At 66.6% G+C, this 57,671-nt stretch carries 51 protein-coding genes (1 of these 51 running past the window's edge); 22 read left to right on the top strand and 29 right to left on the bottom strand.

Translation table 11 applies throughout. From position 1 onward, the window contains the following. A protein-coding gene (locus tag JZ791_RS09080) for a carboxypeptidase regulatory-like domain-containing protein (RefSeq protein WP_308162859.1) crosses the window boundary here: on the bottom strand, positions 1-2,249 show its 5' portion. 934 nt of this gene lie to the left of the window's left edge; only the first 2,249 of its 3,183 coding nucleotides appear in the window; its start codon is at positions 2,247-2,249; the stop codon falls past the left edge of the window. Positions 2,250-2,436: 187 nt separating this feature from the next. On the opposite strand from JZ791_RS09080, the gene JZ791_RS09075 reads away from it, so the two are divergent. Beyond that, the gene (locus JZ791_RS09075) at positions 2,437-3,051 is read left to right on the top strand and encodes a TetR/AcrR family transcriptional regulator (protein ID WP_216893761.1); all 615 of its coding nucleotides are present in this window, start codon (positions 2,437-2,439) and stop codon (positions 3,049-3,051) included. On the opposite strand, the gene JZ791_RS09070 is transcribed toward JZ791_RS09075, so the two are convergent. Then, positions 3,048-3,575, bottom strand: a complete 528-nt coding sequence (locus JZ791_RS09070) for a hypothetical protein (protein ID WP_216893760.1) — start codon at positions 3,573-3,575, stop codon at positions 3,048-3,050. The two genes, JZ791_RS09075 and JZ791_RS09070, sit on opposite strands and share 4 nt — an antisense overlap. Before the next feature lie 602 nt (positions 3,576-4,177). Here JZ791_RS09070 and JZ791_RS09065 point away from each other — a divergent pair. Beyond that, positions 4,178-5,425 carry an ATP-binding protein gene (locus tag JZ791_RS09065; RefSeq protein WP_216893759.1) on the top strand — a complete coding sequence of 416 codons (1,248 nt, stop codon included), beginning with the start codon at positions 4,178-4,180 and terminating at the stop codon, positions 5,423-5,425. Positions 5,426-5,454: 29 nt separating this feature from the next. Here JZ791_RS09065 and JZ791_RS09060 read toward each other — a convergent pair whose 3' ends face one another. Next, complete coding sequence (locus tag JZ791_RS09060; RefSeq protein WP_216893758.1) at positions 5,455-6,021, bottom strand: TetR/AcrR family transcriptional regulator; 567 nt, start codon at positions 6,019-6,021, stop codon at positions 5,455-5,457. A 117-nt stretch (positions 6,022-6,138) separates the two neighbouring features. Between JZ791_RS09060 and budC the strand changes: the two genes are divergently transcribed. After that, positions 6,139-6,900 (top strand): meso-2,3-butanediol dehydrogenase, encoded by a 762-nt coding sequence (gene budC, locus JZ791_RS09055; protein WP_216893757.1) that lies wholly within the window; start codon positions 6,139-6,141, stop codon positions 6,898-6,900. Between the two features lie 48 nt (positions 6,901-6,948). Further along, positions 6,949-7,920, top strand: coding sequence for an alpha/beta hydrolase fold domain-containing protein (locus JZ791_RS09050; RefSeq protein ID WP_216893756.1), 972 nt, complete (start codon positions 6,949-6,951; stop codon positions 7,918-7,920). A 32-nt stretch (positions 7,921-7,952) separates the two neighbouring features. Here the strand turns inward: JZ791_RS09050 and JZ791_RS09045 are convergent, their stop codons facing one another. The 3 genes from JZ791_RS09045 to JZ791_RS09035 are packed head-to-tail and all read right to left on the bottom strand — an operon-like array spanning position 7,953 to position 9,711. Then, entirely contained in the window at positions 7,953-8,963 is a 1,011-nt protein-coding gene (locus JZ791_RS09045) for an alpha/beta fold hydrolase (RefSeq protein WP_216893755.1), read from the bottom strand. 35 nt (positions 8,964-8,998) lie between these two features. Beyond that, complete coding sequence (locus JZ791_RS09040; protein WP_254205418.1) at positions 8,999-9,397, bottom strand: type II toxin-antitoxin system VapC family toxin; 399 nt, start codon at positions 9,395-9,397, stop codon at positions 8,999-9,001. A 23-nt stretch (positions 9,398-9,420) separates the two neighbouring features. Next, the gene (locus tag JZ791_RS09035; RefSeq protein WP_216893753.1) at positions 9,421-9,711 is read right to left on the bottom strand and encodes a type II toxin-antitoxin system Phd/YefM family antitoxin; all 291 of its coding nucleotides are present in this window, start codon (positions 9,709-9,711) and stop codon (positions 9,421-9,423) included. Between the two features lie 196 nt (positions 9,712-9,907). On the opposite strand from JZ791_RS09035, the gene JZ791_RS09030 reads away from it, so the two are divergent. After that, on the top strand, positions 9,908-10,756 hold the full coding sequence (locus JZ791_RS09030; protein ID WP_216893752.1) for a glycosyltransferase family protein: 849 nt from the start codon (positions 9,908-9,910) through the stop codon (positions 10,754-10,756). A gap of 83 nt (positions 10,757-10,839) precedes the next feature. Next, positions 10,840-11,634, top strand: coding sequence for an SAM-dependent methyltransferase (locus tag JZ791_RS09025; protein WP_254205417.1), 795 nt, complete (start codon positions 10,840-10,842; stop codon positions 11,632-11,634). Between the two features lie 29 nt (positions 11,635-11,663). On the opposite strand, the gene JZ791_RS09020 is transcribed toward JZ791_RS09025, so the two are convergent. After that, on the bottom strand, positions 11,664-13,046 hold the full coding sequence (locus tag JZ791_RS09020) for a serine hydrolase domain-containing protein (RefSeq protein ID WP_308162855.1): 1,383 nt from the start codon (positions 13,044-13,046) through the stop codon (positions 11,664-11,666). A 103-nt stretch (positions 13,047-13,149) separates the two neighbouring features. Between JZ791_RS09020 and JZ791_RS09015 the strand changes: the two genes are divergently transcribed. Then, the gene (locus JZ791_RS09015; RefSeq protein ID WP_438804495.1) at positions 13,150-14,415 is read left to right on the top strand and encodes a family 1 glycosylhydrolase; all 1,266 of its coding nucleotides are present in this window, start codon (positions 13,150-13,152) and stop codon (positions 14,413-14,415) included. Positions 14,416-14,464: 49 nt separating this feature from the next. On the opposite strand, the gene JZ791_RS09010 is transcribed toward JZ791_RS09015, so the two are convergent. From JZ791_RS09010 to JZ791_RS09000, 3 genes are all read right to left on the bottom strand, one after another. Further along, positions 14,465-15,373, bottom strand: coding sequence for a CgeB family protein (locus tag JZ791_RS09010; RefSeq protein WP_216893749.1), 909 nt, complete (start codon positions 15,371-15,373; stop codon positions 14,465-14,467). Positions 15,374-15,464: 91 nt separating this feature from the next. Continuing rightward, positions 15,465-16,952 (bottom strand): UbiD family decarboxylase, encoded by a 1,488-nt coding sequence (locus JZ791_RS09005; RefSeq protein WP_216893748.1) that lies wholly within the window; start codon positions 16,950-16,952, stop codon positions 15,465-15,467. A gap of 12 nt (positions 16,953-16,964) precedes the next feature. Further along, positions 16,965-17,558, bottom strand: coding sequence for a UbiX family flavin prenyltransferase (locus JZ791_RS09000; protein WP_216893747.1), 594 nt, complete (start codon positions 17,556-17,558; stop codon positions 16,965-16,967). Positions 17,559-17,804: 246 nt separating this feature from the next. On the opposite strand from JZ791_RS09000, the gene JZ791_RS08995 reads away from it, so the two are divergent. Together JZ791_RS08995 and JZ791_RS08990 are read left to right on the top strand one after the other, a co-directional pair. Then, positions 17,805-18,926, top strand: coding sequence for a catalase family peroxidase (locus JZ791_RS08995; RefSeq protein WP_438804493.1), 1,122 nt, complete (start codon positions 17,805-17,807; stop codon positions 18,924-18,926). Beyond that, positions 18,916-19,527, top strand: a complete 612-nt coding sequence (locus JZ791_RS08990; RefSeq protein WP_308162853.1) for a cytochrome b — start codon at positions 18,916-18,918, stop codon at positions 19,525-19,527. The genes JZ791_RS08995 and JZ791_RS08990 overlap by 11 nt, the downstream gene beginning before the upstream one ends. Before the next feature lie 56 nt (positions 19,528-19,583). Here JZ791_RS08990 and JZ791_RS08985 read toward each other — a convergent pair whose 3' ends face one another. Beyond that, complete coding sequence (locus JZ791_RS08985; RefSeq protein WP_216893745.1) at positions 19,584-20,255, bottom strand: GntR family transcriptional regulator; 672 nt, start codon at positions 20,253-20,255, stop codon at positions 19,584-19,586. Positions 20,256-20,300: 45 nt separating this feature from the next. On the opposite strand from JZ791_RS08985, the gene JZ791_RS08980 reads away from it, so the two are divergent. Then, positions 20,301-20,723: a VOC family protein gene (locus JZ791_RS08980; protein WP_216893744.1), complete on the top strand. Its 423-nt coding sequence runs from the start codon at positions 20,301-20,303 to the stop codon at positions 20,721-20,723. Then, entirely contained in the window at positions 20,720-21,481 is a 762-nt protein-coding gene (locus JZ791_RS08975; protein WP_216893743.1) for an SDR family NAD(P)-dependent oxidoreductase, read from the top strand. Before JZ791_RS08980 ends, JZ791_RS08975 begins: the two co-directional genes overlap by 4 nt. Before the next feature lie 176 nt (positions 21,482-21,657). Here the strand turns inward: JZ791_RS08975 and JZ791_RS08970 are convergent, their stop codons facing one another. Beyond that, the gene (locus tag JZ791_RS08970; protein ID WP_216893742.1) at positions 21,658-21,996 is read right to left on the bottom strand and encodes a hypothetical protein; all 339 of its coding nucleotides are present in this window, start codon (positions 21,994-21,996) and stop codon (positions 21,658-21,660) included. A gap of 303 nt (positions 21,997-22,299) precedes the next feature. Between JZ791_RS08970 and JZ791_RS08965 the strand changes: the two genes are divergently transcribed. The 5 genes from JZ791_RS08965 (at position 22,300) to JZ791_RS08945 (ending at position 30,029) form a co-directional block, all read left to right on the top strand. After that, positions 22,300-22,992 (top strand): hypothetical protein, encoded by a 693-nt coding sequence (locus tag JZ791_RS08965; protein ID WP_216893741.1) that lies wholly within the window; start codon positions 22,300-22,302, stop codon positions 22,990-22,992. Positions 22,993-23,118: 126 nt separating this feature from the next. After that, positions 23,119-24,519: a Si-specific NAD(P)(+) transhydrogenase gene (gene sthA / locus JZ791_RS08960; protein ID WP_216893740.1), complete on the top strand. Its 1,401-nt coding sequence runs from the start codon at positions 23,119-23,121 to the stop codon at positions 24,517-24,519. 58 nt (positions 24,520-24,577) lie between these two features. Continuing rightward, positions 24,578-25,738 (top strand): YVTN family beta-propeller repeat protein, encoded by a 1,161-nt coding sequence (locus tag JZ791_RS08955; protein ID WP_216893739.1) that lies wholly within the window; start codon positions 24,578-24,580, stop codon positions 25,736-25,738. Positions 25,739-26,086: 348 nt separating this feature from the next. Continuing rightward, a complete protein-coding gene (locus JZ791_RS08950; RefSeq protein WP_216893738.1) occupies positions 26,087-27,403 on the top strand; it encodes a family 1 glycosylhydrolase in 1,317 nt (438 codons plus the stop codon). Between the two features lie 256 nt (positions 27,404-27,659). Next, positions 27,660-30,029, top strand: coding sequence for a hypothetical protein (locus JZ791_RS08945; RefSeq protein WP_216893737.1), 2,370 nt, complete (start codon positions 27,660-27,662; stop codon positions 30,027-30,029). 37 nt (positions 30,030-30,066) lie between these two features. Here JZ791_RS08945 and JZ791_RS08940 read toward each other — a convergent pair whose 3' ends face one another. Next, positions 30,067-30,816, bottom strand: a complete 750-nt coding sequence (locus JZ791_RS08940) for a GNAT family N-acetyltransferase (RefSeq protein WP_308162858.1) — start codon at positions 30,814-30,816, stop codon at positions 30,067-30,069. 131 nt (positions 30,817-30,947) lie between these two features. Here JZ791_RS08940 and JZ791_RS08935 point away from each other — a divergent pair, with 131 nt between their 5' ends. Both JZ791_RS08935 and JZ791_RS08930 read left to right on the top strand, forming a co-directional pair. Beyond that, positions 30,948-32,156 carry an LLM class flavin-dependent oxidoreductase gene (locus JZ791_RS08935; RefSeq protein ID WP_216893736.1) on the top strand — a complete coding sequence of 403 codons (1,209 nt, stop codon included), beginning with the start codon at positions 30,948-30,950 and terminating at the stop codon, positions 32,154-32,156. A 7-nt stretch (positions 32,157-32,163) separates the two neighbouring features. Continuing rightward, positions 32,164-33,531 carry an NtaA/DmoA family FMN-dependent monooxygenase gene (locus JZ791_RS08930; protein WP_216893735.1) on the top strand — a complete coding sequence of 456 codons (1,368 nt, stop codon included), beginning with the start codon at positions 32,164-32,166 and terminating at the stop codon, positions 33,529-33,531. A 31-nt stretch (positions 33,532-33,562) separates the two neighbouring features. Here JZ791_RS08930 and JZ791_RS08925 read toward each other — a convergent pair whose 3' ends face one another. Continuing rightward, positions 33,563-34,237, bottom strand: a complete 675-nt coding sequence (locus tag JZ791_RS08925) for a hypothetical protein (protein ID WP_216893734.1) — start codon at positions 34,235-34,237, stop codon at positions 33,563-33,565. A 218-nt stretch (positions 34,238-34,455) separates the two neighbouring features. Between JZ791_RS08925 and JZ791_RS08920 the strand changes: the two genes are divergently transcribed. The 3 genes from JZ791_RS08920 to JZ791_RS46465 are packed head-to-tail and all read left to right on the top strand — an operon-like array spanning position 34,456 to position 37,901. Then, positions 34,456-35,064 (top strand): chemotaxis protein CheB, encoded by a 609-nt coding sequence (locus tag JZ791_RS08920; RefSeq protein WP_216893733.1) that lies wholly within the window; start codon positions 34,456-34,458, stop codon positions 35,062-35,064. Next, complete coding sequence (locus JZ791_RS08915; RefSeq protein WP_216893732.1) at positions 35,061-36,959, top strand: CheR family methyltransferase; 1,899 nt, start codon at positions 35,061-35,063, stop codon at positions 36,957-36,959. Before JZ791_RS08920 ends, JZ791_RS08915 begins: the two co-directional genes overlap by 4 nt. A gap of 51 nt (positions 36,960-37,010) precedes the next feature. After that, on the top strand, positions 37,011-37,901 hold the full coding sequence (locus tag JZ791_RS46465) for an ANTAR domain-containing protein (RefSeq protein WP_216893731.1): 891 nt from the start codon (positions 37,011-37,013) through the stop codon (positions 37,899-37,901). Here JZ791_RS46465 and JZ791_RS08905 read toward each other — a convergent pair whose 3' ends face one another. Genes JZ791_RS08905 through eccD form a run of 4 tightly spaced genes read right to left on the bottom strand, consistent with a single transcriptional unit; the run spans position 37,902 to position 46,091 of the window. Then, positions 37,902-39,128, bottom strand: a complete 1,227-nt coding sequence (locus JZ791_RS08905; RefSeq protein WP_216893730.1) for a hypothetical protein — start codon at positions 39,126-39,128, stop codon at positions 37,902-37,904. A 29-nt stretch (positions 39,129-39,157) separates the two neighbouring features. Continuing rightward, complete coding sequence (gene eccCa / locus JZ791_RS08900; protein ID WP_216893786.1) at positions 39,158-43,186, bottom strand: type VII secretion protein EccCa; 4,029 nt, start codon at positions 43,184-43,186, stop codon at positions 39,158-39,160. 2 nt (positions 43,187-43,188) lie between these two features. Continuing rightward, entirely contained in the window at positions 43,189-44,580 is a 1,392-nt protein-coding gene (gene mycP / locus JZ791_RS08895; protein WP_308162852.1) for a type VII secretion-associated serine protease mycosin, read from the bottom strand. Between the two features lie 38 nt (positions 44,581-44,618). Then, entirely contained in the window at positions 44,619-46,091 is a 1,473-nt protein-coding gene (eccD, locus tag JZ791_RS08890) for a type VII secretion integral membrane protein EccD (protein ID WP_216893728.1), read from the bottom strand. Between the two features lie 179 nt (positions 46,092-46,270). On the opposite strand from eccD, the gene eccA reads away from it, so the two are divergent. Continuing rightward, on the top strand, positions 46,271-48,088 hold the full coding sequence (gene eccA, locus JZ791_RS08885) for a type VII secretion AAA-ATPase EccA (protein ID WP_216893727.1): 1,818 nt from the start codon (positions 46,271-46,273) through the stop codon (positions 48,086-48,088). A 17-nt stretch (positions 48,089-48,105) separates the two neighbouring features. Here eccA and eccB read toward each other — a convergent pair whose 3' ends face one another. The 11 genes from eccB to JZ791_RS08830 form a co-directional block, all read right to left on the bottom strand. Then, positions 48,106-49,518, bottom strand: coding sequence for a type VII secretion protein EccB (eccB, locus tag JZ791_RS08880; RefSeq protein ID WP_216893726.1), 1,413 nt, complete (start codon positions 49,516-49,518; stop codon positions 48,106-48,108). A gap of 90 nt (positions 49,519-49,608) precedes the next feature. Beyond that, entirely contained in the window at positions 49,609-49,899 is a 291-nt protein-coding gene (locus JZ791_RS08875; protein ID WP_216893725.1) for a hypothetical protein, read from the bottom strand. 21 nt (positions 49,900-49,920) lie between these two features. After that, on the bottom strand, positions 49,921-50,223 hold the full coding sequence (locus JZ791_RS08870; RefSeq protein ID WP_216893724.1) for a WXG100 family type VII secretion target: 303 nt from the start codon (positions 50,221-50,223) through the stop codon (positions 49,921-49,923). A gap of 71 nt (positions 50,224-50,294) precedes the next feature. Continuing rightward, on the bottom strand, positions 50,295-51,083 hold the full coding sequence (locus JZ791_RS08865) for an ESX secretion-associated protein EspG (RefSeq protein ID WP_216893723.1): 789 nt from the start codon (positions 51,081-51,083) through the stop codon (positions 50,295-50,297). Further along, positions 51,080-51,694, bottom strand: coding sequence for a PPE domain-containing protein (locus JZ791_RS08860; protein ID WP_216893722.1), 615 nt, complete (start codon positions 51,692-51,694; stop codon positions 51,080-51,082). Before JZ791_RS08860 ends, JZ791_RS08865 begins: the two co-directional genes overlap by 4 nt. 12 nt (positions 51,695-51,706) lie before the next feature. Beyond that, positions 51,707-52,000: a PE family protein gene (locus JZ791_RS08855; RefSeq protein WP_216893785.1), complete on the bottom strand. Its 294-nt coding sequence runs from the start codon at positions 51,998-52,000 to the stop codon at positions 51,707-51,709. A 58-nt stretch (positions 52,001-52,058) separates the two neighbouring features. Then, on the bottom strand, positions 52,059-53,420 hold the full coding sequence (locus JZ791_RS08850) for a hypothetical protein (protein ID WP_216893721.1): 1,362 nt from the start codon (positions 53,418-53,420) through the stop codon (positions 52,059-52,061). Continuing rightward, positions 53,417-54,097 (bottom strand): type VII secretion target, encoded by a 681-nt coding sequence (locus JZ791_RS44850; protein WP_254205414.1) that lies wholly within the window; start codon positions 54,095-54,097, stop codon positions 53,417-53,419. Before JZ791_RS44850 ends, JZ791_RS08850 begins: the two co-directional genes overlap by 4 nt. Then, on the bottom strand, positions 54,098-54,469 hold the full coding sequence (locus tag JZ791_RS08840) for a YbaB/EbfC family nucleoid-associated protein (protein WP_216893720.1): 372 nt from the start codon (positions 54,467-54,469) through the stop codon (positions 54,098-54,100). 324 nt (positions 54,470-54,793) lie between these two features. Beyond that, positions 54,794-55,030: a hypothetical protein gene (locus tag JZ791_RS08835; RefSeq protein ID WP_216893719.1), complete on the bottom strand. Its 237-nt coding sequence runs from the start codon at positions 55,028-55,030 to the stop codon at positions 54,794-54,796. 13 nt (positions 55,031-55,043) lie between these two features. Beyond that, a partial coding sequence (locus tag JZ791_RS08830) for an FHA domain-containing protein (protein ID WP_216893718.1) occupies positions 55,044-57,671 on the bottom strand: 2,628 nt, incomplete at its 5' end.

Genomic DNA, 57,671 nt, shown 5'->3' with positions numbered 1-57,671 from the left:
ACGGTCATGTCCAGCCGGGCGGCGAGGTCTCCCAGCAGATCGTCCAGGTACCCGAGATAATGGAGCGCGTGCCGCAACCGGGCGTTGGCCGGGGAGACGGACAGAGCCGCCTGCAACTGCCGGATCTCCTCGGCCCGGCGGATCCAGGGCTCGGGGACGGGTGCGCCGGCGGAGGCCTTCTCGGTCTCCGACACGATCCCGGCAAGGGCGTCGATCGAGTCGGACAGGCTGCCGGTGATCCGCAGGAGTTGTGCACGCTGGCCCGCGGTCAGCACAGCCCTACCGCTGCCGAGCGACATCTCCCGCGCGCAGACGGCGGCAGTGCGCAGCATGGAACGGATCTCCTCGGCATGCTCGCGGCCGGCGCTGCCCGGAAGATGAACGAGCGACAGGGTGAACCGGCGCAGCTCATGAGTCGCCTGGTCCACCGCTCTGGCCTGCTCACGGGTGCCTTCGGCGCCAGCGGATCCGCTCCACACCTCACCGGACTCGCGCACGAACGTGGCCAGCGAGCGGACGTGGGTGGCCTGGGCGTGGCGCAGCAGAGTGCGGGTCGCGAGGGGCAGGACCACCAGAGCCACCAGGATGGCGATGACCGCACCCAGGGCGTTCTCCCCCGCACGCAACACCACCACCGAGTCCTTGAATCCGCCGGTGAAGGCGTAGAGCTGGATGAGCGCGAAGGCCAGGCTGCCGGCCCACACCCCGTAGTAGGCGCTGATCGAGTAGGCGCCCGCCACAACGGCCAGGCACAGCAGTGTCACCGTCACCATCGGGTGGTGTACTCCGAGAAGATCCGCGACGCCGATTCCGACGAAACCGCCGATGAGCGTGCCGACGACGCGTTTGACGGTCTTGCGCACCCGATCGTGCACGGAGTCGGTGTTCATGAAGATGATCAGCGCGCCGATCACGGCCCAGTAGAACCGATAGCCGTTCAGCGCGTCACCCAGCGGAATGGCGATCACCAGCGTGATCAGCATCTGAACGGCGATCCGGATCTGGGGGTCGGGCTTGCTCCAGACGTTCCAGGGGCGGCCCATGCCACCGGCGCCCAGGGCACGGCCGGCCAGCAGGTTGGTGCCGGGCAGCTTGCCCGTGACCAGCTCGACGGGTGTGGTGAAGGGTTGAGTGTCGGCGGCGGCGATATCCGCCTCCAGCCGCTCGTCCACCTGGGTGGTCCAGGCATCGCTGACGCGGTGCAGGTCGCCGAGCACGGCGACGAACCGGTAGAGCATCGAGACGAGGTGCTCGTGTTCGGTATCCCGGGAATCGCCCTCGTGCCGGGCCAGCCAGTCGAGTAGCGGTGCGGTCGCGGCCGGGAGCGCGTCGTCATGCCGCCGACCGCCGCGGTCGAGACCAGCGAGAGCCGCGAGCAGGTGCGCGCGTACCTCGTCGGGCAGCGGGACGCGGCACAGCAGAACGACCGTGCGGCCCAGCGCGTTCGCGGCCAGCTCGGTGTCGAAAACCAGCCGGTGCATGCGAGCGGCGGCCCCTCCCGGACGCCCGGAGCTTGCCAGATGGCCGTCCACGAGCATGGCCGCCTCGTTCAGGTGGATCATCTCGTCGCAGAGTTTGCGGTTCGCGCGGGCGGTGGATTCGCCCGGCTCGAGCATCCGGGTGGCGCGCCGGACCACGTAACGGGTGCGGGTCAGGAAGGCCCGTTCGATGTGCACCAGACCGGTCGCCGGGCGCATCCGGCACAGCACCACCTGGACCACGGCCGCCGCAGCCGCCGCGACGATGACGATCGGGGCGATGTACTGCATCTTCTCCAGCGGTATGGGCACCAGGATGCCGCCGAGGAAACCGGCGAAGAGCATGACGCCGCCGTCATGCCCGAACTCGCCGAGGAACGCGGGCGCCGCAAGTTGCACCACGACAACCACGGCCACCGCGAGCAGCGCGAGAATCCGGTAAGGCTGGACCTCGATCGCGCACAGCAGCGCGAGCAGGAAGGCCGGGACACCCCAGACGCAGCGCACGGCCAGCCGCCCCGCCTTGGGGCCGGCGATCGTCAGGCCGATCAGCAGTCCGGCTATGCCGCCGTAGGTCATCCCGAACATGGCCGGTTGCCCCAGCGCATGGGCCATCCCGTAGCCCACGGCCAAGGTGACCGGAAGAACCATCAGCATTCGCCACCCGGTGCGCAGACGGGCCAGGGCGGGATCGGTGGCTTGCAGGTGATCACGCAGACGTATGGGCCAAGGCGGACGGCAGGTCGGGCACCTGCCGCCACTGCCGAACACAGTCGACAAGACGCAGTTCTCCTTGTTTTCCAAGCTTCGAATGGCTCGTGAGGCTCCGTCGGCCGCTCCGTTGCGCACGGCTTCGTCGCCGTGACCCCACCGCTAGTTACTTAGCCAGCCTAAGTTATTTTTTGTAGTACTGCAAACTTGCACTCGTGCAAATCTGCATTGCTGTAACATAGCGGGCGTGAGCAGCACGAGCGCGGGCGTCGGCCTCCGGGAACGCAAGAAGCAGCAGACCCGCGAGGCGCTGCACCGTGCCGCCGTCCGTCTCTACGCGCAGCGAGGTCCGGACTCGGTCACGGTCAACGACATCTGCGCCGCCGCCGAGGTCTCCCCGCGCACCTTCTTCAACTACTTCGGCTCCAAGGACGACGCCGTGCTGGACTGGCACGAGGAGCGCGCCGGCGGCTCCCTGGCCGACCGCATCGCCGCGCGCCCCGCCGAGGAGGACCCGCTGCTAGCGGTTCACCAGGCGATCAACGCGGGCATCCGCCTGCTTCAGGAGCGCCCGACCTGGCGGGAGCACCAGCAACTGGTGCGGCGGCATCCGCGAGTGGTGCCCATGGCCTTCGCCGACAGCCGCCGCACGCAAACCCTGATAGCGGAAGGGATCTCCCGTCGCACCGGCCTCCCGGCCGACGACCTCTACTCACGCGCCGTGGCCGGCGCCGCGCACGGGGTCATCCGAGCGACCCTGTCGGTGTGGAACCCCGAAGACCCGGGCTCCGACCTGCTGGCCATGATGGACGCATCGTTCGAGATGCTCGCCTCGGGCTTCCGGTTGCCGACTCCGGTCTAGACCGCCCTTCGAGGCGACCTCGGTCGGTTGTGATTCCACTGGGCGAGCACCGCCCCGGCCGACAGGATCGACATCACGCATGCCACCAGCGCCCACATGGTGAGTCTGGCTGTGCCATAGGTATCGGCGGTGCCGGGCATCGGATAGTTACCCTTGCCCGCGAAGGCGCGAGCCACGAGCCCTAATTGGCCACCCAGATCCCCACCGAAACCGACCATCGCTTTCAGCTCGGGCCCCTTACCCAGCAGGTAGAACACGTCGCCGACCGTCGATACGGCCACGACTACGGCGGTAGCCGCGGCGACATGCGCGACGTTGCCGCTACTGCCGCGCAGAATGAGCGCGATGGCGAAAGCCAGAAGCACAATGGCGACGACGGCCGACAGCGCCCATACGCCTGTCAGGTGAGCCAGACCAGGTCCAGACTGCGACCAGATATTCAAATACACAGTGCTGGCCTTGATCTCGCCGAACGCGTTGGCCTGCGCTCGACCATCCCATCCCCCCACGGTGAGCCAAGGCATGAATAAGAGGGGGAAGATAACCAGGCTTCCGATTCCACCGCAGACATAGCCCATAGTGCCGTCGGGTATCGGCAGAACTCGGCGAGGCGGTGCGGAGGCAGTTGGGCGAGAAACAGCCTCCGGGGCGTGAATCCGTCTCGCTTGCCACGGACTTGGCTGTCCCACCCGCACAAATATAATTGCGGAGGACCCCGGCTTCCTGCCGTGTGACCTTTCTCGCACTGTCACCCGATGTAACACGATGATGCTCTACCTGCGTCCGCGCCGAAGGTGATCGGCCCGAACGAATTTGGATCAGGCTGATCGCAATCGCCCTGCGCGACCGACCACGCTTCGCCAGATGCGGTTGTCATGGAGGAAGTCATCACTGAGGGTGCCCATTCGCCGAAGGCAGGCGGGTTAGTGTCGGCAGATCCACCACCCTCAGCCCGGCAATTCCACCACCGAACCAGCGGCAGATCGACCAGCACACCACCGGCAGATCATCCACACAACCCTCGGCAGATCATCCACACAACCCTCGGCAGACTATCGACATACCTCTCGGCAGACTATCGGGGCACTTGTCGGCAGACTATCGGATGCTCCGCTAGAATTGGCGCATGCGCGAAGGAGTCGAGTACCTCCCCCGTAGGGCGGCTGAGCTGGTAGAAGAGGCGCTTGCCGACACTCGGGTCGTCATCGTGAACGGAGCTCGGCAAACCGGTAAGAGCACTCTCGCCGAGCGCTGCCTCGACGGCCGTGCCGACACGGTAAAACGATATCTCGATGACCCACGCACCCTCGCCTCAGCTAATGCTGACCCCATAGCATTCCTCGATGCTCCTGGGACGATGTTGATCGATGAGGTCCAGCGCGCCCCGGAGCTGTGGCTAGCGATCAAGAACGCTGTCGACCGGGACCCGCGGCCGGGTCGGTTCCTCCTGACCGGATCGGCCCGTCTCCTCGGCCTGTCGAGCCTTCCCGACTCGCTGCCGGGCCGTTCGGAAACCGTGGAACTGTTTCCCCTCTCGCAGGGCGAAATCGAAGGAATGCCCGACGGATTCATCGACGCCGCCTTCTCTCACGGACGCCGAATCCGAGCCCCGGAGTCGTCCCTTCGCCGCCGCGACTACCTCGCCCTGGCCTCCCATGGCGGCTATCCAGAGGCCATCCGACGCACGAACCCTCGCCGACGCGCCCAATTCTTCAAGTCCTACCTCGACGACATCATGAGCCGCGACATCCATCAAGTCGCGGATATTCAACGTATTTCCGATATGCGTCGACTCATCGCCGCCCTGGCAGCACAGAGCGGTGGACTGCTCAGCTACAACCGATTGTCCACGGACCTCGGCATTCCGCTGACCACCGTCCGTAACTATGTCGCATTGCTCGAGCTCGTCTATCTGATTCGGCTCATACCCGCATGGTCCGCCAACGCCACCACACGGGCCATCTCCACTCCGAAGCTGGTCTTCACCGACTCCGGTCTAGCCGCTCACCTGCTCACCGGCATCACCAACGACGCCACCACCGGTGGCACCGTCGAAACCTTCGTTCTGGGCGAGCTGAGCCGCCAAATTACGTGGAGCCGAACGATGGTCCGACTGCATCATTACCGCGACCGTGACGGCCACGAGGTCGATGCCATCCTCGAAGACAATGCGGGCCGCATCATCGGCATCGAGGTCAAAGCCGCCGAAACCGTCCGAACGGACGACTTCCGCGCACTCCGCATGTTGGAACAACGACTTGGCGACCGCTTCCACGCCGGATATGTGCTCTACTGCGGAAACGAGCAACTCCCCTTCGGCGACAAGCTGACCTGTCTGCCGATCAGCGGACTCTGGATGGCATCACCGGAGTAGTCGAACTCTTCCGCACTGCACCCTGACCCTCATTTCAGGGCATTCGCGGCCAGTCGCAGATCTGTGAAGGCTCGGTCGAGGTGGGTGTGGAGATCGTCCGTGCGGTCGGCCCCCCAGCGGCGGATCGCGATCGCGTAGGTGTCCATGCCGACCTGGGCGTGCAGCGCCGCGAGTTGCTCGGAGACGCCGCGGGCGCGTAGGGCGTCGGTGAGTGCGGCGACCAGGGCCGCGTGCTTGGCCAGCGAACGCTCTTGCAAGGCGGGCGTCGCCATGATGACCGGATACCGGCGTTCGGTGACCGGGAGGTTGTGCTCGATCAGCGGCACGGCCTGGTGGAACGCGGCCCGCAGGGTGGGGAGGGGTTTGGTGTCGGCCGGTACTGCGGCGACCGCGTCGACCAGCAGCTCGCGCAGTTGCTCCTGGCCGTCGAAGAAGACCTCACGCTTGTCGACGAAGTGGCGGAAGAAGGTCCGCTCGGTGACCCCGGCGCGCGCGGCGATGTCCCCGGCCGTGGTCTTGTCGTAGCCGCGCTCCAGATACAGCTCGAGCGCGGCCTCCTGGAGCCGTAGCCGCACGTCATCGGAATTCCGTGGCATCCACACACCCTAGCATCGCTAGTCAGTTACTGACACTACTTGCGTCAGTAACTGACTGAATGTACCGTCAGTTACTGACGTAAATAAGTGTCAGTAACTGACGATAGGAAGGGTGTTATGGACCAACGTTTCGCCGGAAAGACGGTCGTCGTCACCGGCGCCAGCTCCGGCATCGGCGACGGGATCGCCCGGCGGTTCGCGGCCGAAGGCGCGAATCTCGTCCTCGCGGCCCGGCGCGAGGAACGCCTGGCGGCCCTGGCCGCCGAGATCGGCCTGGACCGCGCGCTGCCGGTCGCGACCGACGTCACCAGCCAGGATGAGGTGCTGGCGATGGTCGATGCCGGGGCCGCCCGGTTCGGCGGCATCGACGTCATGGTCTCCAACGCCGGCGTCGGCCTCGCCAAGGAGTTCGCGGAGACGACCGTGGACGACTGGCGGCTGATCATGAGCACTGACGTGGACAGTTGTTTCTTCGGTGCGCAGGCTGCCCTGCCGTACCTGAAGGACAGCCGCGGCAGCATCGTGCAGATCGCCTCCGCCTCCGGTCTCGGCGGCGACCGCCGGCTCACCGCCTACAACGCGGCCAAGGGCGCGGTCGTGAACTTCACGCGCGGTCTCGCCTTCGACCTCGGTCAGTTCGGCATCCGGGTCAATACCGTCGCCCCCTCGATGACCGGACCGCAGGAGTTGGCGACGAAGTACGCCGACATGATCGAGCGCTTCAACCAGCGGCGGGCGCTGCACGGCTTCAGCACCCCGGCCGACGTCGCCGCCGCGGTCAGCTTCCTGGCCTCGGACGACGCCCGCTTCATCACCGGCGTCATCCTGCCCGTCGACGGCGGCATCACCGCCGGCAGCGGTCAACCCTCGCTGTTCTGACAACGCCGCTCACGAAATCCTCAGTCCCACTACCGATCAGGACCCCTCATGCCCGCAACCACCGACGCGCTCGACCCCGAACTGGCCACCGCGTTCGCCGCGATGCCCAAGGCCTCGAACGGCACTCTGCTCGATTTCTCCGATATCCCCGGCCTGCGCGAACAGCTGCGCGCGGCACACGCCAACCTGCCCACGCCGCCGCCGGATCCCCGGGTCACCATCGAGACGCTGCGAATCCCCCGAAACGACGGGAGCGAACTCGAGGTCGTCCTGTACCGCCCGGCCGCCAACGACCTCACCCGCCCGGCCCTGCTCTGGTTCCACGCCGGGGCCCAGGTCCTGGGCGATGACGCCCACGGCGACGACGCCTACCACACCGGACTGGCCCTGGATCTGGACTGCGTCCTGGCCGCCGTCGTCTACCGGCTGGCGCCGGAGACCCCGGCGCCAGGCGCCGCCGAGGACGGCTACCTCGCCTACACCCACCTCGCCGCGCACGCCGCCGAGCACCGCATCGACCCGCACCGGATCGGTCTGGCCGGGGCCAGCGGTGGCGGGGCGCCGGCCGCGGCCACCGCGCTCATGGTGCGCGATCGGCGCGATCCACAGCCGCGCCTGCTGTCGCTGCTCTACCCGATGCTCGACGACCGCAGTGAGACGCCGTCGAGCTTCGAGACCACCGCCGAAGTGGTCTTCACCCGCCAGGACAACCAGCTCGCGTGGTCCGCGGTGCTCGGCGACCGGTTCGGCGCGCAGGACGTGCACCCCTACTCCGCGCCCGCCCGCGCCACCGACCTCACCGGCCTGCCCGACACCTTCATCGCCCTCGCACAGTTCGATGTGCTGCGTGACGAGGGCATCGACTTCGCGCGCCGGCTGCTCGCCGATGGCGTCCCGGTCGACCTGCACCTCTACGCCCGCGCGTTCCACGCCTGGGACCGATTCGCGGCAACCTCGGCCCTGGCCCGTTCGTTCGAGCTGACCTGGCGCGAGTTCCTCCGCCAGCGTCTGCACGCCTGAGAACGCAGTAACACGGTGACGATTGTCGGCAGCTATCGAGACTGGGCAAGCGCCAGGATCGCCGACGCGACGGCTCCCGGACTGTTGACCGGCGTGAGATGGCGTGCGCCGGGGATCATGGTCGGTGCGCCCGCGCCGATTCGCTCGGCGGTCCGGATGGGGGTGTCGCTGCTGAAAACCGAGTCCGCGGCGCCGAATACCACCGATTTCGGCAGCGGGATTCTTGCGAGTTCGGCGATGCGGTCCGAGGACAAACCCGGAACGCCGAGGTTCATCATCGCCCACAGGGCGGGCTCCGCGCCTGGCACCTGGAGGGGGCGACGCCATTGATCGATGCCCGAAGCGTCGAGCTTCGGGCAACTCGGACCACATGCGCTTCGATAGGCGGTCTGGACGAGGGTGTCCGAGCGCACGGCCAGTCGCAGCAGTGTCGTCCGGTAGGGATCGATGAGCAGTTTCGTCACCGGTGAGCGGGCACCGGCTCCGGAGGACAAACCGTCGCCGTCGAGAAACATCAAGCCGCCGACTGCCTCCGGGTTCCGCAGGGTGGCCGCGGCCACGATCGCCGCGCCGCTGGAGTGGCCGACCACAATCGGGCGTTCGAGACGCAGAGCCTGGATGAACTCCAGCAACTGGCTGGTCTGATGGTCCAGGTCGAACGGTGCGCCCCGCTGGGTGTAGCCGAAACCGTCGAGGTCCAAGGCATAGACCCGGTGCCCCGCCGCAGCGAGTCGCGGAGCCAGATACTGCCAGGTATCCGCCGATTCGATGAAGCCGTGAACCAGCACGATCGGCGTCCCGCTCTCCCCCCACTGCCGGTAACGGGTGGAGATATCGCCGGTCCGCACGTAGGTCAGCCCGACCGGCGGGCTCGCACGGTGACGCGTCGCCACGTTGTAACCGAACGAAAAAACCGTCCCGGCGACGATCACCGCCGCGATCGCCGCCACCACCCGCCACAGCCACCGCCGCGTACGACCGTGGCCCGCGGCATCAGTCGGCCCGACCTCGGATTCGTCCGATCCGGGCGCATAAACGGTCATTCCGGACGTCACCTTCCTGGTACACCACCACTGCCCTAGGAGCGGTTGTCGGGGTGGGTGACGGGGTAGACCGTCAGCAGGCGCTCCAAGCCTCGGAAGTCGTCTGGATTCACCGTGAACAGCGGCAATTTGTTCGCGGCTGCCGTGGACGCGATCAATAGGTCGACGTAATACCTGCGTGGTTTGCGACCGCTCGCCAACGTCGCCGCGTATACCCGCCCGAACACCCGCGCCGCCGCTGCGGTGAACGGAATCGGCTCGAATTCGGCCTCGGCGCGACCCAGCACAGCCATCCGTGCGGCGACCTCCTCCGGATCGTCGGTCGCCAGTGGACCGACTGACAACTCGGCCAGGGTGATCGCGCTGATCGCCTGCTCGGTCGGAAGTTCGTCCTGATCCAATCCGTCCATCAGGATCAGCACGTTCGTGTCCAATAGTCCCTGCTGGGGAAGCGCCATTACTGCCGGCCCGATTCCCGGGCCCGCTCGAACGGGTCGTACTCCTCATCGTCGAACGCCGCCTGCACATCCGCACGGAATCTGCGATCGTCGAGCACAGGAGCGCCCGAGAACGCCGCGGCGACCCGTTCCTTGGACACGAACGTCGGCCGCGGCCCTATCGGCGTCACCGTCGCGATCCGCCGCCCGTTACGGGTGACCGTGAACGACTCGCCCCGCTCGACCGCATCCATGATTTCACTCGCCCGAAGCTTCAAATCCCGCTGATTGATCTCACTCGGCACAGACACGTCTCCAGCGTAGCCCCAAGTCCCACCATGTGGCACCCTCCTGGCATCGCACCACCCCTCAGTCGGCCAGCGGGTGCGCTGGCGAAAGCGGCGGGGCGTCCACGGGTGGGAAAGGGGGGTTGGCGCGGGGATCGGGTCGACCGTATGGTTCCGCTGCCTCGAGGGCCGGGGTGAGTGAACGGACGGACTGTGGGTCATGCCGACATTGAGCCTCATCACCGCCGTGGTGGCCGGGAAGCACCGGCATATCGGGGAGACGTATCGGTCGCTGGTCGGGCAGGAGCTTCCTGTCGGGTGGGATTGGGAATGGCTGGTGCAGGAGGACGGGGATACCGGGGTGCCATTCGCGGAATTGCCGCAGGATCCGCGGATCTCGTTCGGACAGGGGCCCCGGGGGTGTGCGGCCATCGCTCGCACTCTGGCGCTGGGGCGGGCCGAGGGTGTGTTGACCAGGGCCGTGGATGCCGATGACGTGCTGACTCCCGGTGCCCTGTATCGGGATATCACCGCCATCGGCGAGCATGGGGCGGCGTGGGTGGTGTCGGCGGCGGTCGACCTGTTGCCCGACGGGATCATGCGGCCGGGGCCGCGAGATCCGGCGCCGGGGCCGACGGCGCCGGGGTTCTTCGCCGACGGCGTCGCGCGTGGACAGCTGCAGGTGGTCGCGGGGACGTTGTGCGGCTATACGAATCTGATTCGGGCAGTTGGGGGTTGGCCCGCGGTCCCCACTCAGGAGGACATCCAGTTGCTGCTGGCCGTGGAGGCCGTGTCGAGCGGATGCGTGGCCGAGAACGTCAGTCTGCTGTATCGGCGATGGCCCGGCAGTACCACCTTCGGCATCGACAAATCCGGTATGCACTACGGGGATCCGGCCATAGCGGTCAGCAACATCAGACGGATGGAGGCGTTGCGCGAGTGTCACTGGCGCTGGTCCGGTCCACCGGCACTCCAGGGATCGCCTGTCGCCCTTGCTGTTACCGACCTCGGCGATCGAGGCACGGGGCCGAAACCCCGTCCAGGCGCGAACCGCGCCACATGCCTCTGACGCTGCGCGTATCGTGACACGAATCGGGTTGCCCGGCAAGGTATCGGTGCAGTGGCAGGACGCCTCTAGATGTGGAGACAGGTATGAGTGATAAGTCGATGGATCTGGACAAACCCAGTAGTGCTCGGATCTACGACTATTTTCTCCACGGCAAGGACAACTATGACGTCGATCGGGAGGCCGCGGCGAGAATTCGTGAGATATGGCCGACCGTCGAAGCCGGTGTGCGCTATAACCGCGATTTCATGGGACGCGCGGTCCGGGAATTGAGCGCTCTGGGCGTGCGGCAGTTCTTCGACATCGGGACCGGGATCCCCACGCAGCCGAACCTGCATCAGATCGCTCAGGAGATCAATCCCGAGGCCCGCGTGGTGTACGTGGACCGTGATCCGGTGGTCCTGGCTCATGCCAATGCCCTGATGCTGAGCACCAAACAGGGGCGGGTCACCTTCATCGATGCCGATCTGACCGAGCCCGAGTCGATCCTGGCCGCGCCCAAGTTGCGCGAGACGCTGAACCTCGGCGAACCGGTCGCGCTGTCACTGATCGCGGTGCTGCATTTCGTGCCCGACGACCAGGACCCGTACAAGATCGTTCACACGCTGATGGACGCGCTACCCACCGGCTCCTACCTCGTAATATCCCACATCACAACGGATTTCGATCCCGAGGTCATGGAACGAGCGCTCCAGACCTATCGCGCCAGCGGCGTATTCGCCCAGAGCCGCGACCGCGAGGAGGTCGCGGGCTTCTTCGACGGGTACGAACTGCTCGACCCCGGCGTCGTCGGTGTGCACCGCTGGCGCCCCGGTATCCAGCCGCCGGCGAGCCATGACCCGGAGGCCGGGTGCTGGGCCGGGATCGCACGTAAACGCTGACAGCGCAAGGCTTCAGGTGTGCGCGGCGCTCATCGGCCGCGCCAGCCGCCCGGATCGACACCGCCGGGGATGGGCGCGGTCGGCGGGTACGGCTCGCGGGTGAAGATGTAGCTGGCCAGCTCGAGGTGGTCGGCCGCGCCGTCCGGACCGCGGACGACCCGCATTCGCTCGCCCGCGTAGTAGCCGTCGAGACCGGTCCAGGCGTCCGCACCGGCGGGGCGGAATCGGGAGGTCCGGCCGCCGTGTGCGAGGGTCTTCAGTTCCAGTCGGCCGTCGGTGCGCAGGTGCAGCGCGATGGACGCCGAGCCCCAGTACCACGTGCCGGTCAGCGCCAGAAGTGCGGGATCGGCGGAGACGGCGGGCAACCATTCCTCGGGCAGCGACGGTTCGTGCTCGGCCAGGATGTCGAGCATCCCCAGGTCCAGCCTGCCCCGGATGCCGCCGTAGGTGGTGTTGGACAGGAACAGCACGCCGGTGCGGTCGGCGGGGTCGGCCCACACCGAGGCGATGAATCCGGGCATCGCCCCGCCGTGGCCGATCAGCCTGCGGCCCTTGTGACGGCGCAGTTGCACGCCGAGGCCGTGGCCGTCGGTCCACTCGTCCGCGTCGGCGACGATGGCGGGTTCCCGCATCTCCTCCCAGGTGTCCTTGGACAGCACCGATCCGGTGTTCCCGCCGAGGAAGGCGGTCCAGCGGACCAGGTCGTCCACCGTGGACCAGAGCTGACCGGCCGCGCCCATCGCGCCGTGGTCGTGCGCGGGTTCGGGCAGCACGACGTCCGCCCACGGGTGCACCGCCCAGCCTGTGGCGTGCGGGGCGACGGGAGAGGTGGTGGTCCGGTCCATGCCCAGCGGGTCGAGTACCTCCGCGCGCACGGCCTCGAACCAGCTTCGGCCGCGCAGCCGGGCGATCAGCTCGCCGAGCGCGGCGTAGCCCACGTTGCTGTAATGGTGCCGGCTGCCCGCCCGAAGCACCGTAGCCTCGCCGTCCATGGCCTCGGCCAGCTGGGCCCAGTCGCCGCCTTCGGTGCGCTCCCACCATTCGCCCGGCGACTCCGCGCGGACCCCGGCGGTGTGCGAAAGCAGTTGGGCGATCGTGCGATTCCCCATCGGCGCTCCGGGGACGTGTCGTTCGAGCGGGTCCGACAGGTCCAGCTTGCCCTCGTCGCGCAGGCGAAGCACCACGACGCCGACCATGGTCTTGGTGATCGAACCGATCCGGTACTGCGTGTCGGCGGTCGCTCGTCCCGGCTCGGCCCCCTCGCTCATCCGGCCACGCGCACCCCACCAGGCCAGTTCGCCGTCCCGGACCACCGCGGCGATCAGCGAGGGCACCCGGAACCGCGACTGCTCCACCGCGAGCCGATGCGTCAGGAGTCGCTCGGTTGTCGGCAACAGCGCGTTTCGTGACACTTCACACCTCATATTCGTCGGCAACCACCAAGACCAGCACAGTATCGGGTGACGAAGGCGGATCGGCGAATTTGTCCTGCGCGTTCCCGGCGTTATCCGGATGATGGACACCGTGAACGCACCCAAATCTCCCGAAACGTCCTCGCCGCCCGCCACAGTCGAACCGCTGGGCTCCGATTTCCTCTGGGGCGTCGCCACATCGGGCTTCCAGTCCGAAGGTCATGCGCCGGACAGCAACTGGATTCGCTATATCCAGCAATCGAAGTACGAGGCCTACGCCAATTCGGTCGACTTCTACGACCACTACACCTCCGATATTCCGCTCGCCAAGTCCTTGGGCATCAACGTCTTCCGGATGAGCGTCGAATGGGCACGGGTGGAACCCCAGCAGGGGCAGTGGGACGAAAACGCTTTCCGCTTCTACGATTCCGTGCTCGATGCGATCGCCGCCGCGGGTATGCGGCCGATGATCACCCTCGATCACTGGGTGTATCCGGGATGGAAGGCCGCCCAGGGCGGTTGGAAGGATTCGGGCATGGTCGCCGACTGGCTGACCAACGCCCATAAGGTCATCGACCGCTATGCGCCGCGAAAGCCCTTGTGGGTCACCGTCAACGAGCCCGTCGCCTATATCGTGCACGAGGAGCAGCAGACGGGGATTTCCGGCCCGGCCATCGAACCGCTGATCGCCGCGGTGCACAGCGGCGCCTACGACTACATCCATCAGGTGCAGCCGGATGCGATGGTCACCAGCAACATCGGCTACGTGTCCGGCGCCGAGACCCAGGACAACGGGCCGATGGTGGGGCGGCTGAAGGACAAGCTGGACTACCTCGGCGTCGATTACTACTACGGCGCGGACGATCCCAGCACAACTCCGCCGCCGAACCGCCAGCAGTGGGACCTTCCGCTGCAGCCCGAGGGCGTCTACTACGCGCTGCGGCACTACGCGCAGCAGTTCCCCGGCAAGCCGCTCTACGTGGTGGAAAACGGCATGCCGACGAACAACGGACAGCCCCGCCCCGACGGTTACGACCGCGCCGACTACCTGCGCGACATCGTCTACTGGCTGCAGCGGGCCCGCATGGACGGCATGAACGTGATCGGCTACAACTACTGGAGCCTCACCGACAACTACGAATGGGGTTCCTACACACCGCGTTTCGGTCTGCACACCGTCAATGTCGACACCGATCCCGCGCTCACCCGCACCCCCACCGACACGGTCGAGGCCTACCGCGCCATCATCGGATCCCACGGCGTCCCGGCCGGCTACCTGCCGACCCGCCCACCCGTGGCACGCTCCTACGTCGACCCGCCGAGCAGCTACGACAACCCCGTCACCCTCCCCCCACGAACCTCCGGCTAGCCGAAACCCGATAGACCGACCTCGCCACAGCGCACCGATCCGACCGCGGTCAGATTCGTTGTGGCGTCGTCGGCCGACGAAGGCCGGACGCGAGATCGAGGCTCGATGCCGGAAGCTCCGACAGTGCCGCGGCGATATATTCGGTGGCCGGTCTGCTTCGCATGATTTCCCGGCCGACCTCGATGCGGGCCTCGCGAGCGGCAGGTTTGGCGAGATAACGCAGACACGTCCCGACGATGTATTCGTAATCGACGAAGACGACCGCGTCGGAGAATTCTGCGCCCTCGTCGTCGATACAGTTTTCCGAGATCACGAAGACTTGGTTCGCCAGTAGATACGATACTCGGACAATTTCGAAGATCGCGTGATCGTGGTGGATGTTCAAGACTATTTTTGCCCGCGCGTACAAAGCGTCACGAGCAGTGCCATAGACGGCGGTATGGGCCTGCGCGTTGATACCCATTCCTTTCAGTCTCCGGATCACCGCCAGCCGCCTGTCATTGTATGTGCCGATGAAAAGTACATCGATGTCTCTCGTCGCGGCGGGCGGAATTCTCGTCAGCTCCGGAACGCCGCCGATAGGCACATGCCGAACATTATTCACCCTCGTCGCCCGAAGGGCGGCGATGTTGTGAAGGCTGTAGTCCCACACGATGTGCCGCCGGAACAGGGCCAGTAACTCGTCCGTGGCCCACCCCGTACCCGGGAAGATCTGTTCCAAATTGTAGAGAATGGCGTCGTCCGGAACCTCGATATCCCACCACGACAGCGTATTGCTACCGAATACGATATGCCTCCGGCCGGGGAGAGCGATATCGTCGGTCAGCACACTGTCGAAACCGAGACGCAGCAGAGCCGCATTCACCGTCTCCGCCACCTCGCGAAAGACCTCGCGATGAATGTATTCCTTCGGCGGTGCGATCGTTACCGCGAACCGCACGCAGTCCGCAGCACCCATGTCGCCACGTCACATCCTTTCCCGAGAAGCCGCTCCGAAACGGTTCCCAGTCTTCCCAATCCCCAGTCGTGGGAACCGTCGGCGCGGTGGTTCAGCCGGCCGTCCAGCCGGGCAGGAATTTGGAGACGTCGACGTCCTGGAACGGGGCACGGATGAAGCTGTCGCGCAGGTTCCACGGAACCGTGCAGTCGAAGATGACCTTCGTCGACATGCCGTGGTCGACATTGGTCCACAGGAAATCGGGATCGGCCGAGGGATCCAGCGGGTGGCAACGGACGCCGGGGATCGGGATGATGGATCGCTCGGCCTGGAAGCGGGTCGTCATCGCCCACAGCACGTCGTCGGTGTCGAAGATGTCCACGTCGTCGTCGACCAGGATGATGTGCTTCATTTCCGGGAAGGCGCCGAAGGCCACCAGGGCGGCCTGCCGCTCGCGGCCCTGGTCGTTGTGGTCGCGTTTGTGAATCTGCAGGATGCCGAGGTACTTGCCGCCGCCCGCCGAATGCGCGTAGACGTTGGCGACCAGTCCCGGCAGTGCGTCCTCGAGTGCTTGGGTCAGGGACCCCTCGGTCGGGATGCCGGCCAGGCTGACGTGTTCCTCGCCGGGACCGACGAGTGTCTGCAGGATCGGATCGCGGCGTGTGGTGACCGCGGTGACCTTGATGATCGGCAGCGACGGGTTCGCGACGCCGTCGTAACCGGGGAATTCCGGCATCGCGAAGCCGGTGTGCGTGTGCTGGTCCTCGGCGACCCGGGTCTTGGGCTGGATCAGCCCCTCGATGACGATCTCCGCCGAGGCCAGCGCCGCCTCGTCGACCGTCACCGCCTTGACCAGTTCGACCGCGGAACCCTTGAGCCCACCGGCGAATTCGAGTTCGTCGAAGCCGTACGGGGTCGACGGCGGCTCGAACGATATCGCCATATATTCCACCGGGGAGATACCCATCGAAATGGTGATCGGCATCGGTTCGTCCCGCGCGTCGTACTTGTCGTACATGAAGCCGATATGCCTGCCGGTCTGCATGAACACTGACAATTCGTCACGCCCCTGCACGCAGAGCCGATGGATCGTCACATCGTGCTTGCCGGTCTCCGGATCGGTCCCGCGCAGCACCGCCATACAGAAATAGGGACCGGCGTCCTGCGGCGTATTGGTCGGCGCGGGCAGCAGCGTGCGCAGGTCGAAGTCCGGGTCGTCGGCACGGTGCACGACCTCTTGGCAGGGTGCGGAATCGACGAGCACCGGGTCCTTGGCGTGCCGCATCGCGTCGAGCATGTGCTTGCCCAACCGCTTCTCGTCCGCGCCGAGGAACGCCGCGATCCGTCTGCGCGAGGCCAGCACGCCCACGATCACCGGAATGTCGTACCCCTTGACGTTCTCGAACAGCATGGCCGGGCCGACCCTGGTCGGGCGCGTCACCGTGCCGCCGGCGCCGACCTTTTTGTACACACCCGCCAGCTCCGCCTGCGGATCGACCTCGACCGCCGTCGAAACGAACTGCCCCTCCAGCGTTTTCAACAACTCGATGCCCTCGCGCAGGTCTCGGATGGGCGCTGCGGGAGCTGAAGATTCGGTCATGATGCCACCCCTCTACTCTTCGGGCGATGGGCGCCGGGCGCTGGCGAATCCGGTCCACTCGTAGTCGTGCCTCGACTCGAGACCGAAATGCCGCAGCAGCCGGGCGACGAACACGTTCACCAGATCGTCGATCGATTCGGGACGCTGATAGAACGAGAGCATCGGCGGGATCACCATCACCCCCAACCGCGCCAGCTTCAGCAGATTTTCCAGGTGGATGGCATTCAGCGGCGCCTCGCGCGGCACGACGACCAGCCTGCGCTGTTCCTTCAGCGTGACGTCCGCGGCCCGCTGAACCAGGCCCTCGGCATATCCGGCCGCTATCCCGGCGACCGTCTTCACGCTGCACGGCACGATCAACATCCCGTCGGTGCGGAACGAGCCCGACGCCAGCGGGCCGCTCAGATCGTCAGGACTGTAGGTGGCATCGGCCAGCGCCGACACGTCCCGGACGGCCATCCCCGTCTCCCACTCGATCGTGGATCGCGCCCACCGGCTGATCACCAGGTGCGACTCCACCTCCGGCTGCTCCCGCAGCTCCTGGAGCAATCTGATCCCGAGTACCGCACCGGTCGAACCGGTGATGCCAACCACCAACCGCCGCATATCGACTCCTTTGGGCCATAGGACCGCACGGAACTGCCGATCGTCTAGCATTCCAACTGTAGCAATCGACTAGCTAACATCCGTCGACGGCTGACACTCGAAGGCGACACGCCGCCGGCGGGGCACCGCACCCGGCCCTCGGCACGTCACAGTTTCGTCACTGGCTGTGCGGCCGCTTCGGTCCGTCGGCGACGTAACGTCGGTGCGGCGTAATGGTTTCGGTACGACTGTCATGAAGAGGCGAGTGTGGACGAGCACGCACCATCCGATCCGGTACCACCATCCGAGGCTGCGGATACGCCGGGGCGGGGGCTGTCTCGCCGAGGCGCACTGGCCGGTATCGCTGCGGTAGGCGGGATTTCGGCGGTCAATGTCGGCGCGTTCGCGTGGGCGGGAGGCTGGTTCACACCGGACAGCCTGAGTTCGGGCACGTTCGTCGATCGGTTCGAACAGGTCTATGGGCGGCACAGCGGGTTTCGGCGCAATCATGCCAAGGGGCTGAGTGCTTCCGGGACGTTCGTCAGCAACGGGGCCGGGGCCGCGCTGTCGGCGGCGACGGTGTTTCGGACCGGATCCACGCCGGTGACGGCCCGATTCTCGCTGTCGGGAGGTATGCCGATGGCCGCCGATCAGAACGGAACGGTACGGGGACTCGCGCTGCTGTTCCATCTGGACGGACGCGAGCAGTGGCGGACCGCCATGGTGAACATTCCGGTATTCCTCGACCGGGTGCCGCGGGGGTTCTACGACCGGATGCTCGCCACGGAACCGGTGGCCGCGACCGGCAAACCGGACCCCGCCAAGCTCGCGGCGTTCCTCGCGAAGTATCCGGAGACCGAGCGGGCGATGGCCGTCGTCGCACGGACGACGCCCTCGAACGGGTTCGCCAACAGTCCGTTCAACGGGCTCAACGCATTTCGGTTCACCGATGCCGCCGGCGCGACGACGCCGGTGCGGTGGAGTCTGCTCCCGGAGGATCCGTTCGCGGCGGGTACGCACGCGGCGGGACGGGACTATCTGTTCGATGCGCTGATCGAACGCCTCGCGCACGGACCGGCGCGCTGGCGGATGGTGGTCACGGTCGCACAGCCGGGCGATCCGACGAACGACGCGACACGCGCCTGGCCCGCGGACCGGCGGCAGGTCGAGGTCGGCACGCTCAGCATCGACGCGGTGGCGACAGAAGCGCCGGACAATGCGCGCGATGTCAACTTCGACCCGACGGTGCTGCCGACCGGGATCGACCTGTCGGACGATCCGCTGCTCGCGGCACGGTCGTCGGTGTATGCGCGGTCCTATCAGCGGCGCACCCGCGAACCGCATACCCCCAGCGCGGTCGAGGCGCCGGAGGCCCACCGTGCCCAGTGACACCGAGACAACCGCCGTGAAGTTCACCGCCGTCGCCCGCGGCCTGCACTGGATCATGGCCGCGGCCGTCATCGCCATGCTGTTCATCGGCGTGTTCATGGTCGGCTCGATCAGCGAGTTCCACCTGCTGGTCACCATTCATGAACCCTTGGGTTTCGCGATTCTGATACTCGCGCTGGTCCGCATCGGCTGGCGGCTGCGGCATACACCGCCACCGTGGCCGCCCGGGATGTCGCGGCCCGAACGATTGGCCGCGAAGTACTCCGAGCGGTTGATGTACGCGCTGTTCATTCTGCAACCGCTGTTCGGGTGGGCGATGGTATCGGCGTCGGGGCAGCCGGTCGTGCTGTTCGGATCGTGGTACCTGCCGTCCATCGCACCCGCGAACGCGACCGTGTTCGCGGTCCTGTTGCGCGCGCATATCGTCGCCGCCTATCTGCTGTACGTCACCTTCGCCGCGCACCTGGCGGCGGTGCTGTGGCATACGCTCGTGGTTCGCGACGGGATGCTGTCCCGGATGACGTTCGGGTTGGTGCGCGCAGGCACGTCCGCACCGGCCGCGCAGGTGATCCCGGCCACCGAAGCCCGTACAGCTCAATAGATTTCGCCGCGCCGATCGGGCGGGATCGCGATCGAGCGCCGCTCGGGCGGCAGCGCTCAGGCGTACAGATGCTTCAGTAGATTGCGGCGGGCAGAGTCGACGTGTTCCTGCGCGCAGCGGGCAAGCGTCTCGTGGTCCTCCGAGCGCAGCAGCGCCACCAATTCGCGGTGCTCATCGATCACCCGATCCCGGTAGTGCTCGTATCCGGCTGCGACGCGGCGCATTTGGAACAGATACACCTGGGAGCGCACACCCAGCCATGCCTCGCGCAGCCGTCGATTCCCCGCGGCCTCGTAGATGCGGTCGTGAAAGGCGATGTCGAGGGCGAGCAGGCGCTGCCCCGACGCGGCGCCGCCCACTTCCGTCTCCATCGCGTCAACCAGTTCGTCGAGCGAGGCGAACAGGCCGGGTTCGGCCGCGGCCTGCGCGCTGACCGCGGCCAGCCGGTCCAGCGCGCCCCGCAGCGAATAGACCTCCTCGACATCGTGCGCGGTGACCTCGATGACGGTGGTCGCGCGATGCCACCCGGTGTGAATGAGCCCCTCGCGCGCCAGCAGGGTCAGCCCCTCACGGACCGATCCTCGGCTGACGCCCAGCGCGGCGGCCAGATCGACCTCACGCAGCGGCGCGCCCGGGGAGAAGTCTCCGGCGAAGATCGCCTGGCGGATGAGGTCGGCGGCCTCTTCGGCGAGTCCGCGGCGAGCCGCTTTGGGTAACGGAGTGCTCATGTCTTAATGTTGACATTAGGACATGAGCCGGAGCAAGCTGGAATCATGTCATCCCGTCCCGCCGTACACCTGGCCATCCCGGTTGACGATCTCGACGCCGCCCGCGTGTTCTACGGCGATGTGCTCGGGCTCGCGCAGGGCCGCTCCAGCGATCACTGGATCGATTGGAACCTGCACGGCCATCAACTGGTGACGCATGTCGTGCCCAAAGGCGCGGCGGCACGCGGGACGAGCGAGGTCGACGGGCACAACGTGCCGATCCCCCACTTCGGCCTGCTCCTGGAGACCGACGAGTTCCATGCCCTGGCCGCCCGGCTGCGCACGGCCGGTACGGAATTCCTCATCGAGCCCTATCTGCGGTTCCCGGATCGCCCGGCCGCGCAGTGGACCATGTTCTTCCGTGATCCCGCCGGTAATGCCTTGGAGTTCAAGGCCTTTACCGACGAAGACCAGGTGTTCGCGCGATGAGGCGGGTTCTGGTGTCCGGGGCTTCGCGGGGGATCGGCCGGGCGGTCGCGTCGATCTTCGCCGAACACGGCGATCGGGTGGCCGTCCACTACGGCGCCAATGCCGATGCCGCGGAACAGACCCTGAAGGGGCTGCCCGGTTCCGGCCACATCATGGTGGCGGGCGATCTCCGCGATCCGAACGCCACGCGCGCGATCGCCGAGACCGCGGTGCGCGAGCTGGGCGGCATCGACGTGCTGGTCAACAATGCCGCCGTCGCCCCCTCGGCCGCCACCAGACATGCGATCGCGGACGTCGATTACGCGCAGTGGCAACAGGTTTGGCGACAGATGATCGATGTCAATCTGCTCGGCGCGGCCAACCTGACCTACGCCGTCACCCGCCATCTCATGGACCGTGGGTCGCCCGGCAGCATCGTCAATATCGGCTCGCGCGGCGCCTTCCGGGGTGAACCGGATTTTCCCGCGTACGCCGCCGGTAAGGCGGCGCTGCACGCCTTCGGGCAGTCCATGGCGGTAACCCTGGCGCCCCACGGCATCTCGGTCACCTCCGTGGCGCCGGGCTTCGTCGGCACCGAGCGCCAGGAGACGAAACTGACCGGCCCCGAGGGCGATACGGTTCGCGCGCAGAGTCCGTTCGGGCGGGTCGGCACACCGGACGAGGTCGCCGCGGCGGTGTTCTATCTGGCCTCCGCGCAGGCGCAGTGGGCCTCCGGCGCGGTCCTGGACCTCAACGGAGCCTCCTACCTGCGTACGTGACCTCCTGGCCCGGCAGCATCACTCGTCGTCCAGGCACGCTCTTGGCCGGGATTCAACTGCGCCAATACATATGGATTCCAGCCAAAGGCGTGCCGGAATGGCGGAGGGCCGGAGCGGCACTACCGGAATGGCGGAGGGGCGGTGCAGCACCACCGGAATAACGGGGCGTTGCAGCACTAATCGGGCACGAGGGCGTAGACCCGCACGATGAAGGTGTCCTGCTTCGCGCCGGAGGGGTTGGCGATATAGAAACCCCGGCGCGACAACCCTCGCTCGCGCGGTATCGGAGTTCTGGCGCCGGGGGCGATATTCGACAGGACACGCTGGTCGAGGTTCGCCCTGACGTCGGACAGCACGTTGAATCTGATGCTCGCGGTATCGGGTTCGGTTCGCCAGAGCAATTCCGTTGCTCCCGCGGGGAGTTCGCCCAGCGAGAAGTTCTCACTCGAGCGGTCTCGCTGTCCCTTCCATGGACTACCGCCCGAACTGACCTCGGCGATCAAGACCTGCGCCATCTCCGCCCTCCCTCGTCTCGCGGACCGTCGCGGAAATCAAGGTTACGCCCGCGCGGGTCGCTTATCTGCCGTGTACCTCGCAACGAGCCTCCCGACCAGCGCGACACGCCGGGTGTGCCGTGCCGTGCATCATAAAAATTCGGACACTAGGCTCAGCAGAATCTGGACAACATTCAGCAAACATCAGCCTGCGGGACCCACCCGCATGCGCGCTCGATGTTGGTTGCCGAACGACCATCAACACCGTCCCTGCTCGTTGGATTTCGGCGCGCCCAGGCGCGCCCCCAGTGAAAGAGGATTGGATTGAACAGGACTGCTGTAACGACGCTGCTCTGCGGATTCGCCACCGTCGGCCTGCTCTCCGGCACGGCCTCGGCGGCGACCACCGCCGAACGGGCGTATCTGAAGGCGCTGGACGACACCTACCAGACCGCCTACAAGGAAGATGCGAAGTCCGGGACCGGAAAGGACGCCGACGCGCTGATCAAGGCGGGCCAGCGGTCGTGTGCCTACATCAAGGACCAGGTCGCCAAGGGGATCTATTCCGCCGAGACGGCCGACAAGGCCCTGAAGTGGGACCCGGAGGTATATGTCACCGAGGGTGAAACCACACTGATCCGGCAGGCCGCGCTCGACAACCTCTGCCCGAATGTCGTCAAGGGCGGCACGGTCGACGCCCCGGGGACAACCGGAGCCAAGGGCGACGGTGACAAGAGCACCCAGGGCACGACGAGCGATACGAGCGCGCAGAGCGATCGCGGATCTGCCGATAAGGATTCGGCCGGAAAACAGGACGCCTCCGGTACCGCGAGCACCGCGGACAAGAAGGACTCCGACAGTAAGAGCAGCACATCCGGCAAGCAGGACACCGAGGGTAAGAGCAGCGCCCCGAAGAAGGACCAGACCGCCGTCCAGGACGGTCCGTCCGGTAAGACCGATCCCAAAAAGCCAGCCGGCGGCGGCGGGCTTTTCGGCACCGGCTCGGCGGGTAACTGACACACCCTGCCGATTCCGATGATTCGCACAGTGGCCCCGCACTCCGGCATCCAGGAGCGCGGGGCCACTGCCTCATCCACCGGCATCCGACTGCGGATGTAACCTCACGCTGGCACACTGAGCCCCATGTACGACTACGACGTGCTCGTCCTCGGGTCCGGTCCCGGCGGTCAGAAGGCGGCCATCGCCACCGCGAAGCTCGGCAAACGCGCGGCCGTGGTGGAGCGCCGCGACATGATCGGTGGGGTGTGCATCAACACCGGCACCATCCCGTCCAAGACGCTGCGCGAGGCCGTGCTGTATCTCACGGGCCTGAGTCAGCGCGAGATGTACGGGCAGAGCTATCGGGTCAAGGAAGACATCACCGTCACCGATCTGCTCTCGCGCGCCCAGCACGTGATCGGGCGCGAGATCGACGTGATCCGCAACCAGCTCGCGCGCAATCACGTGGCGCTCCTGCCCGGATTGGGCGCGTTCGTGGACGAGCACACGATCGAGGTGATCGATGGCACCGGGCAGGAGCTGAAGGTCACCGCCGACAAGATCGTCATCGCCACCGGAACCCAGCCGGCACGGCCGGATACGGTGGATTTCGACGGTAGGACCATCATCGATTCCGATGGCATCCTGCAGCTCGAGCGGGTGCCGCAGTCGATGATCATCATCGGTGCGGGTGTCATCGGCATCGAGTACGCGTCCATGTTCGCCGCGCTGGGCACCAAGGTGACCGTGGTGGAGTCGCGGGAGCGGATGCTGGACTTCTGCGATATCGAGGTGGTCGAGGCGCTCAAGTACCACCTGCGCGATCTGGCCGTCACCTTCCGGTTCCGGGAGACCGTCACGGCGGTCGAGCGGCATCCGCGCGGAGCGATCGCGATCATGGAGAGCGGCAAGAAGATTCCGGCCGAGGTGGTGATGTATTCGGCCGGTCGTCAGGGCATGACCGCCGGCCTGCGGCTGGAGAAGGCGGGCCTGAGCGCGGACAAGCGCGGCCGGGTCACCGTCGACGAGCATTTCCGCACCGAGGTCCCGCACATCTACGCGGTCGGCGATGTGATCGGCTTCCCGGCGCTGGCCGCGACCTCGATGGAGCAGGGCCGCCTGGCCGCGCACCACGCCTGCGGCGAGCCGGTGCATACGCTGTCGGCGCTGCAGCCGATCGGCATCTACACGATTCCGGAGATCAGCTTCATCGGCCAGACCGAGGACGAACTCACCGCCATCCGCAAACCGTTCGAGGTCGGTGTCTCGCGCTACCGCGAACTGGCCCGCGGCCAGATCATCGGCGACTCCTACGGCGTCCTGAAACTGCTGGTCTGCTCCGAGACCAAGGAAATCCTCGGCGTCCACGTCTTCGGCACCGGCGCAACCGAACTCGTGCACATCGGCCAGGCCGTGATGGGCTGCGGCGGCACGGTCGACTACCTGGTCGACGCCGTCTTCAACTACCCCACCCTCGCCGAGAGCTACAAGGTGGCCGCGCTGGACGCGATGAACAAGATCCGCCAGATCGAGCATATGGACTGATTGTCGGCGCCTGCCGGAACGGACCACCTGTCCGGCAGGTTCGGCGGATACTTCAGTGGTGAGGTCACGGGAAGCCTCGGAAGTCGTTGCGCCTGGCAGGTCTTGGCGCCGAATCCGATCGGGACAGCTGTGGTGGCTGGTATTCGCGGCGGTCACGCTGGTGGCGCTGCTGCTCGCCGGCGCCCTGCTGGTTGTGATGATCGGCGACAAGAACAGCACACGCGGAGCGACCGCCGCCCTGCCCGCATCGCGATCCGCCGTACCCTCGCCGTACGCTCCGTCCTCGGCGTCATCCGCCATCCTGCACCCGGCGCCATCGATCGCCGAACCCGTTGTCATGGGCAAGGTCCCGGTCCCCGCACCGCAGGCGCTCGCCGTACCTCCCGCGGGCTGGCAGGGCCTGGTGATCGGCGGCGATCATCGGGTGTACGGGCTCGCGCTGGGGCAGGGTGCGGCAGCGCCGATGATCTACACCCCGTTGCCGCCACGCTTCGCTTCCTTCACGCCGGATGGGCGGCACGCGTACATCAGCACCTACGGGGACAACGACGCCGGTGTGGTGGAGGTCCTCGATATCGCCAGCAATGCGATCCTCGACGACATTCCGGTCGGCCTGCGCCCCTACTCCCTTGCCGTCACCCCGAACGGCGGCGAGGTCTGGGTGCCCGATCACGATTCGTCCGCGTTGTCGGTGATCGACACCTCGACCGATACGGTGGTGGCAACCATTCCCGTGGCCCCCAATCCGCACTGGATCAGCTTCACTCCGGATGGGAAGACCGCCTTCGTCGCCGATCACGAGTCCAACCTGGTGTCGGTGATCGACGTCGCCGGACGCACTGTCCGCGCGACGATTCCGGTGCCCGAGTCACCACACTGCGTCGTGGTGTCCCCCGACGGCAGCCAGGCATTGGTGGCCAGCTACAACGCCGCCTCGGTATCCTTCATCGACACGGCCACCCTGCGGGTCACCACCACCGCGGTGGGCCAGAATCCGCAGTCGATCGCCTACGCGCGCGATGGCCGCCACGCCTATGTGGCCGACAACGGATCGGGTTCCGTCTCCGTCCTGGACACCGCCACCCGGCAGGTCACGGCGACACTGGGGGTCGGTGCGGGCCCCGATGACGTTGCGGTGTCACCCGACGACCGGTATGCCTTCGTCGCCGCCGAGGAGGCGAACGCGGTCACGGTGCTGTCCATCGCGGCCAACCGCTGACTGCCCGAGACCATCCCGGGGACGGGCCGAGAGCGGACCCGTCCCCGAGATGGGATCACTGTGCGGAGGACGCCGAACCGCCGATCGGCATCCGCTGAGAGGTCACGGTAGCGCAATACGGCGGTACCCCATCCGCATCGTGACTTCACCCGGACGCGATGTCCGGATGAAGGAATGTGTTCGTGCAACAAGCGTGTTCGCAGAAGCACGATACGCACATGAGCCCGTAGTTCCGCCACCGCTGTTCCCACCTGTGAGAACTCCCGGGCCGGGCCCCAGCGGTCGATCCGACCCGCCCATGGGCGGAATTTCGTTTATGTTGCAATAGTTTTGGCTACCCTGGAGCGAATGGGAACACCTAACCGACGTCAAGTCTTGGCAGGGTGCGCGGCGGCGGCGGCCGCCCTGGTCACACGGGGTACGGCCGGGGGTACGCCGCCTTCCGGGCTCGGGGGGCCGCTCAGGGAATCGGCGGGCGCGGTCGCGCAGCTGGGCGGTAATTTCTTCTGGGGCGTCTCGACGTCCGGATTCCAGACCGAAGGTTATGCGCCCGACAGCAATTGGAGCCGCTTCGTCAGCTCCGGCAGGGCCGAGCCGTATTACAACTCGGTGCGGTTCTGGGATCGCTACGCGGAGGACATCGGTAACGCGCGGGCGATGGGCGCGGGGGTGTACCGCATGAGTATCGAGTGGGCCAGGGTGCAGCCCAGGCCGCTCATCTGGGACGAGCAGGCGCTGAACCACTATGGGCAGATCGTGGAAACCATTGTCCGCCACGGCATGACACCGATGCTGACCCTCGACCACTGGGTTTACCCGGGCTGGGTGGCCGATATGGGCGGCTGGAACACCGACGCGATGATCGGGCTCTGGCTGGCCAATGCCGCCGCCGTCGTACAGCGTTTCGACCGCTACCGGCCGATCTGGGTGACCATCAACGAGCCCATCGCCTACATCGGCAGCGAACAACGCATCGGCCGGATCAGCCAGGCCCAGCGCGAGCCGATGCTGAACCGGCTCGCCGCGGTCCACAACGCGGCCTTCGCCTCCATCCATGCCCTACGCCCGAATGCGCTCGTCACCAGCAACCTCGGCTACGTGCCCGGGGTCGGCCTCGATGTGAACCACAGATTCCTCGACCTGATCGGTGAGAACTTCGACTTCCTCGGTATCGACTACTACTGGGCGTCCGGCGGCAGCGGGAACCTGTGGGACCTGCCGGTACATACCGAGGGCATCTACTACGCGCTGCGCCACTACGCACGGCAGTTCCCGAACAAGCCGCTGTACATCGTGGAGAACGGCATGACGACCGAGAACGGCCGCCCGCGCGCCGACGGCTACACCCGCGCCGGTCACCTCCGCGACACCGTCTACTGGGTCCAGCGCGCCAAGGCCGACGGCGTGAACGTCATCGGCTACAACTACTGGAGCCTGAACGACAACTACGAATGGGGCAGCTACACACCGCGATTCGGCCTGTATACCGTCGACGTCGTCGGCGACGCCCGGCTGGCCCGCATACCCACCGACGGCGTCGGCGCCTTCCGGGACGTGATCGCGGCCGGCGGGGTACCCGGCAACTATCGCCCGACCCATCCCCCGGCGCCCTGCGCGCAGGTCGACTCGGCCAACAACTGCGGCCTCCCGGTCGGCGTGCCGTGACGTAGATCTCATACGAGCAGGGAAAGGAGTTCGCAGCGACGCCGGTGATGACCGGAAGGTGAACAGCCGGCGTCGCCGCACGAACGAATCCCAACGCGCCGAAGGGTTTTCGTCGCGCGCTATTCGCAAGCCGGACCGCGGTCGTTCATACCGTCACGTTAACTTCGCAAGTGGCTTTCCGGGGACTGTTGAGCAGCCCCGATGTGCGGTCACTCCTTTGTCGTGCTCGAACGGCGTGCGGAAGGCGAATCGGGTCGTGGTGGGGAACAACTACATATCGCTCGGGAGGCGTTGGCTCCTGCGGGCCGTGGCGGCCGTCTTCGGACTCGTCGTATTCCCCGGCGTGCTGGGCGCAACGGCCCGCGCCGGGACCGGGGCGCTGGCCGCCGAATCGTCCACCAGCAGTGCGCTCGGCTGGATGCACATCACCGATACCTATGGTGTGCAGCTGTCGAACTATCTGTACGCCACCAACCACGGCAGCCTGCTGAATCCGGGGGACACCGCCGTCTCGACGGTGCTCGGCCTGGAGTTCGCGGGCTGGAAAATCATTGTGACGACGGCCATCTGGTTGATCGGTTATGCCCTGAGCTTCAGCTGGCTGCAGTGGTTCGCCAAGCCGCTGACCGGGATCGCGCACAGCCTCAGCGGACAGATCGCCACGCCGATCATGCTGGTCACCGCCGCGGCCATCGGCGCGTTCTTCGTCGCGTATTTCGTTGTCCGCGGCCACTATTCGAAGGCGACGCTGCAGGTCGCGACCATGCTCGCGGTCGCGGTGATCGGGCCGCTGTATCTGGCCGCGCCACTGGCCGATACGTTCTCCTCCGATGGCCTGCTGGCGCAGGGGCGGAATCTGGGCATCTCGGTGGCGGCCGGATTGGACGGGCAGGACACCACCGATCCGACCGCTCTGGTGGCGACGATGCAGGGCATGCTGGCCGACGACTTCGCCCGACATCCGTTGCAGGTGTGGAACTTCGGGCATGTCATCGACAACGATGCAGCCTGCCGCGCGGCGTGGTCGGCGGGAGTCGCCGCGGGCAGCGAAACCCGGGTGAAGAACGGTCTCGCCGGATGCGGGGACTCGGCCGCGCAGGCGTCGGCGAACAATCCGAGTTTCGATCAGATCGGGACGGGCCTGCTGATCCTGCTGCTGGGAGCGTTACTGCTGCTGTTCGGGGCCTACCTGGCGATCAAGATCATCAAGTCCGCGCTCGACACGATCTACCACGGACTGTTGTCGATCTTCGGATTCGCCGCGGGCGGATTCGTCTATGGCGTCACCCAGACATTCCTGGTGCGCAACATGGTCGACGGGGTGGTCGCGGCGGCGCGGATGACGATCTTCACCGTCTTCCTCGGCGTGTACGTGCTGTTCCTGGGTGATCTGTTCGATATGGCCGGTGGCGAGGTGATGGCCGTCTTCGTCGTCGGCGGGATCGTGGAGGTCATCGCGATCTCGCAGCTGCGCCGCATCGGCCGCAGCCTGGAGCACGGAAACGAGTGGCTCGCCAACAAGTTCGCCCTCGGCATCCAGGGCGGCGCCGGGTCGGGTACGGCGGGTTCCGGCGGCGGCGCGGCGCTGGGTATGGGCGCCGTCGGGGCGAGCCACTCGCTGGCGTCGAACAGGCTGCTCGTGGATCTCGCCGCGGCCGGCACGTTCAACAATTCGCCGGTGACCGAGTGGCTGTTCGGAACCCGGACGCCGCTGCGGAAATTCGCGCGGCGGGAAAAGGCGGCATCGCTGGGGCAGTGGGGATTCTGGGGTGGCGAGGGAGTCGGCGGCGAGACGGGGTTCTATGCCCAGTCGTACATGAACCGCAGGCTGTTCTCGACCGCCGCCCGGCAGGCCGCCGAGCGGGCCGGCGGTGTCAATACCGTGCGTGGCGCCGCGGCGGCCCTGACCGGCCTGGATGATGTCGGTGGCAAGGTGAGCGACGCCTACGCGGCGCTGACGGGCGCCGGATTCACCAACGAGAGGGTCAAGCTCAACGCGATCCGCTCCTGGGGAATCGTCGAGGCGAACTCGGGTACGTGGACCCTCGGTGACAAGCGCCTGGGCCGCATGGTCGCCGCCGTGCAACGGGCCCAGGACTCCTCGCTTCGACTGGTGGACGGCACCGGTGATCCCGAGGAGGTCGCCGCGGATCTGGCGACATTGCAGGCGGCCGCGTTCAGCTTCCAGCGCGCCAACCCCGGAGGCGTCACCCTCGACGCCGGCGCCGCCTTCGGACCGCAGCGCAGCTTCGTCACCGACTACATGACAAACCCGGCCGCTACCAAGATCAAACAGCTGCAGCAGGTGGCGAACGGTGATCTCACCGCGGCCACCGGAACATTGGCCGGAGTCGACCAGCTCAACGCCGAACGCATGCTCCAGTGGATCGGCAACAGGCATGCGGAGCTCAGCCTGGATTCCGTCGACGCGGCGCTGCGGAATCCGAGCGATCCACAGCGACTCAGGGACGTCCGGGAGATCATCTCCGCCGCCACCGACACCGATCAGTGGGCGTCGGGGGCCAAGCGGACGCCATGGAACTCCCTTGCGCCGCCGGGAGCCAATCCGGTGCGCCCCGGCTGGGCGGCGCCGCATGCGAGAGTCGGCAGATTGCTGAACAGATAGTGCGCTGTCTGGTCCCCGTAGTGCGGAATCGGCGGCACTATGACCGGAACGCTGATGGCGCGTCCGGGGCTTGCACGATGGTGAGGACCGAACGATTGCGCAGGGTGAAGCCGAGGGTCTCGTAGAGGCTGATGGCGGTGGTGTTCGTGGCGAGGGCGTGCAGGAACGGGATCTCGCCGCGGTCGCGGATACCCGCGCCCACCGCGCGGACGAGGCGGGTGGCGATACCGCGGCCGCGGAACTCGGCGTCGGTGCAGACGGCGCTGATCTCGGTCCAGCCGGGCGGGTGCAGGCGTTCACCGGCCATCGCCACCAACCGACCGTTCACCCGAAGGCCCAGGTAGGTGCCCATTTCGATGGTTCGCGAAGTGAACGGGCCGGGTTCGGTGCGGGCGATCAGGTCCAGGATCTCGGGCACGTCCGCCGGGGTGAGCACCTCGAGTTCCGGGTCGTGGGCCACGCGCAGGGCGGTGCCGTCCATCTGCACAGAGCCCTTCTCGTCCAGAACGGTCCAGCCGTCGGGCGGCACGTGACCCGCGCCGCGCAAGCCGGTGGCGCCGCCGGGTCCGAGAATGACGGCCAGGTCGGCCCAATCCTGCTGGTCGAGCTGTGGCGGGTGGCCGACGAACCGGGTGACCTGCGGGTCGTAACGGCCGATCCGGCCCGACCAGGTCGCGAACCGATGGTGCTCGCCGTGCAGCGAGGTGCGTACCGGGTCGTCCAGGGGGTGCGGCGCGTCGGTGGTCTCCGGGGCGACGGGCCGGTCCCGCCCGATGGTCGTGTCGATGGTCACCCAACGTCCAATTCCGCTTGCACACAGTTTATTTCCCTTGGATCGAGCTGATTTCAACCGTTGACGCCGAACGGGCCGGACGCCGATCGTGGTTGGTGATCGTCTACCGATAGAACGGGGAACCGATGGCACCGGACGCGTTGCATCTCGGCGTTGCGCTCGATGGGGCGGGCTGGCATCCGGCCGCATGGCGCGAGCCCGATTCCCGTCCCGCCGAACTGTTCTCCCCGGGCTACTGGACGGATCTGGCCGGTATCGCGCAGCGCGGGTTGCTGGATTTCGTGAGCATCGAGGACAGCCTGACGATTCCCGGCACCCGGTCCGCGCCGCCGGACGACGCGGTGGACCGGGTCCGGGCCAGAATCGACGCACATCTGATCGCCGCCCGGATAGCCCCGGCCACCCAGCATATCGGGCTGATCCCGACGGTGACCGCCACCCACACCGAGCCGTTCCACGTCTCCGCGGCCATCGCCACCCTGGACCACACCTCGCGGGGCCGCGCGGGATGGCAGGTGAAGATATCCGGAACAGGCTCGGAGGCGGCGCATTTCGGCCGTCGCACGATCCGGGACCTGGCGCGCGCGGAAATCGCCGAGGCGGTCGGCGCGGGTGCGACGCCCGGTCAGGTGCATGAATTGTTCGCCGAGGCCACCGATGTCGTCGAGGTGGTGCGACGGCTCTGGGACAGCTGGGAGGACGACGCCGAGATCCGCGACGTGCCGAACCGGCGATTCATCGACCGCGACAAACTGCACTACATCGACTTCCAGGGCCCGCAGTTCAGCGTGCGCGGACCGTCCATCACGCCGCGTCCGCCACAGGGACAGCCGGTGGTGACGGCCCTGGCCCACGCCCCGCTGATCTATGAATTCGCCTCCCGCACGGCTGATCTGGTATTCGTCACACCCGCCCGGGAGACCGGACCGGAGCCGATTCTGGACCAGGTCGTCGCGGCACAGGCATATCGCGCCGGCGAACCGCTGCGGGTGTACGCGGACCTGGTGGTCTTCCTGGACACCGAGACCGCGAGCGGCGCCGCCCGCCTGGCGCGGTTGAACGAGGTCGCCGGCGTCGAATTCATCTCCGACGCGGCGATTTTCGCCGGAAGCGCCGACGAGCTGGCCGATCTGCTACTCACCTGGCGTGAGCTGGGCGTCGACGGATTCCGCCTGCGCCCCGGCGTCGCGGTCGACGACCTCACCGCGATCACCGATCGCCTGGTGCCGATCCTGCAGCGACGCAACGCCTTCCGCACCGCCTACCCGGACGGTCCGCTGCGCGCACTGCTCGGCCTGCCGGTCACCGTCCCCAACCGCTACGCGACAGCCTGAGGTTGCTATGAGTTCTCCCCGCAAGCAAGTCATCCTCGGCGCCTACCTCGGCGGCGTCAACCATCACACCGCCTGGTGGCATCCCGACGCGGGCAGCCAAATCGACTTCAGCAGTTTCGAACACACCGCGCGCACCGCCGAACGCGGCCGATTCGACTTCTTCTTCCTCGCCGAGGGGCTGATCCTGCGCGAGCGCGCGGGCAAGATCTTCGACCAGGACATCATCGGCCGCCCGGACACCTTCACCGTGCTGGCCTCGCTCGCCGCGGTCACCGACCATCTCGGCCTGGCCGGGACGATCAACACCACCTTCAACGAACCGTACGAGCTGGCACGGCGATTCGCGAGCCTGGATCATCTGTCCGGCGGCCGTGCCGCCTGGAACGTGGTGACCTCCTTCGACGCCTTCACCGGTCAGAACTTCCGGCGCGGCGGATTCCTGGATCCGGCCGATCGCTACGTGCGTGCCGAGGAGACGCTGAATGCGGTGCGCGCCCTGTGGGATTCCTGGGATGCCGACGACATCGTCGCCGACAAGGACTCCGGCCGATTCCTGGCCCGGCCGGACGCCGGGGCATTCGCCTTCCACGGCAAGCAGTTCGACATCTCCGGCCGGTTCACGGTGCCCCGCAGCCCACAGGGCAGGCCGGTGGTCCTGCAGGCCGGTGTCTCACCGCAGGGCCGCGCCTTCGCCGCGGCCAACGCCGATGCCATCTTCTCCCCCTTCGGCAAACTGCCCGAGGCGTCGAAGTTCTACCGGGACATCAAGTCTCGCGCGGTAGCGGCCGGGCGTGCGGCGGGCGATATCAAGATCTTGCCCTCGGCGAGTTTCGTCCTCGGCGATACCGAGGTCGAGGCGATCGAGAAGTACCACGCCGTGCGCAACGAGCAGGTCACCGGGCAGACGGCCCTGATTCTGCTGGAGCAGATCTGGAACCGGGATCTGTCCGGCTACGATCCGGACGGCCCGGTGCCCGAGATCGATCCCGATCCCGACGCCCCGCCGATCATCCAGGGCCGCGCCTTCGTCCACCAGGACCGCTTCGCCACCGCCGAACGGCTGCGCCGGGTCGCCGAGGAGAAGAAGCTGAGCCTGCGCGAGGTCGTCATCGACCAGTTCGAGCGCGGGCCGCTGGTCGGCACTCCCGCACAGGTCGCCGAACAGATCGACAGCTTCGTACAGAACGACGGCTCGGACGGGTTCATCCTCGGCTCCCACCTGGTGCCCTGGGGCCTCGACGAATTCGTCGACCGGGTGGTGCCGCTGCTCCAGGACCGCGGTGTGCTGCGCGAGGAGTACACCGGAGTCACATTGCGCGAGAATCTGGGCCTTCCGGACGTGCGGCGCGCGACGGTCGCCGCGCCGCGCGGCTAGCAGAATTATTCGCTCACTCGTACCAGGTGTCTCAGCTGGCCCTACGCTCCACCCTGTGCCTGCTCCGCACACCGTGCCATTGCACCGCCTTCACCGCCGCCGAGGCCACCAGATCGAACAGTTGCCGATCCTCCTCGATCCGTGCGTCGGGCTCGTCGTAATAGCACGAGAAGAACCCCAGAGAACGTCCGGTCATCGTCATCATCGGCATCGACCGGGTGATTCCCCCGCTGTCCGGCTCTGTCGCATCGGCGGCAAGGGCGGCGGCCCGTGTAAAGGGCGATGCCGGCGCCATCGCTTCGACCTCGATTTCGACGCCCGGCCCGAACAGTTGCACGACGATACGATCCGCCGATCCCCCGTGCAGAGCGGCCTCCGCCAGCCGACCGAGAAGGAGCAGCGGATCGGCGGCGGCGAGCAGATAGGGATCGAGCACCGCGAGATCCGGATACTGCTCCCGCCCCGGCACCAGCAGATACTCGATCGACCGTTCGGTGGCGGTGATTTCGGCGTCGATCCGGTACTGATGCATCTGCTCGCGTTCCCGGCCGAGAATCGCGGCCGTCGTCGCGTGGATCGACGATGCCTGCCTGCGCGCTTGCTCGCCCTGCCGCGACAACTGCGAGGCCAGATCACAGGCCTGCCTCGCGCACCGACGCGCGTCCCCCTGACAGTCGGTGGTGGCGCACGGTGGCGCACGGTTCATATGGATCACCATGGGCCGATTTCAGCCGCGACGACCGGGCCGAACGTCCCCCATCCAGGGGACTTTCGGCCCGGGACAAACCGTGACGGCTCTGGGCCGTTGTCCTGACGAAACGTGACGCACCGTCAGGGCCCCGGCACGATAGGCTGAGGTCGTGCTCACTTGTCACCTTCCGACGGTCGACACTCGGTGAGTCGCACCCATTGGACGAGGTGATCGTGAACACCGAGTTCTCCCGCAGGCAGGCGGCGACAGCCGCCTTCGACGTCGTCGCCCTCGCCTCATCGGCCGGCGGCGTCGGCGCACTGAGCCGAGTGCTCGGCGGTCTGGACACAATCTCGGTGCCCGTCGTGGTGGTGCAGCATCTCGATCCCCGTCATGAGACGGTCCTGCATCAGGTGCTCTCGCGCAGATCGAGTCTGCCGGTACACCTGGCGCAGGCGGGCGTTCGCCCCGAACCGGGGCACGTATACGTGGCGCCACCGAACTACCACCTGCTGGTCGGGCCGGACCACGTCCTCGCGCTGGCCAGCAGCGAACGCGTGCACTTCGTTCGCCCGTCGGCGGATCTGCTGTTCGAGTCGCTGGCGGGAGCGTACGGTCCGCGGGCTATCGCCTGTGTGCTCACCGGCTCGGGCAGCGACGGCGCGATGGGCGTCGGCGCGATCAAATCGCGCGGCGGCACAGTGATCGTGCAGGACCCACAGGACGCCGATTTCAGGGGAATGCCCACGGCGGCGGTGGCCACCGGCGCCGCGGACTTCGTCTTGCCACTGGGCGAAATCGCCGATGCCATCGTCAACCTGGTCGATCCGAGGAGATCGTGACGGAACCGAACAGCGAGAACCCGGCCGAGTACGACAGCTCCGAGGACCAGGCGCTCGAGGAGTTGCTGATCTTCATCCGGGATTCCCGCGGCTTCGATTTCACGGGGTACAAGCGCTCGTCACTGGCACGGCGCATTCGTAAACGGATGCACGAGGTCGGCGTCACCGGATACCTCGACTACCGAGACCGCTTGGAAAGTGACGCCGAGGAGTTCCGGTACCTGTTCAACACCATTCTCATCAACGTCACCAGTTTCTTCCGCGATATCGAGGCGTGGCAGCACCTGCAGAGTGAGGTGGTACAGAACCTGACCGCGCCCGATGCGTCCAACGAGATCCGTATCTGGAGTGCGGGATGTTCCAGTGGTGAGGAGGCGTATTCCCTCGCCATCGTGTTCGCGGAGGAGCTCGGCATCGATGAATGTGTGCGGCGCGTCAAGATCTACGGCACCGACGTCGACGAGGAGGCGCTGCAAGATGCCCGATCCGGCTTGTATTCGGCACGCGCGCTGGAGCCACTGCCCGAGGAACTGCGGAACCGGTATTTCGAGCCGAACGGCGATAAATTCCTGTTTCGTTCCGATCTGCGTCGCCGGGTGATATTCGGCCGTCACGACATCACCCGGGACGCGCCGATCTCCCGCCTCGATCTGCTGATCTGCCGCAACGCGCTGATGTACTTCAATGTCGAGGCGCAGTCCCAGATTCTCGATCGGTTCCACTTCGCGCTGCGCGAGGGCGGGTATCTGTTCCTCGGTAAGGCCGAAATGCTGCTGTCCGCCGGCAGCCGGTTCGAGGTGACGAATATGCGTCAGCGCATGTTCCGCCGCCGCATCGGGGATTCGGTGACGCCCCATCCGGTGAGCGTGCCTCGCCTGGATGTGCAGCTCGGGCCGGAAGTTCAGGATGTCGTCAAACGGCGTCAATTGAGCAAGCTCGCGTTGGAGGCGGCGCCGTTCGCGATGCTGGGTATCGACACCGAGGGCAAGGTGACGGTCGTCAACAGCCAGATGCGCAGCGCGTTCGGACTCAATCAGCACGATGTCGGCCGCCCCCTGAGCGACCTGGAGATCTCCTACCGCCCCACGGAATTGCGTTCGCTGATCGATCGGGCACTCGCCGAACATCGCACCATCCGGGTCGGCGGGGTGGAGCGGCGCGCCGGCCCCGGCGACACCCAGTTCTTCGACGTGAGCGTTCAGCCGCTGTGGGCCGCCGACAGCAGCCCCGCCGGCATGATGGTCAATTTCATCGACACCACCGTCGCCATCCGGCTGGCGCTCGAGGTCAAGGTGAAGCGCGAGCAGTTGGAGACCGCCTACGAGGAACTGCAGTCCACCAACGAAGAACTCGAAACCACCAACGAAGAATTGCAATCCAGCATCGAGGAGTTGGAGACCACCAACGAGGAACTGCAATCCACCAACGAAGAACTCGAAACCACCAACGAAGAACTCCAGTCGGGTAACGAAGAACTCGAGACCATGAACGAGGAGATGCGGATTCGCACCGGCGAATTGGATGAGACGCGCACCTTCCTCGAGGGTGTGCTGTCGAGTATCGGCGCCGGAATCGTGGTGCTGGACGGCGACTTGTGTGTGCGCAGTTGGAGTCGGGGCGCGGAGGAACTGTGGGGACTGCGCGCCGAGGAGGTATCTCAGCAACCGTTCTTCAGCCTGGATTTCGGACTGCCGACCGATGGGCTCATGGAAGTCCTGCAGGCATCACTCGACTCCGGCAGGCGCGCGGGGCCCGTGGACGTTCCGGCGATCAACCGAATCGGCCGTTCGATCGTCTGCGCGGTCACCTGCTCACCATTGACCGGAACACGTGACGGCATGGTCATGCTGATGGAGGACGTCTCCGCGACAACGGTGAAAGATAAAATGGAATGACCCCCTTTACAGGGTCCCCACGGCACCGCCGAGGCAGGTAGCGTCTAGATCGTGCCAGCAGACACGCATACGCCCGAGGACGTCAAGCGCGAGTGGCACGAATATGCGACAGAGCGTGAACGTGCCAAGCGCGCAGCGGATTTGGCACGCAAGTACGAGCGGCAGCTCGGCGTGCGGGCGGACTCCATGACCTCCTTCCGGGAACGGATGGTCGCACTGCACCGCCGGATGGAGGAACGCCACAACGCCTGCGCACGCCTGCACCGGCAGCACGCGCTGCGCTTGCAGCGGTGGCACGCCGACGGCGAGGCGGGCCTGCGGCCGATCTTCCTGACCGGGGTATCCCAGCGCCTGCGTACCGACGGCGCCGCGATCGCCCTGTTCGACGCCGACCTCCAGGAACTGCTGTTCGCGGTGTCCGACCCCATCGCTCGTGCCGCACACGACCTCGAGCTGACCCACGGCGAGGGCCCGCTGCGCGACGCCCTGCGAAGCACCGGTCCGATCGTCGCGACAGGCGGTGACATGATCCGCCGCTGGCCCCGGTTCGGCCCCGCGGTCACCAGCTTGGACGTGCGGGCCGTTGTCGCCACGCCGCTGCTGCATTCCAGCAGACCCCTCGGCGCGCTGTGCGGCCTGGCCATAGGCAACCGCCTGGACCTGAACGCCGAGCGACAGTCCGATCTGCTGGCCGAGGCCCTCACCGAAACCGTCCTGCACGCCACCGAGGATTTCGACCCCACCGGAATGTCCCTCGGCGGCTCCCTGTTCGAGGACGCGGACTACCTCAGCGCGGTCAACCAGGCCATGGGACTGCTTGTGGCCCAATACAATTGCAGCTTGGACTCCGCGTTCACCCTCCTGCGCGCCCGCGCATTCGCCGACAACCAATCGGTGACCCAGGTCGCCCAGGAGATGGTCGACCAGGCCCAGCACACGTAGTCACTTCTCCGGCGCTGTCAGCCCGCCGAGGAAGAACTGGTAGTAGGCGCCGTCGATATCGAAGTCGTTGTCGCCGAACAGATCTTCGAGCAACTCGCGCCGCACCGCACGGCGCTCGGCGGCGGCAAGCAGCACCGCGGCCGCCTCGGCCGGCTGGGGAGAACCGCCTTCATCGTCGAGTTGCCCCAGTATCAGATCGACCACGACCTCGGCTGTCCAGATACCCGGCAGTGCGGGGGCGAAGTCCGCCGGGGACGGGGATTCCCCGCGGTACCAGGCGAATCCGTCCCACCAGTAGCAGAACGACAATAAGCCCTGGGCGGCACGGGGATCGAGCGCCTGATCGGCGACCCAGAACGGCGCGCCACGATACAGTTCCGGCATCGCCGCCGCACCGTTATAGGCGTCGTCGAGTTCGGCAGCCTCCCACAGGCCACCCGAGAGCACCGCCCGGCCACCCGGCAGCAGGCTCAGGGTGCTACCGCTGCGCGCCGCACCCTCGAACCAGCCCGTCGAGGGCATGATGCGGGGCCCGAACTCGGAGCCGGACGCCACGAAGATCGCCGACAATGTGACCCAGCGCGCCCACATCCCGGGCAACGGCGGGAACTCGTCCTCGGCGGGCTCGGAGCCGATACCGGAATCCAGATCCAGCAGCGCCTGAAAGGCGGCCTGATCCGCAGACCGCTCCTGACGCCCGTCGTCCTCCACGTAGGCCGCGAGCCAAATGGGCAGACGCGCACGGGGATACCGCTGGATATCGTCGCGGTACGCCTCCGGAGAGAGCAGTTGCTCGTCCGGGAACGGCTCGTCTCCGTAGTCGTAATCGACCGTGACCTCCCCATCACCGGTCAAGCCGAGCAACAGCCGCCACCAGGGTCCGCCCTCCGACCCGGCCGTCGACTCTCGTTGCACGCGAGCGGCATTCACCACAACCTGACTGGGTACCGCCTCGACGACCTGCTCGGGCAGCGAGTAGAACACCCGGGTCGCCGCCTCGGTCGCCGTCAGCGCGAAGATCGCGTCGAGGCGAGTCCAGCCGGGCGGGGCTCCTGCGGCCAGTTCGCGAGCCAGATCGTAGGCGAACTCCCGAGATTTCGCCTCGGCCGGGTCGAGGTCGGAATCATCCGTCGCCATGGCATCGGCCGGTGGCTCGGCGGACACAGCGCCACCCAGGGCGAATACGAAATCCGGTTCGGCGGTATCGGTGGTGGTCTCGTTGTCCATGGCAGACTCCGGGGGCTCGATGGTGGATGTCACAGCGGTGGCAGATCGCTGACCTGGATCATTTCGTTGGGTCGGCTGCGGGATATGAGAGTGCCGCGGCCTGGCGGCAGCCTGGTGGAGCGGACGTCACCGAGCAGCACACCCTCATCTTTCGGTGCGCTCATCAGCAGGGCATCCACGGACATGTCCTTGAGCGGGCCGAGTACCGGGTCGTACAGTGCGCGCGAAGCGCCGCCCGCCCGCCGGGCGATGATCACGTGCAGCCCGATATCACGGGCCTGCGGTAGATAATCCAGCAGCGGCAGCAGCGGATTCTTGGACGCGACCATTTCGTAGTCGTCGACGACGACATAGATCTCCGGCCCGCTCCACCAACTTCGCTCGCGCAACTGCTGCGGTGTGATGTCCGATCCGGGAATACGCTTGGACAGATAACGCGACAGCTCCTCCATCGTCGGCAATGAGGTCTGTGCGGAACTCGAGTAGCCGGCCAAATGCTCGCCCTCGATGATTCCGAGCATGGTGCGCCGGTAATCCACCAGAATGACGCGGGCCTGTTCCGGCGTCGAATTCTCCACCACACCACTGACGATGTTGCGCAGCGCCGTCGTCTTCCCCGATTCGACGTCAGCGAAGATCATCAGGTGCGGCTGGGCATCGAAATCCAGGACCACAGGCTGCAACTCGGATTCACCGACGCCGAGGACGACACTCGTCGGCCCGAGATGCAGTCCGGACCGTACTGCCTCCGCGACCACCTGTTCGCGGGGCGCCTGCGCGGGCAGCATCCGCACCGCGGGCGCCCGCAATCCTTCGAACAGCCCGGTGAGCTGCTCCTTCGCCACAGAGACACCCTCGGCGAGGGTTTCGGGGTCGGTCCGGGTATCGAGGCGGGGCAGGGCCATCAGCATGTGCAGGCCTTGCGGAGTGATGCCACGGCCAGGACGACCGCCCGGAACCAGCACGGCCGCACGCCGATTCATCTCCGAATCACCCGGATCACCGAGCCGCAACTCGATACGGGTGCCGATCTGATCCTTGACCACCGCGCGGATCTCCATCCAGCGCGAGGCTGCGAGAACCAAGTGTATGCCATATGACAGCCCCTGCGCGGCAATGGCATTCACCAGCGGCTCGAGCATCTCGAATTCTTCGCGGAAGGCCGTCCATCCGTCGATCACCAGGAAGACATCGCCGAAGGGATCCGCCGACATCGGGTTGCGGACCCGCTCCGACTCCGGCTGGCCCGCTAATTCGCCTTTACGCCTGCGGAATTCGCGCATATTTTCGATGCCCAATTCGAGGAAGCGTTCCTCTCGATGGCGCATGAGGGTAGTGAGTTCGGCGATGGTGCGACGCACCCTGTCACCCTCGAGCCGCCCCGCGGCCGAACCGACATGCGGCAGGCCATTGAGCGCGCTGAGCGTACCGCCGCCGAAGTCGAGACAGTAGAACTGCACCTGTTCGGGACTGTGGGTGGTCGCGGCGGAGATGATCAGAGTGCGCAATGTCGTCGATTTGCCCGACTGCGGGCCGCCCACGACAGCCACATTGCCCTGGGCGCCGGACAGATCCACCGTCAGCACATCGCGCTTCTGCTCGTACGGTTTGTCGACCACTCCCATCGGCATGTGCAAACGCCCATGGTGGTTCGCCGGCGAACGCCAATTCGCATCCGGCAGCAACATATCCACCGACGGCGAGATATCCAGCGGCGGCAGCCATACCTCATGCGCGGGCCGGCCGTGCCCGCGCAGCCGCTCGACGACCACCTGGAGCAGCGAGCGTTCCTGTCCGGTCGATTCGGCCTCGGCGATCAACGAGTCCAGGTCGGGCAGTTCGATGCGGGTCGGTTCCGCCGGCTCCGCCGAGCCCGCCGGGGCGGCGGTGAACACCTGCGGCGGCCGGCTACTACCCAGGCTCAGTCCGGTGATCTGCCCGGCCGCACGCGATGGCGTATAAGGACCCGAGACATAACTGGCGTTGAACCGCAGCGGATCCGTAGCATCGGTCTTGAGATAGCCGGCGCCCGGCTGGCTCGGCAGGTGGTAGGCGTGGGTGATGCCGAGCACCTGCCGGGATTCGTTGGCCGAGAAGGTCCGCAGGCCGATCCGGTAGGACAGATGGGAGTCCAGGCCGCGTAGCCGATTCTCCTCCAGCCGCTGGGAGGCCAGCAGCAGATGCACGCGCAGCGAGCGGCCGAGGCGCCCGATCATCACGAACAGCTCGGCGAAATCCGGCTTCTGCGAAAGCAATTCAGAGAATTCGTCGACGATGATGAACAGCGCCGGTAGCGGATCCAACGGCGCCCCGCTGGCACGAGCCTTCTCGTACTCGGTGACGTTGGCGAAATTGCCCGCCGCACGCAGCAATTCCTGCCGCCGGTTCATCTCGCCGGCCAGTGCGTCGCGCATGCGGTCCACCATCGAGAGCTCGTCCTCGAGGTTGGTGATGACCGCGGCCACGTGCGGCAAAGGATCCAGACCGAGAAACGTCGCGCCGCCCTTGAAGTCGACAAGTACCAGGTTGAGTAGGTCCGGGGAGTGTGTGGTCACCATCGACAGCACGAGGGTGCGCAGGAATTCGGATTTGCCCGAACCCGTTGCCCCGATGCACAATCCGTGCGGTCCCATGCCGTTCTCGGCAGCCTCCTTGATATCGAGCTCTACCGGGATGCCGTCCGGGGTCACTCCGATCGGCACTCGCAACCGCTCGCGCGTTCCGCGCGGGCGCCACACCGTGGCGGGTTCGATCGCTCCCGCGTCCGGAATCTTCAACAACGCCATCAGTCCGGGATCCGGCCGAGGCTCATCACCGAGAGACAGGATCGGCACCGCCGAACCGATCCGGAATTGAGCGAGTTTGCGTGCGAGCGCCGTGGCCATGGCTGGGCTCATCTGATCGGCGTCGGCGAATTTCTCCATCCCGCCGACCGATTTCGCGGCGACTGCTCCGTCGGCGACCACCAGCTGCAAACCGCGGCGCACAGCCAGCCCGGCCTGCGGGGCGGTGAGGTCTATCACCGTTACCGAATCCAGGCCCGATTCCGACACCAGCCGCTCGGATCCGTCGACGTGGCCGTCGTCGATGACCACGACCAACTGGAGTCGTCCCGGGGTGGGAGAGCTGTTGCGCATGAAGCGGCCGCGCTCGATCAGCTCCTCCGACAGCGCCTCTTCCAGATCGGCGAGGGAGCCGTACATCATCCGGCTGCTGCCCAGGCCGTCCTGCACCCGCGGATGTTGCAGCTGCGGAAGCCATTTCGCCCACACCCAGGCCGGACCGTCGGGATCGGCGCAGACGATCGCGACGGCGAGATGATCCGGACCGTGAAATGTGCACAGCTGCACGATCATCGACCGCATCACCCCGAGCACCTGGACCCGGTCACCTTCGAGATTCACCGCCGGAAACGCGCGTAGCGACAACGCCGTCGGCAGTCCGTGCACCACCGAATGGGTGCGCACGAACCGGCGCAGCGCCACCGTGGACACCGGCTCCAGATCCTCCACGGGGGCGGTCTCGGGCCAGGCCAGCTGTGTGGCGATACGATGCGAACCCACACCCACCCGGGCATGCCCGAAATCGGGGTCCGCCGGGCGGCGCTCCCACATCCTGCGGGTGCCGATCAGGGCTTGCAGGTCGATCGGCTCCGGATGGCTCCATAGCAGGGCGTCACGTTGCAGCCCCCCGGTCTTGCGCACATCATCGCGCAACTGATCGAGATAGCGGAAGTAATCCTTGCGTTCCTCGTTGAGTTCGGCGGCCTTCTTCCCGCTGCCGCCGCGGTTGTTGGCGAACATGCCGGCCATCGACATCAGCATCATCAGCGGGAACATCATGCTGAGCGGGTTGGTCAGCACGTTGCGCCCGCCGGTGACGAACATCATCGCCATCATGCCGACGACCGCCACCACCATCACCACCGGCATGAGCTTGGCCAGCAGCCCGCCCGGCATGGTGCGAGACAGATCCGGCGGCGGGTTCACGATCACCTCGCCGCCGGGTGGCCGCGGTGGCGCGATCCGCGGGAGCCGGACGAAATCCTCGGTCCCTATGCTCAATAGTCCACACCTTCGGTGAGTTTGCGACGCCGATTGCGGCGGAACGGGCTGCTCATCGCGGTGCCCATGCCCAGGGCGATCACACAGGCCAAAGCCCCGAACAGGGCGATGCGGCGGGGCAGCAGATCCGGCGCTGGCGCAGCCGGCGAGGCCGCTAGCCGTTGGCCGGCAAGCGAATTCGAGACCGGCGCAGGCGGCAATTGCGCGGTCAGCGCCCCGACCGGATCGACGATGCCGTAGCCGACCTGATCACTATGGACTCCTGCGGGATCGTGCGCCGTGCGGATGATTCGGTCGATCACCTCCCGCGCGGACAGGCCCGGGAAGCGCGATCGCACCAGCGCCACCACACCGGCGACGAAGGCACTGGCGAAGCTGGTGCCGTTGATCGCCGACGGCGGGCCGTCCGCGGCGGGCATACCGTTGACGAGTCCGCCGGCCCCGAGCGCGCTGTCGAGACTGTAGAGATCCGTGCCGGGCGCCGCAACCGAAACCCAGGGCCCGGCAAGGGAGAACGGGGAAGGCTGCCCTTGCGCATCCACGGCGGCCACGGTCAGCAGATAGGGGCTGTACCAGGCCGGCGTCGCGACGGTTTGCACACCGTTCCAGCCCGTTCCGGGGTTCTGCGCCTTACAGGCACCGTCGCTCTGCACATTTCCCGCGGCCGCCACCACGACGACGTTGTGGTTGTACGCATAGTCGACGGCACCGCCGAGCGCGCCGTCGCCGAGATCGGTTCCCACGGCGGCGCAGGCCACCTCGGAAATATTGATGACGGTGGCTCCGAGATCGACCGCATGCACGATCGCCTCGGCCAGCGTCCAGACGTTGCCGAATCCGCCCGCCGACATCGCCTGCGCACCACCGTGACTGTCGTAATTCTGTGCTTCGTACTCCAGGCTGAGCTGACGGATCGACAGGATCGCCGCATCCGGTGCGACACCGGCGAATCCGTCGTCGGGCCCGGGCCGGGCAGCGATGATCCCGGCGACAAGGGTGCCATGACCGTCGCAGTCGACCGTGCCGTCGCTGGTGGAGACGTAATCACCGCCGGGAATCAGCACCGGTAGGCGCGGATGACGATTCACCCCGGTATCGATCACCGCGACGATCTGCCCGGAACCACGGCTGAACTGCCAGGCCCGCGGCAGATCAAGCGCCGACTGCGCGGCGGGGGTGGTATGCGGAGGCGGTCCGGTCAGCACCGGCCGCGCGCACTGCGCCCGCTGCCGGGTGGCCTCGGGTGGTCGTGCCGGCAGGCCCGGGGCGGGGGCCAGGGCCGGATTCACCACCGGCGCGACAACTCCCGCGGCGGGCCCAGCGGTAAAGCCGACCGCGCCGACCAGCACGCTCACGGCAATCGTGACCAGCCGCCGGATCAGGCCCACGCGCAACGGACCTCGGGCCCCGACGTCATGGCGGGACCTCATATGCTGCGGGCCAGCGCATAGAGGTCCATCGTCCACAGCACCAGCGGAACAATAGCGATGATCAGGGCGTATTCGGCCAGTTCCCCGGCCCGGCGCAGCACTGGAGATGGGTCCATCCCCTGGCCACCGGCGCCGACGGCCAGGATGAGTGCAACCAGGGTCAGCAGGGCTCCCGCGCAGGGCAGCAAGGCCCCGGGGTGGCCTATGCCGAGCCCCGCGGCCAACACCGCCAGCGTGAGGATTCCGCCCATGATCAACGTCGCGGCCTGGGTCAGGTCGGCGAAGGCCCTGGCTCTGAGGCACAGCACCAGCCCGGCTACTGCAGCGAGCAGGACTCCTTGCCAGTGTGGTTGTGCGGACCAGCAATTGGCGGCGGCCATGGCGCCGAGAGCGGCGGCCGCGGTGGTACCGATCAGGATGCCGGATTGATATTCGTTGGCTACCCGGACCCGCTCGGCCAGACCCGCGGCCGAGGGTAGTGCGGTCGCGCCGACCGCACCGATGCCCTGCAGGGTGGGCCTGGGCTCATGATCCGCAGGATCGACACGGCCGCCAGCGGTGGGCACCGGCGGCACCGGTAAGCGGGAGACGGCGGCCGCCAACCGCGCCGAGGCCGAGATCGCGGTGAGCGCGACAGCCAGCACCGCCGCCCCGATCTTGTCGAGCGGATGGTGCCACAGCACCGTCGCGGCCGCGGCGGCTGCGCCGAAGACCGCAATCGTCATTACCGCGGCGATCATCGTCGCGCCCACGCCCGTGAGCCGGTAGGCCAAGGGAGCCAGCAACAGGCATATCGCGCAGGCCAGCAACGTATGCGGGCTGCCGAAACGGGTCGGCAGGAACAATGCCACGCCCGGCCCGAGCAGTAGCACAGCACAGAGCGAGAGCACCGCCGCGATCATGGGCTGGGGATATTTGCGCGCGACGATCGCCGCGGTGACCAGCGCGGTCAGGCCGGTGCCCACCGCGATCGCGCCCGCCGCTACCGCGTTGCCGTGATTCTTGGCCAGCACCAGCAGCAGCACCGCACCGGGCGTGCCAAGCAGCGCTGCCGCTACGGCCACCCAGCGCGCCGCGACAGCGGACCACCCGCGAAATGTGCTCTCGGTCAAGCGGGCAACGGCATCGATCACATCATCGAACAGCGCCGGTGTGGCGCGGGCGCCGACGTCGCACAGCATCAACAGGTGCCCGTCTCGGATCCGGGCCTCGGCGAGAGTGGATTCCGGCGCGATGGGCGGCCGCCCGATCCGGGCCAAGGTCAGATGCCGGCTCACCGCGGGGGCCTGCTCGTCGTCGGCGTACGCAGGGGTGTGAGAGGAGATGAGCCCGGCGATATCGTCGATCATCGCGATGATGGGCACCCGCGCGGGCAGACTCAGATCCACCTGGGTATTACCACCGATGATCGAGACCCGGCATAGTTCCGGCACGCCCGCGGTCGGTTTTTCCTGAGTAGATTCGGTCAACTCTCATCCCGACATAAATAGACATTCTCGAGCCTGGCAAGCGTATCGCCGGTGATTCACCGCCCCGGGCCACCTATTCCCACGAACGGGAAGGCGTTGCCGCACCGGGAATTTACGCTCAGTGAACAATCCCGTGCCCAGCCCGGGCATGCGGTCACTCATCGGGAGCTGTACTTCACATGTCCGCACGCCGGCAGGCACAACAGGTCTTCGATGCCGGGGTGCTGTCCTTGGGGCTCGTTGTCGACGGACGGCAGACCACCCCCGATCTCGAGTACGCCAAGAAGGCCTTTCAGCGTGCTACCCAATGGGATCCAGCGATGGCCGACGGTTGGCTGGGCCGGGCCGCGGCGGGTGAACTCACCCCCGAAGTGGTCTTCAACATATATCGGACCAGCACTGCTCTGGGCCGCGAACAGCGGCGACTCGGGCTCCCGCCCCGTCAGCTGGCCGGGCGGTTCGTGGTCGGCCATTTCGTCGACTATCCGATGGCCAGCTATGTGGAAGTCGCGCTGGCATATGCGGTGACGCTGATCGACGAGCAGCGGTACGACGAAGCCGTGGAGGTGCTGGACCGGCTCACCGAGCACCGACGTGACCAACCGCCCACCGCGGACAAGAAATTCGACAGTTATATCTGTGCCTACGTCTGGGCCCACCTGCACAACACTGCCCAACGGTGGAACGATGTGATGACTGTGCTGGCGGGCTCGCACGAGTGGACCGATGCCTACCTTGCCGCGGGCGCACACGCCATGGTCGGGAACGCCTGCGCCCAGCTCGGCCTCTTCGGTGAGGCCGTCCGGCGACTGGAACTGGCCGAATCCGGCCCGATTCCGGCGGCACGCACCGCCTCCATGTACTGCCGCGGACTGTGCCTACGCGAGCAGGGGCACGAGGAGCAGGCCCGAGCCCTGTTCGAGCAGGTCTATTCTCAGGCGCCGGATTTCGCCGACAACGCGGCCGCTCTGCAGGATCCCGGCTTCCGATTGACTCTGACCACGCACGAGCAGATCAGTCGGCGTACCGATCGCTGGGATCCGGCGACCGCACCCGCCCCGGGGGAAACCGAACGGCAGCAGCGCCAGGACAATGCCCGGCAGATCCTGGACCAGGCCCGGACCGAGCTGGATTCCCAGGTCGGCCTGGCTGCGGTCAAGACCCAGGTGGCCAAGCTACAGTCCACCGCGATGCTGGCCAAGATCCGCGCCGAGAAGGGGTTGACGAGCACGCCTCGCGGCCAGCACCTGGCCTTCACCGGTCCCCCCGGCACCGGTAAGACGACGGTTGCCCGTGTCGTCGCCAAAATCTATTGTGGGTTGGGGCTTTTGAAGACCGACAAGGTCGTCGAAGCCAAGCGGATGGACTTCGTCGGCGAGCATCTGGGCAGTACCGCCATCAAGACCTCCACACTGATCGACAGCGCGATGGACGGCGTGCTGTTCATCGACGAGGCTTATACGCTGATCCAGACCGGCCTGTCCGGCGGCGACGCCTTCGGGCGGGAGGCCGTGGACACATTGCTGGCGCGCATGGAGAACGACCGCGACCGGCTGATCGTCATCATCGCCGGATACGATACCGAAATCGAGCGGTTACTGGCCGCCAACGACGGCCTGTCCTCGCGCTTCGCCAAGCGGATCAGGTTCGACTCCTACACTCCCGAGGAACTCACGCAGATCGCGGGTGTCATTGCCGCCGCACGTGATTCGATGATCTCGGCGCGGGCGCTGGCCCTGCTCGCCGAAGCCTGCGCGGAACTGTACGACAAACGGCGGCCCGACCGGACCGGCGCGCAGCGGCGGGCCATCGATCTGGCCGGTAACGGGCGGTTCATCCGTAATGTGGTCGAGACGGCCGAGGAGGAGCGTGAATTCCGGCTCACCGGGCAGGGCAGCAATCTGGACCTGGATAATCTGGATGAGGACGCGCTGATGCGGATCGAGGCGGAGGATATGCGTAAAGCCTTGGACGACATCCTGAACACTCTCAACTGACCTGCGCCTCGGCGAAGTCAGGAACCAGTGGGGAGGGTGTCACGCGCTACCAGGGCCGCGGTTCGAGTCAAGTCGGGTCCCGCGATGAGGCGTCCGATGATCTCCCAGGGCGCCGGTTTCGGGGCGCCGGCCAGACCCAGCATCCGTGCGGTAGCCAGATCCGGTATGCCGTAACGAATCCCGGTGTCGGAGACATAACACAGGCCGTCACTACGAGAACTGCCCGGTGCTATGTCGGTGACCTCGACCAATTCACCGGAGAACGGCGGGAGATACGCGGCGTCGGCGCGGTCCGGATCGGGATCACCACCAGCCATCTGCACAGGGACGGCGTTCTCGGACAACGGCAGAGCGGTCCCGGCCAGCACGCTGAGACTCGCATCACGTTCCATACTCGGACGCGACCACGCCACGCAGGCCACAGGTGCGGCGTCGGCGGAGATTATCGAGGGCCGCTGCTGCGGAAAGTCGTCGATCGGAAGCGTATGGCGCACAGCGATTCCCGCCAGCGCGTCCGGAGGCACGGTGGTCATCTCGCTGACGCCGTAGGAGTCCGCGTCGCGGATAACCTCGGCCGCGAACGGTGAAATTTGTTGCACCCCATCCGCCAAGACCACATACAACTCGGTCGAGTTGATATCGCCGACCTCGATCACCTGGCCCACCTTGGTGCCGGGCACCGGACCGCGATGACCGGCCTGCGCGATGACCGGCGGCATCAGCGGGGGAACCGGCACGGTAGCGTCCAGCAGGGCGGTGCCGACCGGCCGCGCACGCAGCCCCTGCAGTTTCAGCGATCGCACGATGGCGTCGTCGGCCGGATCCACCTCGGCCCGTTTGCCGCTGTAGAGCAGATAGGTCTTGTCGGCGTTGGTGACCAGCAGTGCCTCGTCGGGCCGCAGCGCACGCGCGCCGCCGGTCAGATCCGGTGCGCCCGCGAATACCGTGGTGGCGATCGCGGATCCGGGTGAAATCGTCTGGCAGAGTGTCCATTGTGAACCGTTGGTCGCCGAGCCCGGCAGGGCGCCGGGGGCGCCCGGAATGCCCAGCAGCGGCCCGCGCGGGTATCCGGTGAGCTTGTCCTCGGCAACCGAGTCGGGCGTTTCCGCAGTACCCGCGATGAGGCGTGCGGAGGCGAGGTTGAGTACCGGATACAGTTTCCCATCCCGGATCACGTACAGCGCATTACTGCCCTTCCCGGCGATGATGTGCGAGGAATCCACCGCACCCTGCGGATGCAGCAGGCCCAGGACCGCGCAGGCGCCCATACCCAGAATTCCCAGCACCGCACCGATGAGCAGGGAACGGAACTGCACGCTCATCGGATCGTGCAGCATCCGGATGTCCCGCCGGATCAGGGCGTGTTCCAGCCGCTTGACCAGGAAGAGGTAGCCGTTCACCTGTGCACGGGTGGTCAGCTGTGAGGGCACGGGTTTCCTTCCGGAACGATCGCGCTCAGCTGTTCGGGCAGGGTGCGTCCCATCCGGGCAGGCACCCTACCCGCAGCTTCGACGAGCAAATTAGACCCGCAGGCTTTTGCCGACACTGCTGTCGGTGTCGGCGATGTTCTGCATGGCGGTATTCGCGGCGGACACCCAGCCCGTCATCGAGTCGTTGAAGGATTCGTACTGCTTGAGCAGCACCTGCACACTCTGCTGAAAGCTGGTTCCGGCATCGCCGGAGAGCACACCGGACGAATTCGCAGCGAGGCGCGACAGATCCGCCTGATCCTGCACCGTGCCGCTCATGAGGGACTTGACCTGATTGATCAGGCCCTCCAGCTCGCCGTAGACATATTTTGTCGTTGCCATCGAAATTCCTTTCAAAAAAATTCAGGCCAGGTTGAGGAAAGATTTCGTACTGTGCGTCTCGTTGGTGGCGAGAGTCTCATTTCCCTTTTTCAGTGCGGAAAGAAGATCATTCGCGGTCTGATCGATCTTCGCCGCCTTGGCATTGATATTCTGTGACGCGGACACCGCAGCGCCCTGCGCCGGCCCGGTCCAGTAAGGTTCGGACGCCGTCACCAAGCCGTTGATCTTGTCGACCTGACTCTTGATACTTTCGATGGTCCGCAATGCGGACGCCGCCGTTGTCGATACACCGTCGACATCCTGTGTATAGCCGGAACTGCTCATTGTTATTCCCTATCTATTGTCGTCTGGTCCGGTAATCCGAACGGGTTTGTTCCTGATATGTGCTGAGCGCGCTACGGCATCCACCTTCCTCCCGGCAACGAGCCGATGATGCCCGCAATCGCCTGTGCGAGACGGTGTTCGGAGCCGGGCGCAAAGGTGGACCACGTCTCACCGGCGGAGGTCGAGCTCGGGCCGGCGATGATACGGCCGTACTGGCTGTCGTACACCGCCGCCGCGCCCGCCGAACGGGCCGCGACGCCGTCCTCGTGCCGATAGGCGAGTATCTCCGCCCGCATCCGACAGCTCGCCATGATGCGACCGAATTCGACCGCATCACGCTCGACGACGCCGCAACCATAGGCGATATCGGTGAAGTCGACGGATCCTGTGGCCTCGTCCAGACGCTGGGCGAGCAACCGGGAAGGCGCGCCGAAGGCCGCGATCACGGCGGGCGGGCAGGATGGCAGCCCACGGCACAGCACCCGAGCCAACGAGGCCGGACTCTCGTCCGCCCAGACGGTACTCACCTCCAGGGCCTCGCTGTCGCGGATGACCAGCGCATGCTCGGCGGCGCGGCGGACCACGCAGACGCGCCGGACCCCGTGCACGCCCACGATTCTGGCCACCAGCTGACGATCGGGCCGAGCCAGAATCCGCAGTACGGCCGCGAGATCGGCTGCCACATCGCCGTATTCATCGACCACTCCGGCCGCGCCCAATCCCCTCAAAGCCACACGGCGTGCGTCGAGCAATGCCTCGGCGGTATCCTGCCGAGGTCCGACCGCGAGCGCCACGGGAAACTCTCGAACGCCGAGAAGCGCTGCCACGGCGAGAAATTCGTCGTTGCTCAGCCGGATCATGAGGCGTTCTCCCTGTCGCCGCCCAGGGCTCGCTCACCGCGCAGCGCCGCCTCGGTGCTCAGCACCGGAGGGGATTGTTGCGGCCAGGGCTGGGCCAGCGGTGTGGTGGCGGTCTCGTATCCACGCATCGCCTCGGCCGCGAGCGATCCGATCGTATGGGCCCGGTCCTCCAGATCGGCGGCGCTGCCGATCAGCGCGCTACCGGGAACGGCGCCAGGTGTCAGAGCCGTATTCAGTGCATGGAGCACGGCTCGCTCGTCCGCGCCGGGCATGGCCAGTGCCGCCGCCTCGTAGGCCGCCGCCTGTGCGGCCGCGCGGCGCCCCGTCTCGCCCACCGTGCGCGCGGTGTCCTCGAACCAATTCGCCAGCGCACCCGCCCGCTGCACCACCGCTTCACCGCTGGGTGACCGCCAGACTTGCCCCAGCACGATGAGGGCGGCACGTAATTCCGTTGTCGCCTCGTCCAATCCGGTGGCCAATTGCCCGAACGCCACCCCGGCTTCGGCCATCGGCGCGACGCCGGGGCCGGTGGTGAGTTCGGCGGCCAAACGGGCGGCGGGCACAGCCTCCCACACCCGTCCGGTGAATCCGCTCTCGTCCGATCCTGTCATCGCCGCCGCGTCCTATCGCTGCCAGAACGACATGGCGCTGGCCCGATCGGTCGCATCGATCGCCCCGGCGTGACAGCGTAGATTGGCCGCCAATTTGCGGAGCTCGTATGTTCCCGCGGCACAGGTCGTCCGGTGGCCATGGGCAACCTCGTTCAACGTTCCCGCCGCCCGCGCCGATACCTCGTCCGCGGCGGCGGGGACCACCGTCAGCGCCGGAGTCGTTTGTCGTAGAAGGTCTTCCAACCGATCGGCCAGGGAGTCCAGGCGTTCGGCGACCCTGCTCACACCGGTGACATCGAAGTCCATGCTCACGGTCCGACCTCACCCGGATACGGCCGTTTCGCGGCCGTGCGCACACGCTCGATCACAGGCTCAGCGCCTTATCCGGTGGACCGGACGTATCGCCGGAGTCGGTGACCGTGGCGTCTGCCGACGCCCCGCCCACGACAGGCGTTGCGATACCGTTCAATTCACCGACGACCTCATCGCCACGTTGTGCCTTGACGGCATAGTCGGCGAGCTCGGTATCCGCCGGTGCTCCGGCCACGCCCGCCAGCCCTGCCCCCGAGGCCAACATCGGCGAGCTCGCGGCCGGTGCGACCGCGGCACTCTCAACCGCCGCGGTCTCGGAGGCCGCGGCGGTCGGGAGGTCGGCCGCGGCGCCCGCGGTCGCGGTCTCCGTCACCGGCGCGGCCTCGACCGCGGGCCGCAGCGGCAGTGCGGCGTTCACATCCGGGCCACCGGCACCCAGCACCGGGCCTCCTATACCCAGACCGGTTGCACCGGACAGTCCAAGGTCGGCCATCAGTGACGCCTCGCTGGGCAGCGGATGCTGCTGGGCTATGGCCGTGCCGGTCTGCTGCACCGCCTGCACGGCCGTCGGCACCATGCCCACCACCGCCATAGCCGGGGAGGCGAGTTCCTCGAGTTGTTCCATGCCGTCGCTGGATGAGCTGGATGCGCTGCTCGCCTCGGTAGCGGCACGAGATGCGGCGGCGGTCCCGGCCGACGACACCGATGAGGTGGCGGCGGTCGTCGCGTTGGGGGCATTGGTGACCGTGACCGGCTGTCCCGCGGCTGTTATCTGCGTGGTAAGCACGGCCAGTTCGGCTTTGGCGTGGGCGATCACAGCAGCCGATTCCGCCGCGGCCTCCGCCGCGGCCCCCGCCGCATACGCCGCGCCACCGGGGATGCCAACGGAAACACCCACTTCGAGCGCCAATTGCGCTGCGATGGAAGCCAATTCGGCATTGGCAATCTGCACGACGGTCGCCGCCGAGGCGACCAGCGCGGAGATATCGGTGGCTTGGCTCGCTACCGCGGTCGCACTCGTCTGTGTCTGCGCGGCCTTGGTCGTCGCACCGTCGGCGCCGGAGCCTTCCAGTGATGTCAGCAGGCCCACCGCGGTACTGCCCAGCGACATCACCTCGGTCAGGCCGGTGACCAGCTGGGAGAGGAACTGGGTGGGATCCAGCGAGCCCATCGAGGCCAGATTGCCGGTGCCGAGATGTCCGGCCATATCGGTGATCGGCTTGAACAGTGTGGCCGGATCGAGTGCGGGGATCGGCGGCAGGCCGGGCAGCGGTGGTAGGGGCGGGAATTGTGGCAGCGCAGGGATTCCCATGCTCGCCAGTACCTGATTCACAGGCTGATGCAGTAGCGGGGCGGCCGGGCTGTTGGCAAGGATGCTCTGCACAGCTCCGGGCAGGGGCGCCGGCGCGGTCATGCGATCTCCACCTGGGCCGCGGTGGACTCCTCGGTGTCGGCGACCGGAGTGACACTCGCTGCCGGTACGGCCGAGCCCGCGGCTGCCGAGCGCGGCGACAGCGATGCCGCGGGGAACGAACTCGACTGCGCCGAACCGACTCCGGCCGCATTCGCTCCCAGGGCGCCCGTTCCTGCCACACCCGCTCCGGCCGCGGCGGGGGGCGGCTCGGTCACCGCGCCCGCGTCACCGTGCGCGTCGACCTGTTCGGACTCGGGCGGCGTCGCGGAATCGGCCGGAGCGGCCGTCGGTGTCGCCTTCTGAAGTTGTGTTGTCGCAGCGGAACCGGCCGCACCCGCCGCACTGGTCAGCACGCTCGAAGCACCCTGAACAGCCTCGCTGAGAAACGACGTGGCCGACTGAGCCTCGGTCGAGTCATAGCTGGTCGCCGCCGTCTGAGCGGTCGCGGCCGTGGCCGCGTGTACCGCAGCCAGCTGTGCCACCGACCGGGAATGATTGGCCTGGGCGACGGCGAAGGCCGCCAGGAACTCCGTGCCGATCGGCCCGAAAACCGATGTCGCCGCTGCGATCGTCGCGGCTTGATCAACCGTGCCGGCAGTGGTCACCATCGCCGACTGAGTGGCGTTGATATCCCCGAATCCGCGCAGTAGGTCGGGAATCATCGTTACCTGTCCCATTCAGGCCCTCCGCTCCGCCGCGACCCGATCGTTCCGGGCGGCTGTTGATTCGGCGCTCTCGTCGTCGCTGTCCACGAGTTCGGGAGCCGTGCCGTTGAATTCGGCGATCAGCTGACCGTGCTCGCCGAAGGCGCGGCGCGCCGCGCGCTCGGCCGTGGCGACCAGCACCCGCTCGAACTCCTTGGGAGACATCCGTGAAACCGTGGCGCGCAACCGCAGTTCGATCGGCGTCCCCTCGCCGTCGACCACGATCTCGATCTCGCCGTCCGGTGAGGATTCCTGCGCGCGGATCGCCCGCAACCGATCGCTGAGCATATGCAAGCGCTCGGAGTGCGTTCGCAACCGCGTGAGCGCCTGATCGAGATCACTCATACCGATCCCCCTGCCAATGGTGCGGCGCGTAGTCGTAGTTGGACTCCGCAACCTAGTCGGCCGTCGCGATCTCGTCGGTGGTGGGAAGTCCGCCCCGCGATGCCGCCCGATCGTGAGACAGCCTCTCCCGCAATGATTCGCCACTCGGGGACCGACATCTGCCGTACCTCACCTCGTCCAGGCACCGTGAATCGCACCCTCGACCGATGCCTCACGGAGACTTACCTCCGCCGCAATGATCTCCCGCCCGCGCGAACTTCCCGCCCCTGGGAGTGCTCGCCTGTAGGAGACGAACTCCTCGTGACCGGGCCCGATCCTGTTGTGTCAGGAATCCTCGACGTCCAGTGAATCCAGGCCCGCGTCGCGCAGGACCTGGGCCATGGTGAGCGGATCGACCGGACGCTCCGGCTCCTCGTCCCTGATCGGATTCTCGCGTGCGGTTGGAAGTAGCTCGTCGTAGCCCGGATCACCTGGAGAGATTTCCTCGTAACCATCGAAGAGTCCGGCGTCCGATCCACCACCCAGCCGCCGGATGATGGTGACGCCGTCCAAGGCCATCATGGGCAAACCGTGGTCAGCCGAATACTCGGTCAAAATACTCCTTCAATTCCTCGGCGATCTCCTTGTTGCCCAACGTGAACTTTCGCAACTGTTTGAGACCGACCACCCAGGCCGCGAATGCCTCCGCGAACGATTCGACCGGCACGTCGTAATAGTGGCGCCACCTGACCTTACCGCCGACCTTTTCGATCAATCTCGTGTGTAGATCCTGCCATTCCTGCCCGCTGCTGAGCCAGCGACCGCCGGTTCCGTATGCGGCATCCGCGGCATGCCCGAATTCGTGCATGACCAGAATCTGATGGGGCTCGAAACCCGACCGCATGCGAGTATCGACGTACAACCGCCGCGGACCGCCCGAGTACAGGCCCGCGACGTTGTTCCAGGCGACTCGGTCATTCGGACCATGTGGATTCTCGCGAACGAGGCGCTCCAGACCGGGATGCTCGGCGATTCGCTTCTTACCGATGATGATCCCACCCTCCGGCATAGCGTTCAGATGGTCCACGACTCGCTCGTAGATGCCATGCGGCAGGAACCCGATATCGGCGACGGCGGCCAGGGTTTCCGGCGTGCGGTCGAGGAGACTGATGAACGGGCCACCGTCGGGAGGCGGGAAGGCCACGGTGAAATCATTTCCCTCGGTTGCCAACCTGACAGTATCTCCAGGATTCAGCGTGTGCTTGACGCCGGCCGTTATCGCGATCCCATTCACGAACGTTCGGTTCTTCGAGTGCTCATCACGTATCCACACACGTCCCGACGGGTGGGCACCTATGCTCAGATGTGCATTGGATATGTGCTTGAGTTCGGCGAGGCCAGGCGGTAGATCGCGACTCGCTCGACCGAGTTCCATCGGCTCGCCGCCCCGTACGAGCGTAAATGACGCCGTACCCGCCGCGCCGTTCAGATTTACCGGTACGGATTTTTCTGCCGCACTGTGGTATCGATCAGTGAATTGGGCCGCGCCCACCCACTTGCCGAGCCGAATCCGATCACCCGGCTGCAATCGCACCCCGGATTCTTCCGGGTCGACCCTGTGGTTCTCTACCCAGGTTCCCCGCTTCGAGTGCGTATCGATCAGCCACAGGTCGCCGGACTCGTCGCGATAGATTTCGGCATGGCGTCGCGAAACGCTGTTATCGCTCGCGAAATGCGATGACATCGGCGAATCCGGGTCGCGACCGATCACTACCCGCTCGCCCCGGTGTAGCGATAACGGCGCGACACTCTCATCGTCGGACAGCCGCACGGTCAGCGGTTGTTCGGGACCGGCATCCAGATGTGCGCGCACTTCGCCGAAACGTACCGCCTCACCAGGATATACGTATCGCTTCTGATCCGGTGGGACCTGCTCACCGCCAACGTATACCCTATTCCAGCTGGCTGGATTCGGATCGTGCACCCAGACGCGGCCGTCGAGATCGCGTCCGATGTGCACGATATTGCGTGGCACTGCAGCCGGGTCAAGGACCCTCACGTGCATATTCAAATCGCCGTAATCGATGGATGTGTGACTGCCCGGCGTCAACTCGATCGGCCGCCTCCGACTGTTTTCGAAATGCAGCGCCACAACCGATGGTTCGCTATTCGCCTCGTCATCGAGATAGACGGGACCACTGTAATTCGGCCCGAGCCCCAGTACGTCCCCCTCGGTCAGGGTGACCTTCCGATCGGACGCGATGCGATCGCCGTTGACCCATACCCCCGGCGACCCCGCAACATCGGATACCCACAGCCGCCCATCAGGATCGAGCCCTATCCTCGCGTGCTGCGGGGCAACTCCGATAGCTCGGGACAATTGCGGCGCGAAGGGGGAGTCAGAGGCGGTGCCGATGGGGATCGATTGGCCGGGCGCGAGTCGCACGGCGGACACTCCCCGACCGCCACCGATCTTCACCTCAACCGGCTGCGCATCGAATACCGCATCGGGCGGGAGGAATTGCGCCACGCCGCGATAGCCGCCCAACACCAGCGAATCCATGGGCCGCAGTGGGGATCGCACTCCCGGGGCCAGCACGACGCCGTTCACCTCAGTGTGGTTCAGCGAACCGATATCTTCGATCCACATCTGGCCGTCATCGTCCATGCCGATCTTCACATGGTTGGCCGAGACACTGTTCCAGCCCGGTGCATCGACCGGCACCAAGCTCCGGCCGACGTCGATGAAATGACCGCGGTACAGCTGCAACACTTCTCCGCCGTCACCGAAGAGTCGTAGTTCGGTCATCTGCCGTGCGAACCGGACTCCGATCTCGAACTCACGCCCGAGCATGACGGTCTGGCCGTCGTAAATCCGGGCCCACTCATCGGCGGCCAGCTGCTTGCCGTCGACGAAAGTGCCGTTCAGCGAACCGTTGTCCCGCAGGAGGACGTGCCCGGCCGAATCCACCTTGATCGTGGCGTGACGCCAGGAAACACGTTCGCTCGCGACACCTTCCAGTAATGCCCCTGCGGCCTTGCCGAGTTCGTACTGCTCGCCCGGCATGAGCCGTAACGGGACAGCGGTGCCGTCCGGTGCGGTAATCACGATATCCACGTAACGGCCGTCCGGATGCAGATAGTGCTTGGTAAGCCCCGGAGGCTGTATTGCGCCGACTCGGAAGTCCTGTTCTTCCGCAGTGAGGTCCGGCTGGGCGGGCAG

Origin of the sequence: Nocardia alni (assembly GCF_019038435.1) — a bacterium.
In the GTDB taxonomy this organism is placed as follows: domain Bacteria; phylum Actinomycetota; class Actinomycetes; order Mycobacteriales; family Mycobacteriaceae; genus Nocardia; species Nocardia alni.
Note: the sequence above shows the minus strand (reverse complement) of the source record. Positions and strands in the feature narration are given on the sequence as shown.

Coding starts and splice junctions, on each gene's coding strand:
- JZ791_RS09070 (WP_216893760.1), bottom strand. CDS start 3,575: ATGCCTTGGCTCACCGTGGGGGGATGGGATGGTCGAGCGCAGGCCAAC.
- JZ791_RS09065 (WP_216893759.1), top strand. CDS start 4,178: ATGCGCGAAGGAGTCGAGTACCTCCCCCGTAGGGCGGCTGAGCTGGTA.
- JZ791_RS09060 (WP_216893758.1), bottom strand. CDS start 6,021: ATGCCACGGAATTCCGATGACGTGCGGCTACGGCTCCAGGAGGCCGCG.
- budC (WP_216893757.1), top strand. CDS start 6,139: ATGGACCAACGTTTCGCCGGAAAGACGGTCGTCGTCACCGGCGCCAGC.
- JZ791_RS09050 (WP_216893756.1), top strand. CDS start 6,949: ATGCCCGCAACCACCGACGCGCTCGACCCCGAACTGGCCACCGCGTTC.
- JZ791_RS09045 (WP_216893755.1), bottom strand. CDS start 8,963: ATGACCGTTTATGCGCCCGGATCGGACGAATCCGAGGTCGGGCCGACT.
- JZ791_RS09030 (WP_216893752.1), top strand. CDS start 9,908: ATGCCGACATTGAGCCTCATCACCGCCGTGGTGGCCGGGAAGCACCGG.
- JZ791_RS09025 (WP_254205417.1), top strand. CDS start 10,840: ATGAGTGATAAGTCGATGGATCTGGACAAACCCAGTAGTGCTCGGATC.
- JZ791_RS09015 (WP_438804495.1), top strand. CDS start 13,150: ATGGACACCGTGAACGCACCCAAATCTCCCGAAACGTCCTCGCCGCCC.
- JZ791_RS09010 (WP_216893749.1), bottom strand. CDS start 15,373: ATGGGTGCTGCGGACTGCGTGCGGTTCGCGGTAACGATCGCACCGCCG.
- JZ791_RS09005 (WP_216893748.1), bottom strand. CDS start 16,952: ATGACCGAATCTTCAGCTCCCGCAGCGCCCATCCGAGACCTGCGCGAG.
- JZ791_RS09000 (WP_216893747.1), bottom strand. CDS start 17,558: ATGCGGCGGTTGGTGGTTGGCATCACCGGTTCGACCGGTGCGGTACTC.
- JZ791_RS08985 (WP_216893745.1), bottom strand. CDS start 20,255: ATGAGCACTCCGTTACCCAAAGCGGCTCGCCGCGGACTCGCCGAAGAG.
- JZ791_RS08980 (WP_216893744.1), top strand. CDS start 20,301: ATGTCATCCCGTCCCGCCGTACACCTGGCCATCCCGGTTGACGATCTC.
- JZ791_RS08975 (WP_216893743.1), top strand. CDS start 20,720: ATGAGGCGGGTTCTGGTGTCCGGGGCTTCGCGGGGGATCGGCCGGGCG.
- JZ791_RS08970 (WP_216893742.1), bottom strand. CDS start 21,996: ATGGCGCAGGTCTTGATCGCCGAGGTCAGTTCGGGCGGTAGTCCATGG.
- sthA (WP_216893740.1), top strand. CDS start 23,119: ATGTACGACTACGACGTGCTCGTCCTCGGGTCCGGTCCCGGCGGTCAG.
- JZ791_RS08950 (WP_216893738.1), top strand. CDS start 26,087: ATGGGAACACCTAACCGACGTCAAGTCTTGGCAGGGTGCGCGGCGGCG.
- JZ791_RS08935 (WP_216893736.1), top strand. CDS start 30,948: ATGGCACCGGACGCGTTGCATCTCGGCGTTGCGCTCGATGGGGCGGGC.
- JZ791_RS08930 (WP_216893735.1), top strand. CDS start 32,164: ATGAGTTCTCCCCGCAAGCAAGTCATCCTCGGCGCCTACCTCGGCGGC.
- JZ791_RS08925 (WP_216893734.1), bottom strand. CDS start 34,237: ATGAACCGTGCGCCACCGTGCGCCACCACCGACTGTCAGGGGGACGCG.
- JZ791_RS08905 (WP_216893730.1), bottom strand. CDS start 39,128: ATGGACAACGAGACCACCACCGATACCGCCGAACCGGATTTCGTATTC.
- eccA (WP_216893727.1), top strand. CDS start 46,271: ATGTCCGCACGCCGGCAGGCACAACAGGTCTTCGATGCCGGGGTGCTG.
- JZ791_RS08875 (WP_216893725.1), bottom strand. CDS start 49,899: ATGGCAACGACAAAATATGTCTACGGCGAGCTGGAGGGCCTGATCAAT.
- JZ791_RS08870 (WP_216893724.1), bottom strand. CDS start 50,223: ATGAGCAGTTCCGGCTATACACAGGATGTCGACGGTGTATCGACAACG.
- JZ791_RS08865 (WP_216893723.1), bottom strand. CDS start 51,083: ATGATCCGGCTGAGCAACGACGAATTTCTCGCCGTGGCAGCGCTTCTC.
- JZ791_RS08860 (WP_216893722.1), bottom strand. CDS start 51,694: ATGACAGGATCGGACGAGAGCGGATTCACCGGACGGGTGTGGGAGGCT.
- JZ791_RS08855 (WP_216893785.1), bottom strand. CDS start 52,000: ATGGACTTCGATGTCACCGGTGTGAGCAGGGTCGCCGAACGCCTGGAC.
- JZ791_RS08850 (WP_216893721.1), bottom strand. CDS start 53,420: ATGACCGCGCCGGCGCCCCTGCCCGGAGCTGTGCAGAGCATCCTTGCC.
- JZ791_RS44850 (WP_254205414.1), bottom strand. CDS start 54,097: ATGGGACAGGTAACGATGATTCCCGACCTACTGCGCGGATTCGGGGAT.
- JZ791_RS08840 (WP_216893720.1), bottom strand. CDS start 54,469: ATGAGTGATCTCGATCAGGCGCTCACGCGGTTGCGAACGCACTCCGAG.
- JZ791_RS08835 (WP_216893719.1), bottom strand. CDS start 55,030: ATGATGGCCTTGGACGGCGTCACCATCATCCGGCGGCTGGGTGGTGGA.